41 protein-coding genes, 5 pseudogenes and 1 CRISPR repeat array are annotated in these 57,671 nt (G+C 68.1%); of the genes and pseudogenes, 28 read left to right on the top strand and 18 right to left on the bottom strand.

Translation table 11 applies throughout. From position 1 onward, the window contains the following. Positions 1 to 129: 129 nt before the first annotated feature. Positions 130 to 792 carry an ATP-dependent Clp protease proteolytic subunit gene (locus tag ACWD3D_RS00230; RefSeq protein ID WP_451458687.1) on the bottom strand — a complete coding sequence of 221 codons (663 nt, stop codon included), beginning with the start codon at positions 790 to 792 and terminating at the stop codon, positions 130 to 132. A gap of 58 nt (positions 793 to 850) precedes the next feature. Then, complete coding sequence (locus tag ACWD3D_RS00225; protein WP_451458676.1) at positions 851 to 1,483, bottom strand: ATP-dependent Clp protease proteolytic subunit; 633 nt, start codon at positions 1,481 to 1,483, stop codon at positions 851 to 853. Positions 1,484 to 2,081: 598 nt separating this feature from the next. Between ACWD3D_RS00225 and ACWD3D_RS00220 the strand changes: the two genes are divergently transcribed. Both ACWD3D_RS00220 and ACWD3D_RS00215 read left to right on the top strand, forming a co-directional pair. Further along, entirely contained in the window at positions 2,082 to 3,350 is a 1,269-nt protein-coding gene (locus ACWD3D_RS00220; protein WP_451458675.1) for a cytochrome P450 family protein, read from the top strand. Between the two features lie 84 nt (positions 3,351 to 3,434). Further along, the gene (locus ACWD3D_RS00215) at positions 3,435 to 4,178 is read left to right on the top strand and encodes a dienelactone hydrolase family protein (protein ID WP_451458674.1); all 744 of its coding nucleotides are present in this window, start codon (positions 3,435 to 3,437) and stop codon (positions 4,176 to 4,178) included. Between the two features lie 211 nt (positions 4,179 to 4,389). On the opposite strand, the gene ACWD3D_RS00210 is transcribed toward ACWD3D_RS00215, so the two are convergent. After that, positions 4,390 to 4,983 carry a hypothetical protein gene (locus ACWD3D_RS00210; protein WP_451458673.1) on the bottom strand — a complete coding sequence of 198 codons (594 nt, stop codon included), beginning with the start codon at positions 4,981 to 4,983 and terminating at the stop codon, positions 4,390 to 4,392. A gap of 612 nt (positions 4,984 to 5,595) precedes the next feature. On the opposite strand from ACWD3D_RS00210, the gene ACWD3D_RS00205 reads away from it, so the two are divergent. The 3 genes from ACWD3D_RS00205 (at position 5,596) to ACWD3D_RS00195 (ending at position 11,006) form a co-directional block, all read left to right on the top strand. Beyond that, entirely contained in the window at positions 5,596 to 5,907 is a 312-nt protein-coding gene (locus tag ACWD3D_RS00205) for a CU044_2847 family protein (RefSeq protein ID WP_214300692.1), read from the top strand. Positions 5,908 to 5,913: 6 nt separating this feature from the next. Continuing rightward, positions 5,914 to 10,017 carry an AAA family ATPase gene (locus ACWD3D_RS00200; protein ID WP_451458672.1) on the top strand — a complete coding sequence of 1,368 codons (4,104 nt, stop codon included), beginning with the start codon at positions 5,914 to 5,916 and terminating at the stop codon, positions 10,015 to 10,017. Positions 10,018 to 10,125: 108 nt separating this feature from the next. After that, a protein-coding gene (locus ACWD3D_RS00195) for an IS5 family transposase (RefSeq protein ID WP_451458671.1) occupies positions 10,126 to 11,006 on the top strand; the annotation gives its coding sequence in 2 pieces (ribosomal slippage) (positions 10,126 to 10,486 and positions 10,486 to 11,006; 882 coding nt in all). Positions 11,007 to 11,020: 14 nt separating this feature from the next. Here the strand turns inward: ACWD3D_RS00195 and ACWD3D_RS00190 are convergent. Both ACWD3D_RS00190 and ACWD3D_RS00185 read right to left on the bottom strand, forming a co-directional pair. Then, entirely contained in the window at positions 11,021 to 11,314 is a 294-nt protein-coding gene (locus tag ACWD3D_RS00190; protein WP_451458670.1) for a hypothetical protein, read from the bottom strand. Between the two features lie 9 nt (positions 11,315 to 11,323). Next, complete coding sequence (locus tag ACWD3D_RS00185; RefSeq protein WP_451458669.1) at positions 11,324 to 11,497, bottom strand: hypothetical protein; 174 nt, start codon at positions 11,495 to 11,497, stop codon at positions 11,324 to 11,326. Between the two features lie 398 nt (positions 11,498 to 11,895). On the opposite strand from ACWD3D_RS00185, the gene ACWD3D_RS00180 reads away from it, so the two are divergent. Continuing rightward, the gene (locus tag ACWD3D_RS00180) at positions 11,896 to 12,705 is read left to right on the top strand and encodes a hypothetical protein (RefSeq protein ID WP_381139650.1); all 810 of its coding nucleotides are present in this window, start codon (positions 11,896 to 11,898) and stop codon (positions 12,703 to 12,705) included. A gap of 12 nt (positions 12,706 to 12,717) precedes the next feature. Here ACWD3D_RS00180 and ACWD3D_RS00175 read toward each other — a convergent pair. Beyond that, positions 12,718 to 13,056 (bottom strand): annotated as a pseudogene (locus ACWD3D_RS00175) (IS5/IS1182 family transposase); the annotation flags it as partial. Between the two features lie 5 nt (positions 13,057 to 13,061). Between ACWD3D_RS00175 and ACWD3D_RS00170 the strand changes: the two are divergent. The 6 genes and pseudogenes from ACWD3D_RS00170 to ACWD3D_RS00145 form a co-directional block, all read left to right on the top strand. Further along, positions 13,062 to 13,199, top strand: a pseudogene (locus tag ACWD3D_RS00170) (IS5 family transposase); the annotation flags it as partial. 419 nt (positions 13,200 to 13,618) lie between these two features. Beyond that, on the top strand, positions 13,619 to 14,770 hold the full coding sequence (locus ACWD3D_RS00165) for a hypothetical protein (protein WP_390966862.1): 1,152 nt from the start codon (positions 13,619 to 13,621) through the stop codon (positions 14,768 to 14,770). After that, entirely contained in the window at positions 14,760 to 15,326 is a 567-nt protein-coding gene (locus ACWD3D_RS00160) for a hypothetical protein (RefSeq protein WP_451458668.1), read from the top strand. The genes ACWD3D_RS00165 and ACWD3D_RS00160 overlap by 11 nt, the downstream gene beginning before the upstream one ends. A 4-nt stretch (positions 15,327 to 15,330) precedes the next feature. Continuing rightward, entirely contained in the window at positions 15,331 to 15,972 is a 642-nt protein-coding gene (locus ACWD3D_RS00155) for a hypothetical protein (protein ID WP_390966858.1), read from the top strand. Then, a complete protein-coding gene (locus ACWD3D_RS00150; RefSeq protein WP_451458667.1) occupies positions 15,965 to 19,036 on the top strand; it encodes a hypothetical protein in 3,072 nt (1,023 codons plus the stop codon). The genes ACWD3D_RS00155 and ACWD3D_RS00150 overlap by 8 nt, the downstream gene beginning before the upstream one ends. 187 nt (positions 19,037 to 19,223) lie before the next feature. Next, a complete protein-coding gene (locus ACWD3D_RS00145) occupies positions 19,224 to 20,459 on the top strand; it encodes a Wadjet anti-phage system protein JetD domain-containing protein (protein WP_451458666.1) in 1,236 nt (411 codons plus the stop codon). 306 nt (positions 20,460 to 20,765) lie between these two features. Here ACWD3D_RS00145 and ACWD3D_RS00140 read toward each other — a convergent pair whose 3' ends face one another. Genes ACWD3D_RS00140 through ACWD3D_RS00130 form a run of 3 tightly spaced genes read right to left on the bottom strand, consistent with a single transcriptional unit; the run spans position 20,766 to position 25,038 of the window. Then, positions 20,766 to 21,323: a hypothetical protein gene (locus ACWD3D_RS00140; protein ID WP_451458665.1), complete on the bottom strand. Its 558-nt coding sequence runs from the start codon at positions 21,321 to 21,323 to the stop codon at positions 20,766 to 20,768. A 6-nt stretch (positions 21,324 to 21,329) separates the two neighbouring features. After that, positions 21,330 to 22,823 (bottom strand): UvrD-helicase domain-containing protein, encoded by a 1,494-nt coding sequence (locus tag ACWD3D_RS00135; protein WP_451458664.1) that lies wholly within the window; start codon positions 22,821 to 22,823, stop codon positions 21,330 to 21,332. Next, positions 22,816 to 25,038, bottom strand: a complete 2,223-nt coding sequence (locus ACWD3D_RS00130) for an ATP-dependent nuclease (RefSeq protein WP_451458663.1) — start codon at positions 25,036 to 25,038, stop codon at positions 22,816 to 22,818. Before ACWD3D_RS00130 ends, ACWD3D_RS00135 begins: the two co-directional genes overlap by 8 nt. A gap of 742 nt (positions 25,039 to 25,780) precedes the next feature. Here ACWD3D_RS00130 and ACWD3D_RS00125 point away from each other — a divergent pair. Then, the gene (locus ACWD3D_RS00125; RefSeq protein WP_451458662.1) at positions 25,781 to 26,002 is read left to right on the top strand and encodes a hypothetical protein; all 222 of its coding nucleotides are present in this window, start codon (positions 25,781 to 25,783) and stop codon (positions 26,000 to 26,002) included. A 223-nt stretch (positions 26,003 to 26,225) separates the two neighbouring features. Beyond that, positions 26,226 to 27,161, top strand: a pseudogene (locus ACWD3D_RS00120) (hypothetical protein); the annotation flags it as partial. 657 nt (positions 27,162 to 27,818) lie between these two features. On the opposite strand, the gene ACWD3D_RS00115 reads toward ACWD3D_RS00120, so the two are convergent. Beyond that, the gene (locus tag ACWD3D_RS00115; protein WP_451458689.1) at positions 27,819 to 28,154 is read right to left on the bottom strand and encodes a hypothetical protein; all 336 of its coding nucleotides are present in this window, start codon (positions 28,152 to 28,154) and stop codon (positions 27,819 to 27,821) included. Between the two features lie 97 nt (positions 28,155 to 28,251). Next, the gene (locus tag ACWD3D_RS00110) at positions 28,252 to 28,530 is read right to left on the bottom strand and encodes a hypothetical protein (protein ID WP_451458688.1); all 279 of its coding nucleotides are present in this window, start codon (positions 28,528 to 28,530) and stop codon (positions 28,252 to 28,254) included. A gap of 295 nt (positions 28,531 to 28,825) precedes the next feature. Between ACWD3D_RS00110 and ACWD3D_RS00105 the strand changes: the two genes are divergently transcribed. The 7 genes and pseudogenes from ACWD3D_RS00105 (at position 28,826) to ACWD3D_RS00075 (ending at position 39,829) form a co-directional block, all read left to right on the top strand. Next, on the top strand, positions 28,826 to 32,386 hold the full coding sequence (locus ACWD3D_RS00105) for a hypothetical protein (protein WP_451458661.1): 3,561 nt from the start codon (positions 28,826 to 28,828) through the stop codon (positions 32,384 to 32,386). After that, a complete protein-coding gene (locus tag ACWD3D_RS00100) occupies positions 32,383 to 33,378 on the top strand; it encodes an NUDIX domain-containing protein (protein WP_451458660.1) in 996 nt (331 codons plus the stop codon). The genes ACWD3D_RS00105 and ACWD3D_RS00100 overlap by 4 nt, the downstream gene beginning before the upstream one ends. A gap of 128 nt (positions 33,379 to 33,506) precedes the next feature. Next, positions 33,507 to 34,214 carry a hypothetical protein gene (locus ACWD3D_RS00095; protein WP_451458686.1) on the top strand — a complete coding sequence of 236 codons (708 nt, stop codon included), beginning with the start codon at positions 33,507 to 33,509 and terminating at the stop codon, positions 34,212 to 34,214. Positions 34,215 to 34,593: 379 nt separating this feature from the next. Then, positions 34,594 to 35,994 (top strand): DNA-binding protein, encoded by a 1,401-nt coding sequence (locus ACWD3D_RS00090; RefSeq protein ID WP_451458659.1) that lies wholly within the window; start codon positions 34,594 to 34,596, stop codon positions 35,992 to 35,994. Between the two features lie 176 nt (positions 35,995 to 36,170). Further along, positions 36,171 to 36,284 (top strand): annotated as a pseudogene (locus ACWD3D_RS00085) (3-hydroxyacyl-CoA dehydrogenase family protein); the annotation flags it as partial. 422 nt (positions 36,285 to 36,706) lie between these two features. After that, positions 36,707 to 37,980: a CRISPR direct-repeat array (repeat unit 37 nt; unit sequence GTTGCGATCCTCGGTCGTCCCGAAGGGCGACCGCCAC). A 403-nt stretch (positions 37,981 to 38,383) separates the two neighbouring features. Continuing rightward, complete coding sequence (locus ACWD3D_RS00080) at positions 38,384 to 38,803, top strand: SsgA family sporulation/cell division regulator (RefSeq protein ID WP_451458658.1); 420 nt, start codon at positions 38,384 to 38,386, stop codon at positions 38,801 to 38,803. 168 nt (positions 38,804 to 38,971) lie between these two features. After that, entirely contained in the window at positions 38,972 to 39,829 is an 858-nt protein-coding gene (locus ACWD3D_RS00075; protein ID WP_451458657.1) for a Bax inhibitor-1/YccA family protein, read from the top strand. Between the two features lie 713 nt (positions 39,830 to 40,542). On the opposite strand, the gene ACWD3D_RS00070 is transcribed toward ACWD3D_RS00075, so the two are convergent. The 4 genes from ACWD3D_RS00070 to ACWD3D_RS00055 form a co-directional block, all read right to left on the bottom strand. Beyond that, the gene (locus ACWD3D_RS00070; RefSeq protein WP_451458656.1) at positions 40,543 to 41,133 is read right to left on the bottom strand and encodes a DUF308 domain-containing protein; all 591 of its coding nucleotides are present in this window, start codon (positions 41,131 to 41,133) and stop codon (positions 40,543 to 40,545) included. 92 nt (positions 41,134 to 41,225) lie between these two features. Continuing rightward, positions 41,226 to 42,854, bottom strand: coding sequence for a tannase/feruloyl esterase family alpha/beta hydrolase (locus ACWD3D_RS00065; RefSeq protein WP_451458655.1), 1,629 nt, complete (start codon positions 42,852 to 42,854; stop codon positions 41,226 to 41,228). A gap of 410 nt (positions 42,855 to 43,264) precedes the next feature. Continuing rightward, on the bottom strand, positions 43,265 to 43,957 hold the full coding sequence (locus ACWD3D_RS00060; RefSeq protein ID WP_451458654.1) for a cytochrome b/b6 domain-containing protein: 693 nt from the start codon (positions 43,955 to 43,957) through the stop codon (positions 43,265 to 43,267). After that, positions 43,905 to 44,627 carry a molybdopterin-dependent oxidoreductase gene (locus ACWD3D_RS00055; RefSeq protein WP_451458653.1) on the bottom strand — a complete coding sequence of 241 codons (723 nt, stop codon included), beginning with the start codon at positions 44,625 to 44,627 and terminating at the stop codon, positions 43,905 to 43,907. Before ACWD3D_RS00055 ends, ACWD3D_RS00060 begins: the two co-directional genes overlap by 53 nt. Before the next feature lie 444 nt (positions 44,628 to 45,071). Here ACWD3D_RS00055 and abc-f point away from each other — a divergent pair, with 444 nt between their 5' ends. From abc-f to ACWD3D_RS00040, 3 genes are all read left to right on the top strand, one after another. Continuing rightward, the gene (gene abc-f / locus ACWD3D_RS00050) at positions 45,072 to 46,706 is read left to right on the top strand and encodes a ribosomal protection-like ABC-F family protein (RefSeq protein ID WP_451458652.1); all 1,635 of its coding nucleotides are present in this window, start codon (positions 45,072 to 45,074) and stop codon (positions 46,704 to 46,706) included. A gap of 77 nt (positions 46,707 to 46,783) precedes the next feature. Continuing rightward, positions 46,784 to 48,436 carry an ABC-F family ATP-binding cassette domain-containing protein gene (locus ACWD3D_RS00045; RefSeq protein ID WP_451458651.1) on the top strand — a complete coding sequence of 551 codons (1,653 nt, stop codon included), beginning with the start codon at positions 46,784 to 46,786 and terminating at the stop codon, positions 48,434 to 48,436. Between the two features lie 198 nt (positions 48,437 to 48,634). Next, positions 48,635 to 49,198: a CGNR zinc finger domain-containing protein gene (locus ACWD3D_RS00040; protein ID WP_451458650.1), complete on the top strand. Its 564-nt coding sequence runs from the start codon at positions 48,635 to 48,637 to the stop codon at positions 49,196 to 49,198. Positions 49,199 to 49,579: 381 nt separating this feature from the next. On the opposite strand, the gene ACWD3D_RS00035 is transcribed toward ACWD3D_RS00040, so the two are convergent. Beyond that, complete coding sequence (locus ACWD3D_RS00035) at positions 49,580 to 50,227, bottom strand: hypothetical protein (protein WP_451458649.1); 648 nt, start codon at positions 50,225 to 50,227, stop codon at positions 49,580 to 49,582. Between the two features lie 563 nt (positions 50,228 to 50,790). Here ACWD3D_RS00035 and ACWD3D_RS00030 point away from each other — a divergent pair. After that, positions 50,791 to 52,953, top strand: a complete 2,163-nt coding sequence (locus ACWD3D_RS00030) for a BTAD domain-containing putative transcriptional regulator (RefSeq protein ID WP_451458648.1) — start codon at positions 50,791 to 50,793, stop codon at positions 52,951 to 52,953. Positions 52,954 to 53,023: 70 nt separating this feature from the next. On the opposite strand, the gene ACWD3D_RS00025 is transcribed toward ACWD3D_RS00030, so the two are convergent. Next, complete coding sequence (locus ACWD3D_RS00025; RefSeq protein WP_451458647.1) at positions 53,024 to 53,557, bottom strand: sigma-70 family RNA polymerase sigma factor; 534 nt, start codon at positions 53,555 to 53,557, stop codon at positions 53,024 to 53,026. A gap of 580 nt (positions 53,558 to 54,137) precedes the next feature. Between ACWD3D_RS00025 and ACWD3D_RS00020 the strand changes: the two genes are divergently transcribed. From ACWD3D_RS00020 to ACWD3D_RS00010, 3 genes are all read left to right on the top strand, one after another. Further along, positions 54,138 to 54,848, top strand: coding sequence for a YbaB/EbfC family nucleoid-associated protein (locus tag ACWD3D_RS00020; RefSeq protein ID WP_451458646.1), 711 nt, complete (start codon positions 54,138 to 54,140; stop codon positions 54,846 to 54,848). Positions 54,849 to 54,999: 151 nt separating this feature from the next. Continuing rightward, entirely contained in the window at positions 55,000 to 55,770 is a 771-nt protein-coding gene (locus ACWD3D_RS00015; RefSeq protein WP_451458645.1) for an MBL fold metallo-hydrolase, read from the top strand. 290 nt (positions 55,771 to 56,060) lie between these two features. Then, positions 56,061 to 56,606, top strand: coding sequence for a hypothetical protein (locus ACWD3D_RS00010; protein WP_451458644.1), 546 nt, complete (start codon positions 56,061 to 56,063; stop codon positions 56,604 to 56,606). A gap of 329 nt (positions 56,607 to 56,935) precedes the next feature. Here ACWD3D_RS00010 and ACWD3D_RS00005 read toward each other — a convergent pair. Then, positions 56,936 to 57,671: pseudogene (locus ACWD3D_RS00005) on the bottom strand (hypothetical protein); the annotation flags it as partial.

The raw sequence follows: 57,671 nt of genomic DNA, 5'->3' as shown, positions 1-57,671 counted from the left end.
GGATGTTGACCGCTCGTCATGGGAGTGGTGCGCTCAGCACGATGGCCGTCGTCGGCACGATCGTGTCGACGACGGCCATCCGGAACCCGGGCCCGGCAGGCAGACCTCAGATCACCGCGTCCTGCCGTCTCACCGCATACCAGCGATGCTACGCGGAGCCACTACCTGGTCGATGAGTCCGAACGCCAGCGCCTGATCGGCGGTCAGGACCTGGGCCCGGTCGACGTCCTTGTTGATCTGTGCAGGGTCCCTGCCGGTGTGCTTGGCGAGCAGTCCTTCGATCAACTCCCGCTGGCGCTGGACCTCACGGCCCTGGATCTCCAGGTCGGACACCTGGCCCTGGGTACCGTCACTGTGCGGCTGCTGGAGGAGGATCCGAGCGTTCGGCAGAGCCAGCCGCTTCCCGGGGGTACCCGCCGCCAGAAGCACGGCGGCCACCGAATTGGCCTGCCCGAGGCAGACCGTCTGAATTTCGGGCCGCACGAATTGCATGGTGTCGTATACGGCGGTGAGCGGGGTGAGGTCACCGCCGGGCGAATTGATGTAGAGCGAAATGTCCCGGTCGGAGTCCTGCGACTCGAGGCACAGGAGTTGGGCCATGATGTCGTTCGCCACGACGTCATCGACCGGTGCGCCGAGGAAGATGACGCGCTCCTCGAAGAGTTTCGCGTAGGGATCGTATTCCCGGGTTCCCTGCGATGTACGTTCCACGAAACGCGGGACGATATAACGACTCTCCGGGCCCGAGTGACCGGACCAAAGCGGGGGCAAGGCTGATGCGGGCGTATCAATACTCACTGGGCGTGGCCCTCCCGAGGTGGATGAATGTGCTGGTCAGCGCAGGTGAGGGCTAGCCGGCGGCGCCAAGCCTCGTGTGAGCCACGGTCATTACCTCGTCGATGAGGCCGTATTCCTTGGCCTCCTGGGCGGTGAACCAGCGGTCCCGGTCGGAGTCGCGGGTGATGGTCTCGGTTTCCTGACCCGAGTGGTGCCCGATGAGTTCGGCCATTTCCCGCTTGGTGCGGACCAGCTGGTCCACGTAGATCTTGATGTCCGAGGCCGATCCGGCGAATCCAGCCGAGGGCTGGTGCATGAGGATCTTGGTGTGCGGCAAAGCGAACCGCTTTCCCTTCGTACCGGCTGTGAGGAGGAACTGCCCCATGGAGGCGCAGAACCCCATCGCAATGGTCACGACGTCATTCTTGATGTACTGCATGGTGTCGTAGACCGCCATGCCGGCGGTGACCGAGCCGCCCGGCGAGTTGATGTACAAGTAAATGTCACGGTTTGGGTCCGCAGCGAGCATCAGCATTTGCGCGGTGACGCGGTTGGCGATTTCGTCGTCGACTTCCTTGCCGAGGAAGATAATCCGGTCTTCGAGAAGACGGTTGTAAACCGCATCCACGCTGACGGTGTCACCGGCGCCGCCGCGGGCGTAAGGCATAATTTGGCCTGCTTCGAGAGGCAGCTGCCGAGAGCTCATGCGATTCCACTCCTCTGTCGTTGCATGTTCGCTGGAGGGTTCCGGACCGAGTCCGTTGAGCTGCTGCCCGACTATTTTCGAGCCGGAAGCAGCATTTCGCTTGCCCCTCACTTCTTACCGAAGCTAACACGCACCATGCCCCGTCCAGGGGGCGTTGAGGAGCCGTTCGCTGAGAGCAGATGGTGCGGCTGAGTCTCATTTGGCTTGAAAACACGCAGAGTTCAGCCTGTGGGCGGCCTTGGCGGCGACGGAGCCCGGACGACGTCTGCAGAAAATGGTGCATACGGAAATAATCGGCGCTTGAATCCGGCCAGGAGCTCGGCGGTTGCCGGTCTCCCGGCGGACAGATCGAGCAATGAGGGGCAACCTCCGCGTCGAAGCACAGGAGGCGGAGTCGGCATGCCGTGCGGGCGAGTTGCCGACGCACTCGGATATGTGCCTTTGTTTAGAGAATTGTGTTGATGTTTTTCGACGCCTAGGTGATCTTGGGGCCAGTGGGACGGTTGTGCGGGTGGAGGTGCGCGATTACAGTGGGCCGCCGCACTCGGAGTGGTCGGCGGGGGCCGATAACCCGGGCTCGTGGAAAGGGACTTCCGTCATGACCGAGACCGCGAAAGCCGCCGCCGATCCCGCGATACCCGACCGGGCCGGCCGACCCGACGACCTAAGCGGCATCGAGGTGCTCTCCTCGCTCAGCCCCGACTTCCAAGCCGACCCGTACGTCGCCTTCCGCCGACTGCGCGAGCGCGGTCCGGTGCATCAAGTGATGACGCCCGACCAGGGCGTGGTGTGGCTCGTGGTCGGGTACGAGGCCGCGCGCGAGGCCTTCTCCGCGCCGCAGCTCAGCCGGGACTGGCACCGCGAGTGGCGGGAGACCGACTGGGACCCGCCGTACGCCCTCAACATGCTCGGCAATTCCAACATGCTGATGAGCGACCCGCCCCACCACACCCGGCTGCGGAAGCTGGTGGCAGGGGAGTTCACTGCCCGGCGCGTCGAGGCGATGCGGGAACGCGTCCAGGCGATCACCGATGAGTTGCTGGACAGCATGACGGCAAACGGTGCGCGTGGCGCCGACATCATCGATGCGTTCGCCTCCCCGCTCCCCATGATCGTCATCTCCGAACTGCTCGGCGTCCCCGGCATCGACCGCGCCGCCTTCCACGCCTGGTCCAACGAGACCCTCGCCCCGACCAGTCCCGAGGCGGAGAAAGACGCGTACGAGCACGTCATGCCGTATCTCTCGGGACTCATCGCCGCCAAGCGCGAGAACCCCGGGGACGACCTGCTCAGCGCCCTCGTCCACACGGTCGACGAGGGCGGTGACCGGCTCACCGAGGACGAACTGGTCTCGTTGGCCTTCCTGTTGCTCGTCGCCGGGCACGAGACGACGGTCAATACGATCGGCAACGCAGTGCGCGCGCTCTTCGTCCACCCCGAGCAACTGGCAGCCGTACGGGCTGATCCGGTGGGGCTGGCCGCGGGGCTTGTGGAGGAGACGCTGCGCTACGACGGGCCGGTGGCGACCACCACGCCCCGCATCGCCCTGGAAGAGACCGAGGTCGGCGGCGTACGCGTTCCGCGCGGTGGCATCGTGCTGATCGCCATGGCCGGAGCGGACCACGACCCGGAGCGCTACCCTGAGCCTGAGATCTTCGACGTACGGCGCCACGACGCCCGGAGCCACCTCTCCTTCGGACACGGGATCCACTTCTGCCTTGGCGCCCCACTCGCCCGTCTGGAAGCCGAGGTGGCGCTGCGCACGCTCTTGGAGCGCTGCCCGGACCTGGCGGCGGACGGGGAACCCGGGGAGTGGCTCCCGGGGATGCTCATCCGGGGAAGGCGGAGCCTGCCGGTGCGGTGGTGAGACGCCAGCCGCGGGCGGGTGAGCGGTCGCGGCGCGCCGGGGAAGAAACCGCATCCACCGCAGTCAGCCATCGGGAGAAGCTCCATGCCTGCCGTTGAAACGATTGACCTGAGCGGCCTGAGTGCCCCGGTCGGGGGTTCGCAGCGGCTGACGGGACACCTCGTCCGGCCGACGGGATCGGGCCCTTGGCCGGCGGTGGTCGTCGCCCACGAGGTACTCGGCGTCGACGACGTCATGCTCCGCCAGGCCGAGCGCCTGGCGGGCGCCGGGTATCTCACACTGCTGCCCGACCTGTTCACCGCCGGCGGCGCACGGCGTTGCCTGGTCCCGACGATCCGCGCGGCCCTGTCCGGCACCGGGCGCGCCCACCAGGATCTGGAGGCCGCCCGCTCCTTCCTGCTGGGCCGGAGTGACTGCACCGGCGCGGTCGGCATCATCGGGTTCTGCATGGGAGGCGCGTTCGCTCTGCTGGCGGCCGGACGCGGCGGCTACGACGCCGCGTCCGCCAACTACGGGAACCTACCAAGGGACTTGGACGTGCTCGCCGACGCCTGCCCCGTCGTCGCCAGCTACGGCGGGAAGGACCGCACCCTGAAGGGCGCGGCCGACCGCTTGGGCGCGGCCCTAGAACGTCATCGCGTCCCTCATGACGTCAAGGAGTACCCGCAAGCGGGCCACGCCTTCCTCAACGACGCCCCGGCCGGGCCCAGGCCGCTGCGCCCCCTGTTCCGCGTCCTGGACATCGGCCCGGATCCGGACGCTTCGGCGGACGCGTGGCGGCGCATCGAGACGTTCTTTGCCACGCACCTTCGGGGTCCCCTGGTCTGAGCGGGCTCGAACAGCTGGCAGATTGGCGGATCACTCGCCCTTGGGGCTTGGCCAGGGATACGTAGGGGGCTCGGAGCGTCAAAGTCGTTCGAGGACTCCCTGGCAGACGAGCCGTCCCAAACGTATGCAAGTAACGTTGATGGAGGGCTCGTCGGTGGGCAGGCCGAGGTGTTCGTGCGGATCTCGGACGCGGAACGCCTGTTAGGGAAAGTCATTGAGTGTTTTCAGAGTGGCCACTCTGAAAACACTCAATGTCGGACACCAGGGCCACGGCAGTGGAGTGGTCGAAGCCGGTCCCGGGGCGCCGTTCGGGTGCTGTAGCGGCTCGACGCAGCTGAGCCAGCAGCGCCTGGCGCCGCAGAAAGGAGTCTTCCACTGCGGGCTCGACCAGCAGGGCGAGTCCTGAACCATCTCGGCTCCCCAACGGACGCACCGTGCGAGCCGCGCTGTAGGCGCTCAGGACGTCATCAGGTGCCGTCCACGGCTCCATCCAGACGTTTCCCTGCAAGAGTTCCGCAGCACGGTGCAGGCGCAGAACGAGCCGCCCCCAAGACACTTCCGCAGCGAGTTGGGGCTGCAGCCATGCGGGTTGATGCATACCCCAGTGCCCTGCGTCCCTGCGGTGAAGCGCCGCTTCCAGCCGTGTCGCCGCCGAGGCGACTGCCGTCGCGTCCCCTGCTGTGAAGGCGAGGACTGCGTCGCAGACGGCAGCATAGGCCTGCGCGTCGTGGCGGGCTTCCTCCGCAGCCTCGGCCGCGTTGAACCATTGCCGGGCGGTGGTGACGTGTTCACTGACCTTGTCCAACGACCGCGCGGACAGAGCGGCCTGCACCGGGCAGCCCCCAGTGCTCGCATGATTCGACGGCGTACGTCCGGGCACCGTGCGTCCGCGCCCCATGTCTCTCTCCGGCCGCCGACCGAGCCAGCGCGGTACGACACGCTTTACCCCACCAAGATCCGGACCAGACGCGGGCCAACTCTCAACTGTTAACGCGCCGGATCGACATCCTTGCTGGTCGGAAGTGCGTGTCGCCTGCACTACCAGTAGACGAAGAACCTGCTGACAGATGTGGCATGCTCCCCGGCGCACCTGGTGCTTGTCAGTTGGTACGGCCGAAGGTTCCCTCTACAGTCGCACCGGAGCAGTTCACTGACCGAGGAAGCTCAGACGGACGCTGCGGTTGGTGTTGCTCGTGTTTGTATCCACCAAACTCCGTTAAGGCAACCCCAGGGTATCCGGATCCCACGTGGACCTGATCAGTACCGTGGCTGCCCTCGACCGCGATGAACTCGGCAGGCGCGCGGCACGGGGAAGGAGCAATAGCGACCCATCGGGCAGCCCGCGCGGTCAGCCAACTACCCATGTGAGCGACGGCTTGGCTCTAAGCTGTGTTCGCAATCTATCGAGGGGGCCGCAATGGCAGATCAGGTGGTGTCGTACGCGCTGGACGACGAGACGGTCGTCCGGTTCGAGATCGAGCCGACAGACGAGTTCCACCAGGTCAGCGCCGCAGAGATCGTGGGACAGGTCCGCGAAGCGGTAAGGCCGGCTGTGGAAGCCGCCCGGACAGTACTCGACCAGGCTGTGGCGCTCCGGCCTGCGGAGGTCCAGGTGAAATTCGGCATCAAGGTCAGTGGGACGGCCAACTGGCTCGTGGCCAAGGCTTCGACGGACGCGAACTTCGAGGTGTCCATGGTTTGGCGACCCGCGGCGGCGGACGGGGCCTGAGCCTCGATGAACGCCGCTGTCGGTTCGGGCCCGCGCCCGGGCGCCGATGCCTGGGTAGCCGCAGTACACGGCACGGAGCACGACGAAAAGGCCCTGGGATCCGGCTTCCTCATAGACGACCATCGGGTGCTTACCTGCGCGCATGTCGCATGCCCAACGTGGGAAAGAGCGCGGGAGCTGTGGGTGGCCTTCCCCAAGTCGGACCAGTTCATGGACCGGCGCTTCCGAGTACGAGATGTGTTCGCGCCTAAAGCTCCAGCGAAGCACCGCGCGCAGGACGTGGCCGTCCTCGTACTCTCGGAGCCGGTCTCCGGTGAGCTGGCAGGGCGACTGCGGCGGCCGACGCCTTCCGCCCTCGTAGGTGACGCGTGGTGGGCATTTGGGTTCCCCGACGGCGACCTATTCGGCAATTCGTCGGACGGGACGGTCGGCGAGGCGCTCGCCTACGGGTGGGTGCGACTCGACACAGCATCGCGTTATCCCGTCAAGCCCGGCTATAGCGGTGCCGCATTGTGGTCATCGACGTACCAGGCGATCGTGGGTCTTGTCGGGCAAGCCAGCGGCTCGGGTGACGCCCGAGCCTTTACGCTCTATCAGGCTGATAGGTGTCTGCCCGAACAAAAGATCGCGCTGCTCGCCGACTGGTCGGCCGAGGCAGCGGGCGAGACAGCGCTCGCGGCGTGGGGCTGGACGCTGGACGACGATCCGGAAGCTGGCCGGCACTGGAAGCCGCGCGCCCGTGGCGTGAGCACCGACTCCGAAAAGGGCTTCCGATTCCGAGGCCGCACCGCAGCGCTCGCCGAGATCATCGGCTGGATGACCTGCGTCACCGCACCGCGGAAAGTCTTGATGGTGACCGGGTCACCCGGCGTGGGCAAGTCCGCAGTGCTCGGGCGCGTGGTCACCTCAGCAGATTTCGGTATCGCCGCGTCACTCCCGGCGGATGACGACGCCCTGCGTGCCCCCCTCGGTGCGGTCTCCTGCGCCGTTCACGCCAAGGGAAAGACCGCTCTCGAGGTAGCCGAGGAGATCGCCGCTGCGGCCTCGGCCGCGCCTCCCGAACGCGCGAGCGACCTGGCCTCCGTACTGCGGGCCGCGCTGTCCGAACGAGCCGCCTCCGCGCAAACGCCCTTCGTCATCGTCATCGACGCTCTTGACGAGGCCACCAGCGCGCAGCAGGCCCGCCTGATCGCGCGACACATTGCCATCCCGCTGGCTGAAACATGCGCGGATCTCCATGTCCGGGTTCTAGTTGGTAGCCGCCGCAGGGACGACGCCGGTAGCTTGCTCGACCCATTCGGCGCGGCGGTCCGTGTCATTGACTTGGACGCTCCCGAGTTCTTCGCCACAGCGGACCTCGCCGCATACACCATGGCTACGCTCCAGCTGTTGGGCGACGAGCGGCCCGATAACCCATATGCCGACAAGCGCACCGCGCGCCCGGTTGCTGCCCGCATCGCAGAACTCGCCGACGCGAACTTTCTCGTGGCCGGTCTCACCGCGCGCGCTCACGGCCTGCACGATACTCGCGCTGTTGCGCCCGCAGATATTGCCTTCACGCCCACCGTCGCTGCAGCCCTGGAGGAATACCTCTCACGACTGCCTGCAGTTGACGGCGCTCCGGCGGCTGATGCCCTAAGCGTCCTGGCCTATGCCGAGGCTCCAGGGCTCCCACTGCCGTTGTGGAGCGCTGCAGTGGAGAAACTTACGGGCCACCACCTCACTGAGGACCAGCTCCGTTCTCTGGCACGCTCGTCAGCCGCGAACTTTCTCATCGAGAGCGGCGTCAGCGATCAGAACACGGGTGTGTTCCGGCTCTTCCACCAAGCTCTAAATGATGCGCTGCGGCAAAATCGCGCGCAGGTCGGATCGAACGTGACCGACGAGCGCGCCCTCACACGCTCCTTCATCTCCTACGGCCGGCGGCTGGGCTGGGACCGTGCGCCCGCGTACCTGCTGCGTTCGCTACCCCGGCACGCCGTGGGCGGCCGGGTCATCGACGAGCTGCTTGCGGACGCGGAGTACGCGCTCCACGCAGATCTTCGACGCCTCATCCCGGCGAGCAGTTCGGCGGTCTCCCGAGCGGCCAAGGAACGCGCCCAGCTTCTACGCCGGACGCCGCAAGCCATCGACTGTGTCCCCACCAAGCGCGCGGCGCTTTTCAGCGTAACCGAGGCGCAGGAAGGATTCGGACAGGTCTACGGGCCCTTGGCAGTGAAGGGGCCATACCGAGCCGAGTGGGCAGCAGTCGCCTCCCGCGCCGAAGACGCAATTCTAGAAGGCCACAGCGGCGAGATCCGCGCTGTATGCGCCCTCGGACCCCCGACCGGCACCCTGCTCGCCAGCGCCGCCGGCGACGGGACCATCCGGCTTTGGGACCCAGTGACCGCCCGGACGGTGCGCCGCCTCACACCCAAGTTCGAGCGTATCAGTGCGATGTGCGGCCTGATCGTCGACGGGCAGGCTTACCTCGCTCTCGCTGCGGACAGGGACGTCTGGCTGTGGAACGAGTCCCTGCGACGCGCAGCGGGGTACCTGCGCGGCCACGTCAGCTCGATCCGAGATTTGTGCGCCTTCGAAACGGCCGACGGGCCTCGCCTTGCAACAGGGAGCGCGGACGGAACAGTCCGGATCTGGGATCCCGCCTCCCGAGAGTGCACAGCGGTCCTATCGGAGCACGACGGCTGGGTCGAGAGTGTGTGCACGCTAGCGGTCAACCACGGAACTCTTTTGGCATCGGGCGGAGACGAAGATGACCGCTCCATCATTCTCTGGCGTCCCGACACCGGCGAGCGCGTCCACATCCTCGAAGGGCACGAGAGTTCCGTCATCGCCCTGTCCGCGGTGGAAGTGGGAGATCACACTCTGCTAGCAAGTCTCGGAAACGACAAGACGGTTCGTCTGTGGGACCCGATCAGCGGCTGGTGTGTAGGTACCCTCCCCGGGGAAGACCTGGCCTTTACGCTGCGCGCCCTCACAGTCGAGGGAAAGTCGCTGCTTGCCAGCCCGAGCGGCGACCTGGTGCGGCTGCTGGACCCGGAGACAGGCCGCATCGCCATTACGCTCCAAGGCCATTCCGACTCCGTGGACTCCCTCTGCGTGCTGCACGTCAACGGCCGAGACCTGATCGCCAGTGGGGGCGCCGACCACACCGTGCGGCTGTGGGACCCGTCGGCGCCGCGCGCCAGCAGCGTGAGCGCTGTACGCGCACTCTCCCCCGCATCCAGCGGTAACGGTTTGCTACTGGCCGCTGGCGGTGACGACGGCGTAACCCAACTGCGCGATCCTGGCTCTGGCTCGGTCGTCAACTCGTTGCGTGAAAATCACGACTGGGTGCGGGCTCTCTGTACTGTGACCCACCTCAACCGGTCGTACCTCGCCGGGTGCGGTGACGACGGAGCAGTGTGGTTGTCTGACCTTACAGAAGCCGTGCCGCGGTCGTCCCGACGTCCAGGCAACAAACCCGCCTATACCGTGTGCTCCGTGCGCGTCGGCGACCAAACGCTACTAGCTACGGGCCACACCGACGGAAGCGCATGGCTTTGGGACCCACTGAGCAATGAGATCGCACACTTTGCCCGCTTTCATAGCGGGATCTACGTCATGTGTCCCCTGGAAATCGCTGGCCAACCATATGTCGCAACGGCTACGGACGGTCAGGACGGCACGGTGTGGTTGTGGGACGCCACCTCTGGTCAGCGCCACAAATTGGTCGCCGCAACCGAGACCCTTGCAATGTGCGCGCTGCCCATGATGGGGCAGACCGCGCTCGCCACCGCGCACGCACATGGAGAGGTGCGCCTGTGGGATGCCGCGCGTGGAGAACTCATCGGAGCCCTCTCAGGCCACTCGGGCGCAGTTAACGCAGTGAGCATGATCGGTGAGGGCGGGACATTCCTCGCCAGTGCCAGTAGCGACAGGACCGTACGCCTGTGGGACGTGTCGAGCCAAGCGCTGGTTGAAGAGATTCCAGTACATCATCCTGCACTTGCCGTCACATGGGTGTCACAACGGCTGATCGTTGGGCTCGACCACGGGCTCCTCGCACTATCGCTAGGGGAGGTGCGTAGTACACCGCCGGTGGGTGAGCCGGAACACCTGAGGCTTTAAATGTGGACAACCGGTGAACGGTAGCCACGCGCTCCCGTTTCCTGCTGAGGGCTAGAGCCTGTCCGGCGGATCATGTGACTTTCCGACAGGTCGCTCGTTGGTTGGGTCATGGGTCGGGGGCATCTGACGAATCGCGAGTGGTCGCTGCTGGAGCCGCATCTGCCTTTGCCGGGTAGTCGGGGCGGCCGGTGGAACGACCACCGGACCGTGCTCAATGGGATCCTGTTCCGGGTCCGTACCGGTGTCCCGTGGCGTGACCTGCCCGAACGCTACGGCTCCTGGAAGACCGTCTACGAGCGGCATCGCCGCTGGTCGGCGGACGGCACCTGGGACCGGCTCCTGCAGGCGGTCCAGGCCGACGCCGACCTTACCGGGCGGATCGACTGGGGCATGGTCGGAGTCGACTCGACGTCCTGCCGGGCCCACCAGCACGCGGCCGGTGCCCGCAAGACCAAACCACGGGTCCCGAAAAAAGGACGACGCCCCGGCACCACCGCCCCGACGAGGGACTCGGGCGGTCCCGGGGCGGTCTGACCTCCAAGATTCACCTTGCCGGTGAAGGCGGCTGCCACCCCATGGCTCTTCTGATCACACCGGGTCAGTGGGGTGATGCCCCGCAGATGATCGAGGTCCTGGGCCGGATCCGGGTCCCCCGCCCGCAGAGCGGACGGCCCCGCACCCGGCCCGATCATGTCAGCGGCGACAAGGCTTACAGCTCCCGCCGTAATCGCCACTACCTGCGAAGACGCCGCATCAAGCACACGATCCCCGAGCCGAAGGACCAGCGGGCCAACCGCCGCCGCAAAGGCAGCGCGGGCGACAGACCTGCCGACTTCAACCGCGACCGCTACCGGCGCCGCAACGAAGTCGAGCGGACCATCAACCGGCTCAAGAACTCCCGCGCGGTCGCCACCCGTTACGACAAGAGGGCCTACGTCTTCCACGGCACAGTCACCGCAGCAGCAATCCGCTTACGGCTCCGGGGCTGAGCCGGCCTGCAGCCTCAGTCTCCGAGGAACCACAAGTACAGGCCCTGTCCGTCAAGAACTACTTGACCCAGCTCGACCAACTCGCGCGCGAACTCATCAGTCAGCACGCCTGCGGGCAGCCGCGGTACCTCCTCCAACAGGGTCGACACCTGCCGGTGGTTGAAAACGGTGTCCGCGTACGACAGCAGGTGCCCCAGCATGGGAAATGCCGCCTGATCAAGACCGGCCAGCTCAGGACCCCAGACCACACCATGCTTTGCACGGGCCTCGATCGTGCCGTTCTCGCCTCGGACCTGCAGGTTAATCACGGTCAGACCCTATGGCTTCATGATCCGCCGGACACTACCTAAAGCGTCCATGCCTAGCCGTTCACCGACCGCCCTGACCTGCACCGGGCCGTCGGCCTCCCGCACGATCGCCAGGATCTTGCGGCAGCCGCCAAGCAGCGCGTCTTCATCGGCCGCGTCGCTGCGGTGCGGGATGAGCGGCACTGCCCGCCCGGCCACCTTCGCCGATATCGGATCGACAGCCCCGCCGTCCGCCTGAACCTCGCGCGGGGGGATGTTGCATCGTGCTCTGACCTGCTTACATAGCGCGTTCATTCCCTTTCGTAGCCTGGCCTCGCCATCGTTGCTCTGCTGGTTCGCTTCTCCCCAAACGGCGCTCGTAAGCGGGGTGTTGAGAACGGTCGAAGCTACTGGTCACCGGATGCGATGATCGGTTGGTGATGAGATGGAGGTGGGCTCCTCTGGCTGCGCGCCACAGGCGGCAGGCGGATGAGGCGATACGGAAGCTGCGTGAAGACGCCGAAGTGCTCGGGATCGGTCCTGTGCCGGGTCCGGTTCGGGTGGCCCTGCGGCGCTATCACCAACGTCGAGTACGAACGTGGGTGTTATATGGCCTATTCACCTACATCTGCCTCCGCGTCATTGGCGAGGGGCTGTCGATCTATGTGAAGCAAGCAGACGAACACGCCGAGCGGATTCCGTACTACAGCGACGCGAAGGCTCTGGCCGTTTGGTTCGTCGGCGACGTTGGCGCAGGCGCTATTGCCTTGCTGCTGCTGGCATACCCTTTGTGGTCGCTTCTGGCTTCTATCGCTCGGATGTGCGGTGCAGGTGGCTACACCTTCGAGCGCGTGAACGTATGGACGCACCTGGTCGGGCAGTGCGCGGATATCGTGCGCTCTTCCGGAAGTCGTGATGCTCACCTCCGAGCGCTGTCCCTTCGGCTTCCAGTGATGCGCGTACGAGGTGCTCGGATGTCCCGGGGGTCTGTCCCCTTCTTCTCGCGGCGTAACGGACCGTTGAAGAGCCATGCGGCTCAAGTTGTGGGGGCGTTGCGTGCCGCTGAGGCCGAGCTGGACAAGGACCCGCAGAAGGCAGCGTACGACCTTGCCCGCATGGCGTTGACGATCAGCGAACGGTACGCCTCGGGGCGGCTCGGAGCTCTCTTGGACGAACGGGACCTCGGAGGGCCGCATCGGATGGGTGATGCGGTGCGCCTGTCTCTCACGGTCGTCCTGGTTGCGGCGATTGTCATAGCGGCAGCGCGGCAGGGGGTGCCCGAGCCGGCCGCGATTGCTGCCGCTGTGGTGGTGGTGGCGATCATGTATCGGAACGCGGCTGCTGGTGGAATCGCGGGTGTCGGCTTGATCATCCTGGAGCTGCTGCTGGGCTCCTTCTTCCCCGGCAAGTAGTGAACCCCGGGCGTCGCGCCAGGCCGGCGCGGGCGCAGTGAGGCGCCGGGCCATGTTGGCGGTGGAGGCCCAGTCGACGCGCTAGGCGGAGGTGTCGGGCCGGTGGTCGCACTCACGGGTCAGACGCCGGTGGAGCATCAGCGTGCCGTTCGTCTGCTCGACCAGCCACCGCTTGGGCTGCGGGACGAACCCTTTGCCCTGGTCAGCGTGGTTGCGGCGGACGACCTCGACGCCGATGTCCAGCAGTGCCCCGTGAACGATAACCGCTTCCTTGAAGCCCTGGTCGACCAGGGCTTTCTCCAGGCGCATTCCGCACCGCTCGGCGGCCTGATCGAGCAAAGCGATGCCGGCGGCGGCTCATGAACCACCGCCGCCTGGCCCGTGACTACGAGGCACACCCACACCGGTCCGAAGCCATGATCCACCTTGCGATGGTCAACCTCATGACCCGCAGACTCACCGCCGAATCCACCCCAACATGGCGCGGCGCATAATCCATCTACAACCGCGCAATCCGGGATGAAACAACGGGACTAAACGCCCTCTAATGAACACATTCCCCGTGGTCGCGGAAAAGTTCGGGACACCTACGCCTCGGTGGCGGTGTCCCGCTCCGGACTTGCTTGTGAAAGTCAGCGTCTCGGTCCACGCTGGCGTGCCGCCAGAGAGGCGAGAATTGGCCAGGCTGTGGCCGGTGTTGCGCTTCGGGCTCTGGAGCAGCACGTGGGGCGTAATGTCGGTAGTGGGGAGTTGCTGACGTACCGTGGGGGGACGCTTGGCCGGTATGCGCGGGCAAAATGGGCCGGACCTGTTCTCCGGTTCGCATCCTAAGGATGACTTGCAGGCACAGTTGCCTCCTTTCATCGCTCCGGTCGCAGCATCTCGCGGGTCGGTGGTAGAGGACGCCACATCGTTGCGGATCGCCGAGGCCATCCACGATGCGTTTGGTGATCTGTCGTCCGAGCGGGGCTTAACACGTTCTGAGCTCGAGGCGGCCTGCTCTGCGGTGGCTGGTCCGGAGGCGTTCGAGCAGCGGTTCGGGGTCTTCGTCGCGCTGCGGCTGCTGGAGCGGGTGCGGGAGAAGGCACACGACGGGCACTACGTGTTCAATCCCACCAGCGGCGCTGCGCTGCTCGTCTTCGAGCGACTGGCCGAGGCCGGTGGAGTGGAGGAGATCATGTCTCTCCTCGACCGGACGCAGCGGGATGTGGCCGACGGAGTACTGGACGAGAACGACCTAGTGCGCAGGCTCAGGCGTGTGCGGCGCGACTTGCGCATTACCACGGACTATCTGCTGCGGCGGGTCCGGTCCCGCCCGATCGAGGAGCTGCTTGGGCAGCGTCACCATCATCGTGTGAAGGCGGCGCTGATGGTCAACGCCCGGCGGTTGGTGGAGACAGTGTCCTGCGGCTTTCCGGGCCTGCGGGCGGAAGGGACACACCTGATCCGGGAAGCGCTGCGCTACTCCGCGGCCGTCGACGAATTCTATGACCGGCTGCTGGCCCAGGCCAGTACGCGGCGGGACTTCAGCATGCTCCCGGCGGAGCAGTATCGGACAGCTGCGCTGACGTCGTCGGTGGCGGCGCTGGCCGCTGTGTTCTCGGAGGTGGTGTTCGATCCGCCCGCAATGCAGGTGCCACCGGCGGGGATTTTAGAGGCGGCCGAGAAGCACCGTCCGCCCGCTCCGCGTAGGCGAGCCGCTCCCCCGCCTGAGCCGGCGCCAGGGCCCGATCCGGTCGAGACGGCGCGGGCGCGTGCCGCTGCACTGCGGGAACAGCGTCTGGCCGCGATGGAGTTGCTGATCGGCGGGCGGGACGAAACGGACCTGACGCAGGCGCTGCAGGGACAGTCGTGGAGGGCGGCTGTCACGACGCTAGCCCGTGTTCTACGTGCCTCGGCTGACCCGTCGGTGCCGTTCATGGTGGAGTTGTCCGGCGGGCTCGCGATCGATCCGGCCGGACCGGTGACGTACGCGTCTCCGCTGTCACTGTTCCGTGTCCCGCAGGACACGTCCGCCGTCGACGAGGTGTCACAGACCCTGCTGGAAGACGCCGATGAGCGGTGACGACGCCTACCTGCTGGCCCGGGCGCGGGCCTTGCGGGTGGTTCCGGTGCCGGACGAGGCAGACGTCTTGCAGCGCTTGGGCCGTGCGGCGGAGGCCGTGGAACGGAGGCTGGTCGCCCTCGCTGCGGGCGACGGTGCTGAGGGGTTTTTGGTGGTGTGGGGGCAGGATGTTGAATTGGCCGGGGCCGGCCAGGAGCGGAGCGGCACTCACCGGGAGGCCTCGCCATCGGTGCTGCTGATGCTGGGGGCGTGCCTGCGGGCGTGCTGGACGGATGTGGAACAAGCCCCCTACCCCGGCACGGCTGCGGCCGAGGAGGACGTAATCGCCGCGGTCGTCCCGCCCGATGCAGTGACGGTGCGTGCGGGCATCGCGCATTACGCGCCGACGGCCCCGTACCGCAAGGCGCTGCGGATGCTGCGGGCGTGCGGATATCTGGCCGCGGACGCCGGGGACGGCATGGTGCGGCTGGGGCCGGTGGTGGCGGCCTGGCCGGAGCGGGACGTGGACGAGCTGCGCCGCGGCTATCCGGTGCTGCCTCACATCGGGGAAGGGTAGGGGCGTGGATACAGGGTTGTTGGAGGCGTTGTCGCCGCAGCGCCGAGCGGATGTGCAGGCCGCGGTGTACGCGGTGGAGACGTCGATGCTGCCGGTGCCCGCCTTCGGCTACCGGGCGCTGGCCGAGACGCCGTTACGGATGGTGGTCGAGAGCATGCTGGCCTCGGCGGGCCGGACTCTGCTGGCGGTCGGCCCCGGTTATCTGTCTGGCTACGACGATAAGATCCGCGGGCGGCTGGTGCGGGAGGGACTCGGTGTCCTGCCCGTCGAGGACCGCGCGGTGCTGACGCTGGTCGTGCTGTTCTCCGTGGTCATCCCCCGGGCGTCCGGTGCGGTGCTCCCAGAGACGTTGTGGACGCAGGGCGAGCCGGTGCGCAAGGAACGGTTGCGGGAGGCCGCCGTCTCCGACGGGGTCCTGGACGCGGCCCTGCGGCGGCTGGTCGACGCCGATCTGGTGCGCTCGGTTCGACCGGGGCTGCTGCTCGGGCACCAGTTCCTGCGACTGACAGCCCGGGTCGAGACGAGGCTGTTCGAGGAGCTGGTGCTGCTGGCGGACCCGCACGGGGCGCTGGCCGAGTCCATCCAGCGTCGCCGTGAGGGGCCGGGCGAGGTTCGAAGCAACGGCAGGGAGGAGAGCGGTGGTTGAGGCACTGCCCGGTCCGGATGAAGGGCGCGGGATCGTCGGGGGCCGGCATCTGGTCGCCCTGCAGACTTTCGACATCGCACGGCTGACCACGCACGCGGTACCGGTGGTGCCAGAGGGGTTCATCGCGATTTCCGGTATAGGGCCGCGCGAGGACTCCAACGGCTCCGGCAAGACCTCGTTCCTCATCGCCGTCTCCGTGCTGCTGGCTGATCCGCAGTGGCGCTTCGAGTCCAACGGCGGCCGGTATGCCAGCGAGATCCTCTTCAAGCCCGATGCCGCGGGAGTGGACCGGGCCCAGCAGGCATCGGCCGCACCGCACGGCTATGTGATCGGAGTCTTCGCCGAGCCGGACCGCGCCCCCGCGAGCGCCCTGACGGTGTGGGTTCGGATCGCAACCACCGCGCCCTACGTGCAGGTCAAGTGGGTGCAAGGACTGCATGTGGCCGACGGGGCCACCCACACCGAGCGCACGCAGCAGGCCGATGCGTTGTGGCGCGAACTCGGCGGTGGAGTGGTGTCGGCGCGTCGGATGGCCGGTGAACTATACGGCAACGCCCCTCGGTGTCTGACCTACCTCGATACGGCTCTGCGTCCGGCCGTGCCGTCGCTGCTGGGCCAGCAGCTGTCAGAGATGGAGCCGGAGGCGATCGGCGCCTCGCTGATCGCGCTGTCTGGAATGACCGAGCTGCTGGAGCAGGAAGAAGCGTTGCGCGGACAGGCGCTGGACCGCCGGGTGCGCATGAACCAGGTCCGCAGGGAGAACGAGGAGGCGGACACCGCGGACGAGACCGTCCTGTCGGGCGTGCGTGCCCGGGACGCGGCCCGGCTGGCCCTGGAGGAGGGGCAGTCGCAGTGGCGGCGGTACGTCGCGACCTGCTACGTACGGGCCACCGAGGTGGACCGGGAGCTCGTGGCCAAGGGCGGCGGGCTGCGGGAGGCAGCCGCAGAGTGCCGGGAAGACGCCCAGGGCACCCGGGACGCCCTAGATGCGCTCCGCGCGGCCACCGGCCTGTCCGAGGTCGCAGGAGTGGCCCGACAGACCTGGTCGGACGCTCAGGACCTGCTGCGGCAGGCGGAACGCCGGCGCACCCAGCTAGAGACCCGCAAGGAGGACCTGAAGGGAAAGCGGTCGAAACTTCTGCCGCAGGCAGACGGATGGCAGGGCACATCCCCCCACACAGCCCTGCAGCTGCTGGAGGCAGCCCGGGGCCAGGAGTTCGCCGCGGGCCGGTGCCTGCAGGATGCACAAGAGGCGGTGAATGCCGCCGAGCGGGTGCTGGCCGAGGTCGAGCAGGGCAGGCACGGGCAGGCCGGTGCCGCCATCGCCGTCCTGGACACCGCGGGCATCGGCGCCGTGGGACTGCTGGACCAGCTGCATCTGTCCGAGGCGGCACGCGCAGTCTGGGAGCCCCGGCTGAGCCCGTGGCGCCACGCCGTAGTGGTGGACGCGGGACGGGCGGACGAGGCGCTGGAGGCCCTGCATTCGCTGCCCGGCGCTCTGGTCATCGCCACTGATCCCGCCGGTGCCCCGACCGCCGTGTTCGACGGTGTGAGCAGCGACCGTTGCATCTCCGGATTCCTCACCGCCCTCGAGCAGCGCCTCGCGGCGCTGTCCTGCCCGTCCGGAGCCCGCGACGATCGCCTGCACCTGACGGTGGTCGGCGGGTTCCCCGACCCGCTTGCCGGGCGGGCCCTGCAGCTGCAGCGCGCCAAACAGGACCTGGAGGCGCGCAGAGGCGACGTCGAGTCCGCGCGGAACGTCCAGCGAGTGAAACGGGCGGCACGGGTCCTCGCCGAGAGCGAGCACCGGGCGGCGGCCGCGATGCAGCAGCTGGACGCCTTGCAGGAACGCGAGATGGAACTCGACAAGCAACTCGCCGCCGTGGTCAGGGCAATGGGAGAGGTCGTCGACGACGTGGCAACGAAGCTGGCCGCCTATGAAAAGGCCCGGGACCTGGCGGCCAGCCATGCGGAGAAAGTGAAGACGGCCACGCTGACGGCCCGGGCAGCGGCGGAGGCCGCGCGGGCGGCCAGCCAGGCGGTCGCCGCGCTCGAGCGGGAGCGTGAGCGTCTGCAGGTGGATGCCTGGCAGTCCCGGTGGAGCGGCAGCCTCGAGGAGGCCGCCGACGAACTGGCCGCACCGGAGGGACGATCGCCCCGCCCCGGGCTCCTGCATCGGGGGGCCGAGGGCCGGCTGCGCCTCGCCTACGAACGCTACGGGCTGCGAGAGGGCCAGCCTGCCGACATGCACGAAGACCTGCTGCGCGGAATGGAGTTGTGTCGCGACCTGGCCGCGCAGGACCCGGCAACGCCGCCCATAGTCGGCTTCGAGGACGCCGCGGCCCCCTTGCGGATCCGGCTCGACGGCCAGGCCGACATGGACCGCGTCACCGCCGCCCGGATCGAGGCCGACCGCGGGCTGCGGCAGGGCGCCTGGGACGAGCTCGTCGCCGGGGTCGACGAGAGCGCACAGCAGCTCATCACGCTGCAGGACATGATCGAGCAGCATCTCGAAGGCCTGTTCAAGCAGATCGATCAGGCATTCAACCAGCTCGACCTGCAACGCCCGGGCGGACACGGCGCGACGCTGGAGGTGCACAGCGTGCGGCCCGACGGGCCACGCCCGTGGCGGTGGGAGGTGACACCGCGCTGGAAGCGCTCGCCCTACAGCAGGTTCATCTCCTATCGGGAGAACGCCAACAGCGCCCAGATGAAGGTGTATGCGGTGCAGTTGGTACTGGCCGCGCTGCTCGCGGATTCCGAGACCCAAGGGCGGGTACTGATTCTGGACGAGCTGGGCAACAGCCTGGGCGAGAACAACCGCAAGGACCTGCTGGCGTCCCTGCGGGACGTCGCCGCGCGGCGACGCATCACGATCCTGGGCACCTGTCAGGACAGCGTGCTGACCGATGCCGCTGACGTGTGCGACGAGCTTCTGTGGTTCACCCATGCCTCCGCGTCCGATGTCTACAACCAGCCCACCTGCGCCTGGGCCTACGACGCCGACACCGGGCGCGTCGAACTGACCGCCGACTGGCTCACGGCGGGACGCCCGCATGTCTGAACCCGAGGCCAGTGCACCGCAGTTCCCTCTCCTCATCGGAGAGACGCACGGCCGCGAGCCCGTCCCCCTACCCGGGCTGCCGACTGGCGTCATCGCCGTCACCGTTCCCCGTGCCACTCGCACCGAGGACGATCTCCCGGATGTCCGGGTCCCCCGGGACCGCAAGGGCCGCGTCAACACCCGAGAAGTGGATCTCGTCGCCGCAGCCCCCGTGAACGGCTACGCACCTCCCCCGGGCCTGAGCACACGCGACTTGATCAAGGTGCTCACTACGGGCGACCACAAACGGTGGACCACGATCGAGGGCGACTTCGGCGACCGGGCCTGGGACGTGGCCGTCGCGCTGATCCAGTGCGGCGCCGTCATCCTGCGGTGTCGCGTCGAGCAGGCCGTCCGCTACACACCGCGCCTGTGGCTGCTAACCGAGATCTGGGAGGACGTCCGCGAGGACAAGCTCGACGAGCTCCGTGGCCGCCCCGACGCCCTGGCGCTACATGCCGAACTGCTCGAGGCAATGGCGCAGGTTCCACAATTGGCCGACGAACGGGCACTGCTGGCGGCGACACCGCCTGGCCGGACTCTGCAGGTACCGGCCTCCAGCACGAGCGGGACCGGGGACTGGCGCGTTTACGAGATCGCCGTGCGCGCCGCATGCTTCTGGTGGCCCGCACACGACAGCACCCAACCCATCACCGCCAAGGCCCTGGCCGGCAACGCACTGCGCAACACCAAAAGCGCCTGGACCGCTTCCCGCCGACAGGCGTTCGCCAACCTGATCGGCCGGCCCTTCGACCGGGCCGTCGAAGAGACAGACACCGAACTGCGCATCCGCGGGCCGCTCCAATGGCGCGTCGGCTCCGTCGTCGCCGACGCGGCCGCCTGCCGTCCCTGGCTTGGCCTACCCGCCCGCGGTCTCCGCGTCCTGGGAATGATCGACTGCGACGCCGACGGCATCGTCCTCGTCGAGAACGAGGACGCCTTCCAACAGGTCTGCAAGATCCCCGAGATCGTCGACCACTGGCTGTGCATCTGGGGCGCCGGATACGCCACCGACGGACTCGTCGAATTCCTTCGCACCATGACTCCACTGCCCGTTGCCGCCTGGCAGGACCTGGACGCCCACGGTATCCGCATTATCCACAACCTCACCGAGCGCATCGAACGCCACGTCACTCCCGTCGGCATGGACGTCGAGCTGTACCGAGCCGGCCCCAAGTACAAGCAGGAGCCCAGCAAGCTCGAGAAGAACCTTGAGCTCGCCTCCGAACTCGCTCTGAAGGGTCCCCTGGCGCTGCGGGAGCTCGCCGCGGAGATCGTCGCCAACGGCGGTGAGGGGTGCGAACACGAAACCCTCTACGCACAGGTTCTGCCCACACTCAGTGCGCGGCTGAACGATGTCCTCGCACGACAGCCTGACCGGTGAGAACCCTGCCCGCGGTCGCCGTGTCGCGGTCCTACTCGGCGGCGGCTGACATGCAGCTTGAGGATTCAGTTGAACCTCGGGACTCGAGTTGTCTAAGTTGGTGACCCTCGACTCCACCAACATCCGTTAAGACAACCCTGACGATACCTCGTTACGTCCTACGCGGACCGGCCGTCGGACCGACCTTGGTGAAGCGAAAAGGGTGTCAACGGCCATTGAGATGCCCCGGTAGGTGGCCGGTGGATGCCCAGGCTGGTGGCCATCAGAAATCCATGCGTGTGGCCAGCGGTGTTCCTGGGGTGGGGGTCAGTTCAAGGCGGACGCGGTCGCGCTGTACGAGTCGCGGCCCGAGGCGACGATCAGATCGATTGCCGCCGATCTGGGGATCACCCCGGAGACCCTGCGGAACTGAGTGCGGGCAGCCGGAGTAAGCCGTCCGCGAGGCGCCGGACGCAGGAGCCGGCCCAGCCGCCGTCCCCGCTTGAAGCGGAGAACGCGGCTTTGCGGAAGAAGATCCGCGAGCTGGAGGAGGAACGCGAGAGCGGCCAAGTATTTCGCCGGGAAGACGCGCTGGTGAACCGCTTCCAGTGCGTCGCCGACCTCCACCGTCGCTACGGCGTGAAGCGGCTGTGCAGCATCCTCGGCGTGAGCCGCTCGAGCTTCTACCACTGGCGCCGGACAGCCGCGGACCGCGCTGCCCGGCTGACGGCCGACGAGAAGCTTGCCGCCCGGATACGGGCCTTGGTCGGTGCCAGGAGCGCCCTCCTCGGTGCACTGATCGGCGGCGGGGCCGCTGTGATTGGCATCAGGATTGTCCCGGCCGGGCAATTCGCCTTCGACTGCGCCGCCGAGCCCGGGGCTCAAGAAACCTCAAACTTTGACACTGAGGTGTCGTGCTCTGGTGAGTGCGACGTAGAGCGCGCGGTGGGTCTCGTCGCTAGGGTCGAGGCCCTTGCGGAGGGCGGCCACGTCAGTCTCCTCCAGCCGCACTCCGACCCTGTCCCATTCCCTGCCCTTCGCCTGGTGACAGGTCAGCCCGAGTACCAGGCGATCATGCTCTACGTTCAGGCGCGTACGCAGGTGACCGAGAGCCTTTCGCGGTGTTGTCTGCTTGTACCCTTCCGGCGGCTCGACGTGCCCTGTAGCAACCACGGTACGCACCAGAGCAGTCCATATCTCGGCGAGACTGTCCTGGCCCGCCAGGCGTTGGAGTGTGCTTTGCAGGTTCGGACGCAGCTTCTCCAACGTTTCGGCCTCTTTGATGCCCAGGGTGGTCCAGGCTTCTGGCAGGAACAAGGCCGACAGGCCGAGGGTCGTCTGGGTAAGTTCGTTCAGAAGCAAGGTGCACAGGGCTTTCTGGAGCGGCCCCATCCTCCACTTGGCAGTGGCCAAGGGGAGGACCTGAGGGTCGCAGTCCCACAGCGACTGCCACTTTCGCGCGAGCACGACATTGACGTCTTTCGCCGTTCCCTCCGGGAGGATCGTGCTCTCCCCGAGGCGCAGGCCCTGTGTCAGTGACGTCTGGGTCTCGCTGTCGCGCCATCGGAACGTGGTCCGGAGTTCGCCGCGTTCGAACTCCAGCAGTCCGAGGAGTCGGCGCACGCTCTCCGGGCGGGCGCCGCGAAAGGCGTAAAGCGCCTGCCAGGGGTCTCCCACCAGGGTGACGGCCAGTCCCGCGTTCGCCGCCACACGGATGATCTCCACGTCCAGGTCGTTCGCGTCGTAGACCTCGTCGACGAGCAGGGACCTGATCGCCGTGGCGAAATAGGCCGTGACGCGGGCGCGGATGTCCTCGGCATCGAGGGAGTCGCGCAGGACCTCACGCACATTTTCGTGGGTGCACCGCCCATCGACGATCGCGGAGGAGAAGTCCACCGGCTTGATGTGGTACTTCGGTTCCTCCTCCTGCTGATAGGTGGTAACGACGCGGGTGCCCGCGAGGCGAAGGACCGGCTTCGCTTTCGTTGGGGTGGTGGGCAGGTGGGTCGGCCATGTGTCCAGCACCTCCAGTTCCTCATGGCCGCCCGGCCACTGGAGGATGTGGGACCGCAGGAGGTGAGTGAGCAGGTCGTTCAGGACGGAGTCGAGAGTAGCGATGCGATGGGGCCAGGTCAGCGCCGACGGCCCCCACTGTCGGGACACCCGGCTGCGCAACTCCTCGGTGGCCGAGCGGGTGAAGCTGACCGCCACGACAGCCCGGTGATCAGTCGTGCGCGCAAAGCGGTGCAGACCGAAGCGTTGGTGCGAGACGGTCGTCTTCCCTGAGCCCGGGAACGCCTCTATGTAGAGGAGGCGGCGAGGGTTCGCCGCGACGAGGAGCTGCTCCGGCGTGAGGACAAGTGCACCGGGCCGACGGCTACTCATCGAAGGTCGTCGTTCGAGGTGCGGCCGTAGGCCAGGCCCCCCGACGGGGAGGACGCTGGAGAAGGAGTTCCTCCCAGGGCGGTGCGTCCGGCTCTGGTGCGTACTCGTCCGCCCAGTCGCCATCCTCCTTCTCCTCATCGTCGGGCCAAAGGAAGTCCGCGATGTCCTCGGCGGGGTGACCGTCCCTTTCCCGCTCGTCCTTCACCACCGCGAGCCAGTCCGGCTCGTCGAGGGGAGCCAAAGGGTCGTTCTCCAACCCAGAATCGCCCTCAGCAGTTGCGTCGGGCGTGTAGAGGAACTCGAACAGCTGCCGCATGTGCTTGGGCACGGTTGGGAGGTGCAATGCCTGTTCGGGGTCCGTCTCGTTGGCCTCCGCGAGGAGACAGGCGAAAGCCAGCGCGAAGTCACCCTTCTTCCTGGCACCCGGCCCCTCCGGGAGAGCAGGCTGCTCGCCCTTGGCTCTCCGAGCGCTGCGGAACAGCTCGTGCACGGTCTGGGGCGTCACCTCCGGCACCTCCAGACCGACCTCCTCCAGGGCAGCCTCGATCAGGTGCTTGTTGCCTTCTGTGATGGACGGCTCCAGGGTCGGATGGCTGACGAAGGCGTCGACGACTGACGGGTCGTGTTCGGAGAGCCACTTCGGCTTCTTACGGTCTTCACTCTCGAAGGGAAGATCGCTGTCGATTAGGACCGCCAGCCTGGTGCATAGTTCACTGCCCTGAGTTGCCAGCAGATGCACCGGCCACTGTCCAACCTTCCAGCCCATGTGCACGATGCTGAGCGCGTCGATGAAGGAATGCTTGCGCGCATCCGCGCCGGCCCACGTCCTGCCGAACTCCCGGACGACGGCGGCGTCGGTGACGCCTTCGACCAGCACCAGGCGTTCGGCGAAGAGCGCGGCGGACCGGCTCGCGTCCAGATGGAGCCGTGTCTTCCGAAGCGTGACGGCGCGGTCCTTCTCCGGTACAACGTCGGCAACTGCGCGGCAGACCCTTCCCCTCGCCGTCCGGCGCACGACGACGAGTTCCTCCGGGGCACAGGCCGTGATGATGTCCGGCGCGTGGGTGGAGAGAATGACCTGCAGTTCGGGGCGCTTCTTGACGGTCCTGCGCAGGTAGCGGGCGAGAGCGTGCTGCAGCTGCGGATGGAGGTGGGCTTCGGGTTCTTCGATGACGACCGTCGCGTGGAAGGGCTTCATACCGAAGAAGGAGTCTTCCTCGGCATCGGCATCGGCCTGCGCCTGTTCGAGGTTCAGGGTCGCCTGCTGGATCTGCTCCTCCTCGGTGAGAGGCGGCCGATCATGACCGTCCGGGGGAGGCCAAGCATCCCCCCGCGGAGCTTCGGCAGAGTCCGGTATCGCCGCCAAGATCACGGCAATGTGCAGCAGGTTGACGTATCCCAACCCGGAGACTTCGAGGGGCCGGGCAAACCTGCGTCCCTCCATGACGGCGAGCATGACCTCCAGCACGCGGGCCAGGTAGGTATCGTCGATGACCTGGCCGCGTATATAAGACCACTGACGGTCCACTCCGGCCGACAGATCCGTGAGGTATCCGCCGATCCTCTTCTCGACAGCGTCGATGATGCTTTCCTTGGCCAGCTCCTCAAGCAGTTGGGAGGCGCGCGCCCGGAGTCCCACCAGGTTCCGGGTACCGTTCAGGCGCTGCTGTTCCGCACGGAGCAACTCCACCAGGATCCGTGCCTCGCGGCGCGCCAGCTCGTCTAGTGGATGGCGCCAGGCCGGCAGATAGATCAACTTGTACGGGTCCAGATCCGGCGTCCTGCCGTGCGCGCTGACGACCTTCGGGACGACACCGCCGAGCCGACGGTCCAGCCTGACGCCCCAGCTCTGGGCGACTTGGCCGAAAGGCCGATGGTCGACCTGGTGCAGTTGGCGGCCGAGATGCCCTTCCTCGTCGAGGCTGTCGCCCAATTCGTAGGCGACCTCGATGGCGCGCGTAGACTTCTCCGGCGCGAGCGTGGCGGAACCGTATCTCGGCAGGACCGGAAAGCGGCTGGTGGGATGAGCCAGGTAGAGCGCGTCCGCGAGGGTCGTCTTACCCGCGCCGTTCGCTCCGATCAGCGCACTGAAGCGACCGGGGAGGTCGCAGGACATTGCCCCCTCCGCGCTTGCCCGGAAGCCGCTGACCGTAATGCGACTCAGGTGCACCATGTCCCCCCACAGGTCGATCAGTACGACGGCGTTCATCATCATCCACGCCACTGACAATTCCCTGAAGGGGTACGTTGCCTGACTTCGTTGCACCCGCGGCATGCTGGCGGAACCGGCCCCTGAACCAGGCACCCGATCAGCCCGCCCCTTCGGCCGTTGTCGGCCCGCCGGTGGCCGACCCGGGGCCGCGCTACAACCGTCAACACGACACGGCTCCCTTCCGCTATCCGCTCCTCCCCCACCGCGTGCCCTCGTCCCAGCGCCCTCCCCGCGCACCGAGGGCCCACTGGCCATCGACGGGCATCGGTCGGCGACCGTCCACGGCCGCCCTGCCACCCGGATTTTGCGCTCCAGCCCGGTTACCGCAACCGCCGCAGAGCCTCCTCCGTCCCGAACTTCGGAAGTCGCCTGCCTTGTACTTGGCGTACGTCGTCCCCTGAGAGCCCAGGGCGTGTGCGAGTACCGAGGTCGGGCGGTTGGTCGGGCCGTGACCGGTTGGGGTGCATAGCAGAGCAGGCACGGGCTTCGTGATCATTGGAGTGTCGAGTTCAACGATCATGAGGTGGCCCGTGCCTGCCGTTGCATCTTCCCTCATCCCGCCGGTGCTGTTGAAGCTGGGTCCGCTGGAGTTCGGTCAAGTCGCTGACCTGCGACCCTTTCTGGACCAGGTGCCCGACCCGCGTGCGAGGAGGGGCCGCAATGTCTCATCACCTTCGACGCCCTGCACTCGGTCCAGGCCAACGTCACCTGGCTGGTCAAGACCAAGAACGCCCACTACATCGCCATGATCAAGGCGAATCAGCAGACCGTCCACCGGCAACTCGCCGCTCTGCCCTGGTCGCACGTAGCCGTCCAGCACACCGCCGCCTCCACCGGACACGGCCGCCACGAATCCCGCTCGATCAAGACCTGCGGCATCGCCGACCACCTTGGCGCGATCGCCTTCCCCCACGCCCGCCTCGCCTTCCGCGTCCACCGACGCCGCCGGCAAACCGGCCGACGCTAAACCCGCGAGACGGTCTACGCCGGCACCGCACCCCGCGCCATGACCACCTTCCGCAACCTCGCCATCGGCCTGCTAAAGGCCCTCGGATCCTCCAACATCGCCAAGACCACCCGGGCAATCCGTGACCAACCCGAACACGCGCTCCCACTCCTGGGCATCAGCAAAAGCCCCGACACTCAGGGAACTTGATGAAGCCCTGTCAACGAACAGGGCCGAAGCAAAGATGTGCACCGCCGGCCCGTCCATTGGCTGCCGACCGTGTTCCGCCTGTACGAACAGTGCACCGACGCCCCTTCCTGCGGTGTGGCCACCAGCGGCTCCGGTACGCTCTCAGGCAGCAACGTCACGCACTGGCGACCCGGAAATCAGAAGTGGTAAAACCAACGAACGGTGTTCACTCGGATATCTCGGGGGAAACGTGGGCAGCGCCCTTGAACTAGTTGATGAAGCTCAACGCATCGCTGTCGCCAAGGCGATGAAGGATTGGTTACCCGACGCGAAACCCGTCTACAGGACGATGCCCCAGGGCCGCTCCGAGGCCCGCCTCCTCGGGGTCGACATCAGCGGCACGACCGGCCCCGACTTCCAGCCCGGTTCCTACGTCGTGCGTGTCGGACCGGACGACGACGGCCTCGTCCAGCGCAACGAGCTCGCCGCCCACAACTTGCTGCGAGACGCCGCCCCAGACTTCGCCGATAACCACATTCCCCGCCTGCTGAGGATCAGGACCGTCGACGCCAATGACGGCTCCGGCCCTCTGGTGGTATCCCTCCAGCAGTTCGCCGGAGGCCGTACCCACCGATACGTCTCACCCCGCGCCCCCTCCACAGCCCTGCAGTTGACAGCAGAACCGCTGGCCCACGAGCTGTTGACCGCCTGGGCACTCCCGCACGAGATGCGCGAGCAGACCCCCTACGAGCTGCTGGTCGACCTGGTCGGAGCGCACCGCGCCACCGAATGCCTTGAGGGCACCGAGGCGTTCTTCCCCGACGGTCGCCCGGTGGTGGTCGGGGGGCAGACCTTCGTCGACCCTCGCACGATCCTCGGCCCCGGCCGGGACGAGCAGGGACCGCTCATGTACGGCTTCTGCCACGGGGACCTCCACACCGGCAACCTGCTGGTACCGGCTAGCGAGCTGGCCGGTGCCGACTCCGGATACTGGATCGTCGATCTCGACCGGGCACGCCACGGTGCGGTCGGCTTCGACCTCGCCTATCTCGAGATCAGCGTCCTGGTCAATCTCCTCCCCGACCTCGACCCCGTCGTCCTGAGCCGCTGCCTGGCGAATGCCGAGGGCATCTCCCGCCGTCAGATCCCGGACGGCACGAACTGGTTGATGGCCTTCCTGGAGTCGTCGCGCAGGGGCATCGGGCAGTGGACCTCCGCCCAGCAAGGGCGGATGGACCACCTGGAACGCCAGTTCATGCTGGTCCGGATGGTCACGGGGCTGCTCTGGGCCAAGAGGTTCGAGCCGGGAAGTCCCAAGGCGCGGCTCTGTCTGGCGTACGCCGGGTGCTATGCCTTCCACTACGACAGCGTCTACGGCACCGGCGGCCTAAACCCGGCGGCAGAACCGTCGACGCAAGCGACGGCAGGGCATCGGACTGAACCGGCCGGGCCGGACGATCGGCAGCGGGCGGAGGCGGAGGAGACGCTCTGGCAGTCGCTGTGGGACGCGACATCGGGATTCGCGCCCCACGCAGGCCGGTATGTGCTGATCACCGAACGGATGCCCACCGTCGACACCGTTGCCGCCCTCGGCCGGATCCCATGGTCCGTAGTCCTGGACCTGGACCCCAGGTCGGACGGTGACGGGTTACGACACCGCGCGGGACCAGTCTTCGACGCGCAGCGCGCGGTGCATCTGTTCACGGACGACCAGCCGCCGGTCGACTACGCCCGGGGCACTGCCTGGATGCTGGCGGTCGGCTCGGTCCTGCGCAACGAGCCCCCCGACGATCTGCGCAGTTGGGGCTACCGGCGCATGGGCGCCATCCGGCGGCTGGCCTCGTCCTTCCGGGAGTCGGTGGGCGACACCCCGGTCTTCGTCGTCGTCCTCGAAGGGAACGGCGACGGCTCCGACGGCGGCCTGGAGCGGGACCGGCTCCTGCGGACGCTCGAAGCCGTGGACGAAATGCTGCAGGGCCGCCACGTTCCTACACATCGGCCAGTCCCCCCTCGCCACTCGGGTCGAGACGACCCACGTACCGCTGTCGTTGCGCACCCTCCTCGACCGGCTGAGCGACACGCTAGGCCAAGAGCCCGAACAGACCGACTTCACCCTGCCATCGCTCGAACAGAAGACGGCCGCGATCTCGCCCGAGACCATGCAGCGGCTCCGCGAGCACCTCGTGGTGCTGCACGACGGGATCGAGCTGGCCGAGCCGCCCGCCGCAGGCCCATACAACGACGAGTTCTGGCGTGGCGGCCTCATTCGATGGTCCGACCTCGACGCCGACCGCGACGTCCCCCGCACCGTCGCGAACGACCTGATGGCGGCGCTGCGCGACAGCCTGGAGAACCACCAAATCCGTACGGTGCTCCTCCGCCACCTGCCGGGAGCCGGAGGCACCACGGTGGCACTGCGCGCCGCCTGGGACCTGCATCACGAATACCCCGTGGCCGTCCTTCCCCCCGGCATCGTCTTGGACCACTCCCGGGTCTCGCTCATCGCGGACCGGATCGACCTGCTGTACAGCCGGACGCAGGTACCCGTTCTCCTCGTGGCCGAATCCGGCGACCTCAGCGAGTCCGACCGCGAGATGCTCTACCAGGAGCTGAGTAAGCGGGGCGCCAGGGTCACCATGCTCTACGTCCGGGCGTGTGGTGGCGGAGGGGGAGAGCGACGCCCTGCTGGTCACCGAGTTGCTGGATCCCACGGAGACCCGGGAGTTCGAGCGGCGCTACAAGCAACTCGTCGTCGAGCCCTCTCGGCTCGCCGAACTGCGCAAGCTGTCACGGCAGCAGTACGAGCAGTACCGCACCCCATTCTTCTACGGACTGGTCACCTTCGAGAGGAACTTCACCAAGCTCTCCGACTACGTGAAGATCCATCTGGAGAACGTTCGGGGGAAGGCCGCGAAGGTGATGACTTACCTCGCGCTCGTCACGATCTTCTCGAACTCGGGCCTCCAACGGGACACTGTCCTGAAGCTGATGCGCCTGGCGCCTGGCGCGACCCCACTGGAGCTCTCCGACGTGCTGGGACATGAGGCCGCGCGCTTGGTCACAGTGCGCGCCGGCCGGGTGCGGCTCCAGCACCAGCTGATCGCCGAACAGGCACTCGTCGAGATCCTCAAGGACGACCAGTGGGACGCCTACCTCAAGGACCAGTCCATCGACTTCATCGAGGCGCTCGCCCTGAGGACTGACACCTCGTCGAAGCCGATCCGACTGCTGCTGAAGCAATTGTTCGTGGACCGGCAGGGCGGCACCGTGGACGGAGTGGAGGACCGGGGCCAGTTCGCGCCGCTCATCGACCGTCTCGACGAGTACTCGGCACACGCGGTACTGCGTTCGCTCACCGAGCACGTCCCGGACGATCCGCATTACTGGACCCACCTGGGACGCCACCAGATCTACCGGCTGAACGAGGGGTACGACAAGGCGGAGGAGTACGTCTCCCGCGCGGTGGCCCTGGACGAGGACGACTTCATTCACCACCATGCGCTCGGCCTGACGCGCAAGAAGATACTCAAGGAGGAGCTGGCAAAGGCCCGATCGCATGGCCTGGCGGCCGTGATGAGCGTGGTCGAGGCGCATTACGAGCGCACGGTCGAGTGCTTCGTCGCCTCGCGCCGGCTCAACAAGGAGAACCGCTACGCCTACATCACCCATGTTCAGTCGATCATCGACGTCGCCCGGGCCATAAAGGCGGCGGCGCGCGTGAAATCGATCACTGAGCTGACGGCGGCGGCCGGCGAGTGGGTGAAACTGAAGGTCGCCGAGGCGAGGGAGCTCCTGCGCGACGTGACCCGCGCCTACGCGACCCTGGACGGGCACAGTACGTACATCGCGAGCTGCCACGCGGCCATCATAAGTCTGCACGGCGACCTGAACGCCGCGGTCGAGACATGGGAACTGGCGGTTGCGGGACGGCAGTCGAATACGACGGTCCGGCGGGCTCTCGCCCATGCGTACCACCTGAGGAGCGAGACCGACGGGATTCCCCTGAGCCACGCCGAACTTCGGCGCGTCGTGCAGCTGGCGCGGCAGAACCTGTCCCGCCACGACTGCCGGGAAGAGGACTACCGGCTGTGGTTCGAGGCGTACAGGAAGCTACCCGAGTTCGACATCGCGGAGAGCCTCTCCGAGCTCCAGCTGTGGTCGGACCGCTTCCCGTCGTGGCGCGCCCACTACTACCGCTACTGTCTCTTGTTCCACCAGTGGTTCAGTGGGAACAGCAGCCAGACCGAGCAGTTCCGGTACGAGCAACAGCAGAGCAGCCAACTGGTGCTCGGCCGGTCCACCTGGTCGCCCTTGTGGCTAGCGAAGGGACCGGAGTGGTACCCGGTGATCTCGGACAGCGACCTCGGCGAATGGGATCGCAAGCAGAGGTTCTGGAAGAACCCCGAACCGCTGCAGCGGGTCAACGGCGTGATCGACGGCGTGTACTCACGGTTGAAGGGCACCATCATGCTCGCCGGCCGGGTCGCCGCGGACTTCCGCCCGCAGCGGGGTGACTTCCTCGACGGCGAGGAGAACACGGAGGTCAACTTCTATCTGGGGATGAGTTCGAGCGGGCTGCGGGCCTACGAGGTGGAGCGGGGTCACCATCCGGAGGGCGTGACCGCGCGCCAGCTGCTGTGGCCCAGCCTGCCTGCGTCGCCGACTGCGGACGGGGCGGCCGGCACGGAGGCGGACACGGCGGGAACGGGAGCCGGAGCGGGTGGATCGACGGAGCGGGCCGTGCTCCCCACCGAAGCGGTCGTGGCGCATGCCGCCGAGATCCGCGAGGAACAGAAACTGGACTTCTGTCTGTCGTTGCTGCGGGCTTGGGAGGAAGTGGAACGGACGGCACATCTGTCCGATCTCATCAACCGCGCCCGAGCCAGGTACCGCTACGACGGAGCCGATGTCGAAGCCCTCCTGGAACAGTCCGGCCAGGTGGGGTACTTCGGCGACGAGGACGACCCGGTGATCCGGCTGCTCGGCTCTCCCCTCCGGTCCCCGGACGCGCAGACCCTCAGGTCTGCGCAGACCCAGAGGTCCGCGCAGACACGCCGGTCCGTGAAGGCGCCGTCCGAGTGGCTGCCGCCCCCCCGGCCGAGCCACAAGGTGCTGGGACAGGCCTTCTCGGTCAACGAGGAGACGCGTACCGCCGTAGTTGTCTACGCGGACAACCAGTACGCCACACTGCGTCTCGACGACGTACTGAGCCCTCCGCAAGAGATCCCCTGCGCACGGCAACTCCTCTGGATGAGACCGGAGCCGAACCGTCGGGGTGGGGGGTGCGCCGCGCGGGAGGCGGAGCTGCTCCCTCGGGGCGCCACCGTGGTGGACAACGAGCTCGTTCCCGCCGACCGCCTGTGGGAGCGGGTCGAGAGCGATCTGCGGGACGAGGTGGACACCCGTGTGGCTCGAGGCGCGTCACCCATCCCCGAAGCCGCCCTGGCCGCGTGGTTGGAAGCCCGGTTCATCGGGTGCCTGCCCCTGGCCGAGCGTATGGGCCTCGCCGACCTGTCCTCGCTCTGGGGCGAGTTGGACTGGTTGCGTCGCGATGGCACGGGCGGGAGGGCGACGCTGGCCCCTACGACCGAGCCCGTGTTCGGCCGGGTAGCTCTGCCGCGCCCGGCGGGCGAGGCGCCTGGGACCGGGCCTGAGCCTGCGTCTCCGCCCACGCCCATGCCGACGGCCCCGCCCACGTTCAGAGAGGCGTTGTCCGCCGCGGTCTACCAACTGCTACAACGCAACGGGTCGGTGGATCCGACTTGCGCCGACGTACGGGCTGCGCTTTACGCCTCTCTCGGCGAGGACTTCGTCACTGTGGTTGGACCCGAGGGGGGTTTGTCGCTGCGTAAGAAGGTTCTCCAGGAGCCCGGTTGGGAACTGGTGGGCAAGCCCGTCCCCAACCGCGTACGGCGGAAGGGAGCTATACCTGCACCACGAACCGACCCACGTCAGGCTCCTGACATCGCGGTGGACATCGCCGACGTGGTGCGCGAGCTGGCGGCCCAGGACCGGCAGCCCGTCCTCACCGAGCTCGGCATCCGTCTCAGAGCCCGCTGGGGAGCGGAGGCCTACCGGGAAATCACCTCCAAGCAGCCCCTGACCGCCCTGGTAAGACACCACGGGTGGGAGGTCGCCGAGATCCGGGCCGGCGCTCCGTACGTCCGCCGGCCCGCCGAACCCGCCGGAAGCCACGACGGAGGCCACGAACGATGACCGAAGCGGCCCGTACGAGAATGGCCGACCTCCTGGACTGTCTGGCCGCGCAGTGGGGATCCGCCCCCGTCACAGCGCGGGAGCTGGGCCACCGGGCCGATCTCGAACCCGCAGAGGCCGACACCTCGGTCGCCGCCGCACTCGCCCTGGTCAGCGTGTTCGGCGTGCTGCGCACGCAGGCCACACCGGACGGCACCCCGGCCACCGCGGTCGTCAGTCCTCAGGCCGCGTACTTCCTGCGCGCACTCGCCGCCTATCTGCGCAGCGGCCACGAGCTGCTCGACAACTGGGAGCGGGCGGGCACGGTGACCGGCCCGTACAACGACCATCAAGCACTCGCCGGACCGCAGTTCCTCTATCTGGTGGAGAACCGCCGTCTGTCCCTCGACCCCGCTGCGGTACCGCTGCGGGAGGTGGACGTGGTCCAGGTCGTCGTCAAGGCTCGCCATCGCGGCAGGGGAGGACAGGCCCACTACCTTCTCCAGTACGACGAGCGGGCCCGCCAGTACCAGCTGCCGGGAGGCCACGTCCGGACCACCGACGCCGACCATCGAGCGGCAGCGATCCGGGAACTCGAAGAGGAACTAGCGGGCTACCACCACGACCCGGACTGGGACACCCTCGTCGACCTCGGCACGATCGAGGCCGTCCAACCGTCCCGGACCTTCGGGGCCGTGAGTGCGTACCGTGTCACGTTCTTCCAACTGAAGACGGAATCCGACCGCCTCCTCCTCGGCCCGGGATCCTACTGGGCACAGGAGGAACAGATCCTCGCCCCGGCCTTCCGTATCGGCCAGGCAAGCCTCAACGTGACCGCCCTCTCCCAGCTCGACACCACGCTCCCGGGCGGCCTGAAAGGCCTTCCCCTGAGCATCCCCGACCATCTTCACCGTACCCTGACCGAGGTAATCCGGGACCGCCCTTGGGAGGTGGCCGGCCTAGCCGTGGGCGTGATCGGTCTCGCTGTTTCACTCATCCCGCTCCTGCTGTGAGCGAGGTAGGGAGACGGTGACTAAAGCCAGATGATCACGAGGATGTCCCGTGCCTGCCGTTGCATCTTCCCCCCTACCTCGCGTCGGTACCCGATCCGCGCTCACGCCGGGGGCGCTGGTACTCCCTGGTGTCGGTCCTGCTGGTGTGTGCCTACGCGGCCGTATCCGGCGCGAAGAGCCCGGACGAGATCGCCGAGTTCACCGAACAGGCCACGAACACCCTGCCGGCAACCCTGGGGATCCGCCGTCATCTGCTCGGCTGGCGGCGCAGCTCGAAGCCGATCGCTCAGCTGCCCGTACCGGGCCAGCGCGGACAGCCGATTCACCGGCACCCGCGACAGGTTCACCCGCCCCAGCCGATACGCGGAAATCTCCTCCACCCGTTCCATCGCCCGCACCATCGCGCGGCCCTCGTCTTCACCGGCGGCGTACGCAGCCGCTCCAGCTCCGAGACCGGCTTGCCCTCCGGCACCACCAGCAGCCCGGCCAGCGCCGGCGCGAGCGAGGGATCGGCCCGCAAGCGCGGCCCGCGCCATCGCCTCGTACAGCCGCCGCTCGGCCGCCGTACGCGCCTCCGCCACCTGCCGGACCAGCACCCGGTTCTTCCGCAGCCACGTCACTGCGTGGTTGAACAACGCCACCGGCCCCTCGGCGTGCGTCCACGCCCGCACGCACAGGAACCCGCGGAACTCCCGTCCCCACCGCCGGTCGGTGAAGTCCCGGGACGCGAACCGCCGCCGGTCAGGGGTTGGCACCCGCCGAGGGCCCGGCCGGTCGCGGTCACCGGTTTACCTCTCACTGTCGGCTCCACCGTCCTGGCCTACGGTCTTGAGTAGCAGCGGTACACCAGTTCCCTGCCAGAGCGGGCGGCTGGCCAGGACGCAAACGGCACCACGTACATCTTCCGGCTCCGTCCGCCGCCGGAGCCCCAACTCGAGCGAACTCTAGGACCGAATCTTGCGGCATCTGAGGGCTTCAGACCTGCGCGTTCGCAAATCGAGCTGCACGCCTGGCCAGCAGCGCCTTGGAAGAGGTGAGGTGTGGCACCGCAATGGCGGTCGCAGCAGCCCTCATTCTTGGGCGGCCCTCACTAGCTTCTGGGGCAAGCTTGGGAGCCGAAACTCAGGTTGCAGACGGTACCGAGAGCCAATCTGTGACCGACAAGAGAGTTATCGATAGGCGAACCCGCCCGCGTAGGTTCAGAAGGAGGGCACCGTGGATCATCTCTTCACCGTCACAGGTGAGACGGCCAAACCGATCTCGCGCACCGGGCTGGCTGCCGAAAGTCTCCTTGAGCGACAGCACCTTCAGGAATGGGTGATCGCGCACCCGCAGGTACTCGGGGAGTCCGTGCTCGTCGTTACCGCGGAGTACGACCGGTGGGCCGACACGGACGGCGTGCCAGCCCGCGACCGGCTGGACATCCTGGGCCTGGACGCAACCGGGCGCCTCGTCGTGGTCGAGCTGAAGCGCGGAACGGCTGATCGGGACGTGCACCTCCAGGCAATCACCTACGCCGCCCTGGTGTCCCGGTTCGACCTCAGCACCCTGGCCCAGGCGCACCGCGACTTCCTGTCGCGCAGGGGGCAAAACCTCGACTTCGATGCATGCAGGCAGCGCCTGCTCGATCATGTGGACGGGGAGTGGAGCCCGGAGCTGCTCCAGCGCCCCCGACAGGTGATCATCGCCGCTGACTTCCCCAAGCAGGTTACCCACTCCGTGGTCTGGCTGTCGGAAATGAGCCTCGACATCGACCTCATTCAGGTGGGGCTGTGGAAGGTGGAGGGACACGTCGTCGCCGGCTTCACCAAGGTCTATCCGACCCCGGAGGTAGAGGAATTCACGCTCGCGCCTGCCCGAGTCGAAGGCGAGGCGGCAGCCAAGAAGCTGCAGGAACGCGCACGCTCCCGCAACGCCGTCCACGTACTTGTCGGTGCGGGCCTGCTGCCCGAAGGCACCAAACTGCTCATGACACCGCGCCATGGCGCAACGGAAGCCATCCGTAATGCCATCAACGTGTGGGTAGACGAGGACAGCAGCAGAGCAACCGCCATCTGGACCAACAACACTGCCCAGCCACTGATCTGGGACGCCGACGGCGCGTCCTACTCCCCCACCGGACTGGCCAACCACATCTTCACGAGCGTGACGAGCCGCACCACCGACGGCATACAGGGCACAACATGGTGGGACGTCGACACCAGTCAGGTTCCCAGCGATGTCGACAGCGAAGAATGGGCCACCCTGGCAGGACTCAACCTCTCAGGGCTGGCCAAGCAACTCAACGGCACCCGCAAAGACTGGACGGAGCTGCACACCCTGCTGGGCGCAGTCCCTGCCGGACGATGGACCACCTACGGTGACGTGGCAGCAGTGATAGGCAGCCACGCCGTTCCGGTCGGAAGACACCTGAGTACCTGCGGCCAATGTCCCAACCCCTGGCGAGTCTTGAATGCGGCAGGACGCGTCAGCAACGGCTTCCAGTGGGCGGACCATACCCGAACGGACACCCCCGCAGAAATCCTCGGAACCGAAGGAGTCCGCTTCAATGGGGCAGTCGCCGATGCGGACAAGCGCCTCGGCCCGGACACCCTCCGGCAACTACTCGACATCTGAGAAGCGACCCCCCTGGGGAGCACCGCGCGTACGACACGGCACCGAACGGGTGTGCCATTAAGTGCTCGGCGCATGCGCCACAGTTGTCTAAGTTGCTGACCCTCGACTCCACCAACATCCGTTAAGACAACCCTGAGGATAGCTGGCCACCCCACGCCTACGGCCGCGTGGCCAAAATGTACGCCGAGTACAAGGAGCCCCTGTACGCCGCTCCCCCGCTGCTCCAGCGCATGGTGGACGCGGGGCAGCTCGGCCGGAAGTCGGGGGCGGGGTTCTACCCGTACGCCTGACCGTGCAACGGTGGGCCGGTGGTGACGCCGCCGGGCCCACCGAAGCACGTTGCCCCAGGTCAGGGCCGTCTGCGGTCCCGAAGGGTCTCGCCTGCCACTACCAGCCCGCCGCCGTGCCGGAGCGCAGTGGAGCGAGGGCGCGGAGCATCGAGCCCAAAGCCGTGGGCCTTTCAGCGCTGTCGTTGCCTTCCGTGCTTGTGCTGCGAAAACTCCCTCGGATGTCCCTCCGACAGAGCTGAAAGTCCCTGAAAAGTCCCTGGCGGCTCAAGCTCGGGACCTGCCACGACGAGCCCGTGAGCGTCTGTGCGGCGTGGCCCTTGGCCGTGCTACCGATCTTGGTGCGCGATGAAGTTGCGGTCTTCAACCGCCCCGAAGGGGACCGCCACCGGGACCTTGACGTGGGCATCGTCCGGATCAACGTAGTTGCGATCCTCGGTCGCCCCGAAGGGCGGCCGCCACCGATGGCTTCCATGGCCGGGGTCAGGAGCTGTTCGTCGTTGCGATTCTCGGTCGCCCCGGAGGGCGACTGCCACGGTGTCCCCGTTGACGGCGTCGTCGTCCTTGATGTCGTTGCGATCCTCGGTCGTCCCGAAGGGCGACCGCCACCGCGGTGTACAGCGCCGGGTCGGTGGGGGCGTAGACGTTGCGTTCCTCGGTCGTCCCGAAGGGCGACCGCCACTCCTCGTCGGCCTCGCCATCGCGTTCGTCGTGTTGCGATCCTCGGTCGTCCCGAAGGGCGACCGCCACCGCGCACCGCCGGTGCATCGCGTACGTCCGGGTCGTGTTGCGATCCTCGGTCGTCCCGAAGGGCGACCGCCACCGTCAGCGCCCTCCAGAGGCCGCCTGGAAGCCGCGCGGTTGCGATCCTCGGTCGTCCCGAAGGGCGACCGCCACCTTAAGCCCGTCACCGCCCCCGCCGGCTGGCAGCTCGTTGCGATCCTCGGTCGTCCCGAAGGGCGACCGCCACCATCGAGCCCGTCGTCCCACCCGGACCGGTAGTGCGGCGTTGCGATCCTCGGTCGTCCCGAAGGGCGACCGCCACCCGCCGCGGTGGGCCTGCACCGCTCCGCCCGTGGTCAGGTTGCGATCCTCGGTCGTCCCGAAGGGCGACCGCCACCGGAATGTCGACGGGCATCCCGTCGATGGACTGGGGGTTGCGATCCTCGGTCGTCCCGAAGGGCGACCGCCACCCTGGAGAGCATCGAGCACACCAGGTCGTTCGCGAAGTTGCGATCCTCGGTCGTCCCGAAGGGCGACCGCCACGTCTCCTCGGCAATGGGGTCGGTCTGGCTGATGTCGTTGCGATCCTCGGTCGTCCCGAAGGGCGACCGCCACCCTATTGGGCGCCGCGCAGGTACGACTCCCTCTACGAGTTGCGATCCTCGGTCGTCCCGAAGGGCGACCGCCACCCGCCGACCGCGGAGCGGACGTCGTCGGGGAGACGTTGCGATCCTCGGTCGTCCCGAAGGGCGACCGCCACTCGCGGCGTCGGACGTCTGGAAAGTGCGGGTAGGGTTGCGATCCTCGGTCGTCCCGAAGGGCGACCGCCACGCCGGACATGGCGCCTCCTTCGGGGTGGTGGGTCAGGTTGCGATCCTCGGTCGTCCCGAAGGGCGACCGCCACCGTGCGCATCTGCGCACGCCGTGACCAGCAACGGCGTTGCGATCCTCGGTCGTCCCGAAGGGCGACCGCCACCAGGACGTAGTCGGCCGGGTCGGTCGCGGTATCACCCGCCCGCGGCCGGCCGGAGCACCGGCCGCGGGCGGGTCCGTGCCTTCCGGGATCGTCCGGGCGCCGCCTTCCCCGGGGCAGAGGACCTTCCACGAAGGCTGGTGACGGCGGTTCGAAGGCGCGCCCGAGGCGGCATCCGTCAGCACCGGCAGCCAATTGACTTACCCCGGAATCCCGCGCCGCCCCCGCGCCTCCCCGGGGACCGCCGACGGCCCGCACCCGGCACACCCCTCGACCGTCAACTGACCGATGTGCGGGGAGAGGTACTGGGCGAAGAGTGGGACACGCAGTCTTCGACCCACGGAGGGAACCCCCTGTCATGCACCGTGACCACTCATCGTTGAGAGCGCGTTCGACGCCCCAGCCCGTGCCCGCCCTGTTGCTGGAACTCGACCAGATGCTCGACGAGTTCACCCGGCTTCCGATGCGGGCGAAGTTTCATTTCGACCCGGCCCAGGCCGCGGTGATCACGGTCGAGTTCATCGCCGAGCGGGGGCCGAGCCTCGTCTGGCATCTCGGCCGCGAGCTGCTGCGCCGCGGAGTGACGTCGATGAGCGGCTCCGGCGACGTACGGATGTGGCCGACCCTGCCCGGCGAACGGCCCTCGTCCTGGCTGCTGCTGGAGTCCGAGGAGATGGAAGCCCTGTTCGATCTGCCGACCGAGTCGCTGGCGGAGTGGCTCGACGCCACGTACCGGACGGTGGCGGCCGGGACGGAGATGGACGGGCTGGACTGGGACGGGTTTCTCGCGGAGCTGATCGAGGGGCCGACGGCCCCGTCCGAATGACCCTTCTCGAACGGGCTTGCCTCTCGATGCGTCACCTGTCAAAGTGGTGACGCACAGGGTTGCCGTCGTCGGCCCGGCCGGTCGCCACCGCCACACGTATGCCGCCCCGGGCACTCGATGACAGCGCTTTGCCGCAGGCCGCACGCGCGGCGGACGAGGAGGAACGACGTGAGGACCAGCAACCCGATCTTCTCCAGGTGGGGAGCCGCCCGTGACCTGGCTCCGGCCGACGACACCCGCAGGCCGGTGGGCACCGCGGTCGGCGGCGGACCGGCCGCCGACTACACCACGGACCCCTACACCAATCCCTACGCCCCGGGCGCCGACACCCGTCACGGCCAGGACGCGATGACGATGGACGACGTCGTCGTCCGGACCGCGACGACCCTCGGCACCGTGGCGCTCGCGGCGGTACTGTCCTGGTTGCTGCTGCCCGTCGACGAGTCGGCGCTGAGCCGGTCGTACGGCATCGCGGTCGGATCCGCGCTCGTCGCCTTCGCCCTGTCGATGGCCCAGACGTTCAAGCGGACGCCGTCCCCGGCCCTGATCCTCGGGTACGCGGCCTTCGAGGGCGTCTTCCTCGGTGTGTTCTCCAGCACGGTGTCGACGTACATCTCACCGGGTGTGGTGGTCCAGGCCGTGCTCGGTACCTTCGCGGTCTCCGCGGGTGTGCTCATCGCGTACCGCATGCGTTGGATACGTGTTAACCGGAGGTTCCTCGGCTTCGTCACTGCCGCCTCCATCGGTTTCGTGCTGCTCCTCCTGGCCGACACCCTCTTCTCCGCCTTCGGCGCGGGCAACGGCCTCGGCTTCCACAGCGGCGGCGCGGGCATCGTTTTCGGACTGGCCGGCATCGTGCTCGGCGGGGCCTTCCTAGCCCTGGACCTCAAGCACGTGGAGGACGCCGTCGCCTACGGCGCCCCGCGCGAGGAGGCGTGGCTGGCCGCCTTCGGTTTCACCCTCACCCTCGTGTGGATCTACCTGGAGGTGCTGCAATTGCTGACGATCTTCAACAGCGACAACTGACGACCACTCCCCCGACGCCGGGAGGGATGTGCGCGACCCGCGCACATCCCTCCCGGCGTTTTCGCGTATCCGCACGGCGGTCCGGCCGAGCGCCTCGGCACCCGCCCCGACCCCGGCTCGTTCACGGGCGGACGGTCCGAGCGTGCCCGGACGGACTCCGCCGAACTGTCGGGAAGCGGAACAACGGGCCGTGATACGGGGAGTTGACCGGGCCCACCTGGTTCTGATCGTCGTGGTCCACGGGAGTGCCGTGAGCCGGTCGAGCAGCACCGTGCGGGTCCGACCGACCACCTGTGCGGAGAACCTCGCGGTCCCGGCTCCCTAAAGGCATTCCCGCGCCACGGTCCCTCCGCGCCGAGCGATCCGCCGGCACCGTGCGGGCAGGAATCCCGGGCCGGGCGGAGCACTCCTCCCGGCGGGGCCGTTCCGGCCGGCTCCGACAGGCAGCGACGACGCCCCGCCCGGGAACAGCGCACCGAGCCGCCCTCCGCACGATCCGGCCCCGCGTCGCACGGCCTCGTCGGCCACGGTGGAATCCCGAAGGGACGGACCCCACAACCTCGCCGATCCTCCGGTCCGCCGACGTGCGAACCCCCGACCCGCGCCACGACGCACGAAGTCCCGACCCGCGCCACGACGCACGAAGTCCCGACCCGCGCCACGAGGCGCGGACCGGGACAACACCAGCGGGAAGCCGGCGGGTCAAACGGCGATCAGACGGAACGGATACGCAGCTGACGGGACTTCCAACCCAGCAGCAGGGCCTGGAGGATGAACCACACCCCGCCACCGGTGGCGTACGTCGACAGCACGTCGAGCGAAGGATTGTCGCCGAGGGCCTGGATGTTGTAGAAGATGCCGACGACGAACGACAGCCCGCCCGAGATCAGGGTCGGCCACTGCTTCCCCAGCTCGGGACCGCGCCGCCGCAGTCCGACGATCACCTGTGCGGCGCCGGAAACCACGGCCCAGGCCCCGAACACATGGAGTACGGGTTCCACCCCGCCCGCTCCGGCGATGCCGACCCCGAGGGCGGCCAGCGTGCTGAGCACCCCGTTGAAGGCGGTCACGCCACGCTCCGAGCCGTCGGGGGTGGCCCGGAAGTCGATCAACGAGGACACCGCGTCGATGAGCGGGTAGACAACCAGCAGCGTGATCGCCACGGCATCGACGTCGTCGTGGGCTCCGGCGAACGCCAGGGCCCACGCCACGGCGAGGACACCACGGCCCAGGTACAGCCTCAGCAGAGAGGAGCGTCCGCTGTCGTCCGCCACGCGGGGCTGCGGAACTGTCTGCGTACTCACGGGATGTGGCCTTTCTCGGGGTCAGGAGTACCGGTCTCGGGTCAGTACCGGTCTCGGGTCAGTGCCGATCTCGGGTCAGTACCGGTCTCAGGTCAGTACCGGGAGGGAGCGACGCACCGGAAGCTGGAGGCGTCCGCCAGGTCGCCGTGGCCCCGGTAGCGGAGGACCTGCGGGTAGCTGCACAGGTCACGGTCGACGGCCTGGCCGTCGGCGTTGATCAGGGTGGCGGGCAGGGTCTCGGGGGCCTTGCCGTGCTCGACCCAGGTGCGCAGGGCGCCGAGGTCGTCGGCCGAGGCGCCGCTGCCGTTGTTCAGGCCGCAGTGGGCCGTACCCGGAGCGAGGAAGAGACGGTAGAAGTCGTCGACCCGCTTGGTGCCGCCCATCTCCCGCTCGACCTGCTCGCGGTAGCTCACGGTGCCCGCGGTCGGGATGTACTGGTCTGCTTCACCGTGATACGTCAGCAGCTTGCCGCCGGACTTGCGGAAGCCGGACAGGTCGGTGTCGTCGGTGCCGATGACCTTGTCGTACTCGGCCTGGGACTGCTTGAAGAGCTTGGTGAACTGGCTGTAGGTGATCGTCGAGATGTCGGAGGAAGGCTGCTTCTGCACCCACGTCTGGACCCAGGCCGCGGGCACCGGGAAGGGCTGGCCCTTGACGTTGCCGTCCGCGTCCGGCGCGGTGACGCCGGCGAGGCCCGAGAGGTCGGCCCCGACGGGCACGCCGGACCACAGCTTCTTGCCGGACGCGGTGCGCGGGCCGTCCCAGATCTTGCGGACCACGGCAGCGTCGGCCGCCGTGATGGTCAGTTCCTTGCCGTCGCACACGACCTTGGTGCCGATCAGCCGGCGCGGGTCGTAGTCGCACGCCGACGCGTCGTTGACCAGACCGTCCTTGACGCCGTCGAGCGAGTCGCAGGCCTTGACCGCGGCGTCCGTGAAGGTCTTCAGCTCACAGGACGACGGGTAGGTCTTCTCGTTGCTCATGACGACCTGCGGCCACAGGGTGGCGACCTCGAACTCGTCCCAGTTGATACCGGGCGCGTTGGCGAGGATGCCGTCGTAGTCGTCCGGGTAACGCTGGGCCTCCATGTAGCCCTGGCGTCCGCCGGTCGAGCAGCCGTTGAAGTACGCGTACGAGGCGCTCTTGCCGTAGAAGCCGCCGACGACGTCCTTCGCGACGACCGCGGCCTCGTGCTCGGAGCGGCTGGCGAAGTTCTTCAGCAGCACCGTGTCGACCTGGCCCCGGTCGTTCAGAGCCCAGCTGCTGTCGATGTAGGTGCCGACGCCGGCGTCGGTGGTCGCCGCGGCGTAGCCGTTCTTGACCGCGCCGGCCAGACCGATGCCGTAGTCGCCGGCCGCGAAGGCGCTGCCGCCGAGGGTCTGGAGGCGCCCGTTCCAGGTGTCGATCGGGAGCCACACACGCACCTTGGCGTGGTCGCCCTGGCCGGGGTGAGTGAGTGTCACCGTCACGTCGCAGTACGCCGGCACATCGGCGATCTGCGCTCCGGGCAGCGGCAGGACCGGAGGAACGTCCACGGTGCCCGCCTCGTGGCGGACCGCGGTGACGCTCTCCACCTTGGTCCCGGCGGGCGCCTTCACGGAAGTGGAACGGCAGGTCAGGGGAGTTGCGGCGGCTGTCTGGGCCTCGGCCGACGCGGCCGGCAGGTACACCGCCGCGGCGAGCGGCACGCCGGCCGCGAGGACAGTCAGAAGTCGTCTCATGGGTTTCCCATTCAAAGAAGTAGGTGTGCGCCTGGCCTCTGCGACACATGTGCTCCACACATGAGCAGGTCCACGGAAAGCAGGTCTTTGGAAAATGGACGGTTCCCCGTGTGGGACATCCCGGGGCCGCCGAAGTCTGATCGGGACTTTATCACCGGTTAGAGCGGTGACGGAAGGGGGTCGAGGGAATTTCGCCGGAAAGAAACCTGCGAGTCTCCGCCGCCCGACATCACCCTGCCCGCCCATCCCTACGCGGACGACAGTCGATTGACGGCTCACATCCGTGATTCCGGTGGCATCACCACGGACAGGTGTGCGGTCATCCGACGTAGCCCCGGTCGGGCCTCCGGGTCGCACAGACGGCGACACCGTCGCGTCACAGGGTGGTCGAACAGCCGAGGAGACAGTTCCTACGCCTCGCCCGGTCCCTCTCCCCTGTCACCCCGGCCATCTTCCCGCAGCCAACGGGAGTGATACGTCTGGGCCCACGACCGGCTGACGTACCCGGTGCGCATCCCGAGCCGTGCCTCCGGGTCCTCGAACGCCCTGCGCATGTGTCCGATGAGGACGAACGCGACGGTCCAGGCCAGCAGGTCGTGGACGAAGATCGCGCTGGTGCGGGAGATGAAGGGGAACAGGCCCATGAACCACATCAGCAAGCCGGTGAACATCATCACGAGCACCGCACCGGCGATCCAGCCCGCGTAGAGCTTCTGTCCCGCGTTGAACTTGCCCGCCGGCCGCGCCCCGGGTGAGGTGAGGCGCTTACGGGCGGCGCGGAGCCACTGACGGTCGTACTCCGCGAAGCGGTTCAGCCGGCGCAGGTCGGCGCGGAACTCCGCGGAGAAGAGCCCCAGCAGGAGGGGCAGAGGCAGGGAGATGCCCGACCACTCGTGCAGGGTGAGCACCACGTGGCGCCGTCCGACGAGTTGGGCGAGGGGTCCCAGATACAGGCAGGCGGCGGAGACCAGGCATACCAGCATCAGGTAACCGGTGGCCCGGTGGACCATGCGCTCGGCGGTGCTGAAGCGGCGTACACCGCCCGGGGGGTCAGGCCGCGTCGCCCTGCCGGTCGGCGCCGTCGAGCCAGCCGTCGATCGCATATCCGCGTTCCTCCCAGAAACCGGGGACGACCCTGTCGGTGACCGAGATACCGGACAGCCACTTGGCCGACTTGTAGAAGTACATGGGTGCCACGTACAGACGGACCGGTCCGCCGTGTTCGTGGGTGATGGGCTTGTCCTGCATGTCGAGGGCGATCAGGACGTCCGAGCGGCGGGCCTGCTCCAGGGTGAGGCTCTCGGTGTAGGAGCCGTCGAAGCAGGTGAAGTGGACCGCCGCGCCCGTGGAGCGCACCCCGGCGGCATCGAGGATGTCCGCCAGCTTCACGCCCGCGAAGGGTGTGTTGTCCACCCGCCAGCCGTCGGTGCACAGCACGTCGGCGACCACCCGGGTCTGGGGCATGGCGCGCAGGTCGGGGAGGGTGAGGGTGGTCGGCCTGTCGACCAGTCCGTCGACTTTGAGCGCGTAGTTCGTCTCGTCCTTGCGGGGTACGGAGCCGACGACACTGTAGTACCGGAAGCCCCCCGGGTTGGGCAGCAGCCCGGTCAGTCCGGTCTTGTCGAACTGGGAAGCGGAGCTGAGGAAACCCTCCCAACCACGCTGGAGAGAGGGCGCGGCGACAAGACCGGCGGCGCCCGCTCCCAGCATGCCGAGCAGCGCACGCCGTCCCACCGGCGCGCCCTCGGCTCCTTGATTCGGCTTTCCTGCCATGGTCGCTGCGCTCCTTCGCGTGGCGACGATCCGGCGGCGTGCGGCCGCCCGGGGCGGTGCGGGTCCTGGATGACCGGACACGTGTGACCGCTACCGGAAGCCACTACACCATCGTCACCTATTCAACAGGTGACGATGGTGACATGGGGTTCCCGGTCTGTCAACAACACCACTCAGGAGACACACGTATGAATGATCGATCGCCAACCTATTTCCGCCGCCCCCGCGTGGAACGAGTCGGCTGCTACGCTACGAAGGACACGGACCGTGAAACGAGGAGCCGCAGACGTGGTGGGTGACGACGACATCTCGGGGTGAGACCCGGAGCTGACGACCACAGGCCGGCGCACAGGAGCGCTGCCGAGGTGGTCCGTCTCGTCGTACCCGCTTCCCTGTCTGCCCCAGGGCGGGACTCTCCGCCCTCCGTACCCTCCGAGGTCGTCCATGTCCGACGCCGCCATCGTCTGCTCAAACATCTCCTTCATCTGGCCCGACGACACCCCGGTCTTCCACGACCTGTCCTTCACCGTGAACCCCGGCCGCACCGGTCTGGTCGCTCCCAACGGCTCCGGCAAGAGCACCCTGCTCAAGCTGATCGCGGGCGAACTGCGCCCCGCCACCGGTTCGGTGTCGGTCAACGGCACGCTGGGCTACCTCCCGCAGAGCCTTCCCCTGACCGGCGATCTCACCGTCGGTGAGGTGCTCGGTGTCGCCGAGGTGATCCGTGCCTTGGACGCCGTCGAGTCCGGGGACGTGAGCGAGAAACACTTCAATACCATCGGCGACGACTGGGACGTGGAGGAACGCACCCGCGCCCAGCTCGACCGCCTGGGCCTGTCCGATCTCACCCTGGACCGCGTGCTGAGCACGCTCAGCGGCGGCCAGGTCATCTCCCTCGGCCTTGCCGCGCAACTGCTCAAGCGGCCCGACGTCCTGCTTCTCGACGAGCCCACCAACAACCTCGACTCGGCGGCCCGGCACAAGCTCTACGACGTGCTCACGGACTTCAACGGCGCTCTGCTGCTCGTCAGCCACGACCGCGCGCTGCTCGATCGCATGGAGCGCATCGCCGAACTCGGCAGCGACGAACTGCGCCTGTACGGAGGAAACTTCACCGAGTACGAGGAAGCTGTGCGCGCCGAGCAGGAGGTCGCCGAGAAGAACATCCGCAACGCCGAGCAGGAGCTGAAGCGGGAGAAGCGGGAACTGCAGCAGGCGCGCGAGCGCGCCGAGCGCCGGGCGAGCAACGCCGCCAAGAACCTCAAGAACGCCGGACTGCCGCGCATCTTCGCCGGCAACATGAAGCGGGGCGCGCAGGAATCCGCGGGCCGGGCCGGCCAGATGCACGCCTCCCGGGTCAGCGAGGCCAAGGCCCGCCTCGACGAGGCGGGCCGGGCGCTGCGCGACGAGCAGCGCCTCACCCTGGAACTGCCCGACACCCAGGTGCCCGCCGGGCGCAACCTCTTCCTCGGCGAAGGGATGCAGGTACGGCTCGGCGAGCGGGACGTGTTCGCCCCGGGCGGTGTCGACCTGAGCGTCCGGGGCCCCGAACGCATCGCGCTGACCGGTCCCAACGGTGCCGGCAAGACCACCCTGATGCGTCTGGTCACCGGCGATCTCGTCGCGGACGCCGGGGAGATCAAGCGCAACGACGGGCGTATCGCCTACCTTTCTCAGCGCCTGGACCTGCTGGACCTGGACCGCACCGTGGCGGAGAACTTCACCGCCTTCGCCCCGGAGCGGCCGGAGGCGGAGCGGATGAACCTGCTCGCCCGCTTCCTGTTCCGTGGCGCGCGGGCACATCTTCCGGTCGGGGTGCTCTCCGGCGGTGAACGTCTGCGCGCCACCCTGGCGTGCGTGCTGTGCGCGGAGCCGGCACCCCAGCTGCTGCTGCTCGACGAGCCGACCAACAACCTCGACCTGGTCAGCGTGGGCCAGCTCGAAGGCGCGCTCAACTCCTACCAGGGCGCGTTCATGGTGATCAGCCACGACGAGCGGTTCCTCGCCGAGATCGGGGTGAACCGCTGGCTGGGGCTGGTCGACGGAACGCTCAAGGAGACCGGAGGCCCCTCGATGTGAGCCCCGGGCCCGTGCCGCGGCCCGCGTCCGAGGCCGTACGCCCGGCGGGCCGACCACCGATTCCCGGGACGGAACCCGTGCACCAGTCCGCTCTGCTCGCCCACGACCTCGTCCGCTCCCTCGGTGGCCGGCGGGTTCTCGACGGCTTCTCCCTGACCGCCTCCCCCGGCCACCGCATCGGCCTGATCGGGGAGAACGGCGTCGGCAAGTCCACCCTGCTGCGGCTCCTGGCCGGCGTGGACGAGCCCGACTCGGGAAGCGTCGTCCGCCCCGAAGGCATCGGCTTCCTGCACCAGGAGATGCCGTACGAGGCCGGCGCCACACTCGGCGAGGTGCTGGACGAGGCTCTCCGGGAGGCCCGTGAGGACTTGGCGGAACTCGACCGGCTGGGAGCGGAGCTCGCCCGTGTCCCGGAGGACGATCCCTGCCACCAGGAGGTGGCGGACGCCTACGGCGGACTGCTGGAGCAGGCCCAGGACCGCGAGTCGTGGGACGCCGACCGCCGCGCCGCGCTCGTACTGGAGGGCCTGGGCCTCGGGGGCTTCGGGGCCGGGCGCACGCTCGGCTCCCTCTCCGGCGGCCAGCGCGGCCGACTCGCGCTGGCCGCGCTGCTCGTACGGCGCCCGCCCGCACTGCTCCTCGACGAGCCGACCAACCACCTCGACGACGAGGCGGCCGCCTTCCTGGAGGAGCAGGTGCGCGGGCTGCCCGGAACCGTGGTGATGGCAAGCCACGATCGGGCCTTCCTCGACGCGGTGTGCACGGATCTGGTCGACCTCGACCCCGCGGTGGACGGCCCGGTCCGCTACGGCGGCACCTACAGCGCCTATGCGTCCGAACAACGCGCCGAGCGCGCCCGCTGGGAACGGCGGTACGCGGAGGAACGGGAGGAACTGGCGCAGCTGCGGCTGTCCGCCGGCGTGGAAGCACACCGGGTCGCGCCGGACCGGGGCCGCACCGACCACGAGAAGATGGGGTACGGCCACCGCGCGGGCCGGGTGCAGAACCAGATCTCGCGCCGGGTGCGCAATGCCACCCGGCGGCTGGCGGAGCTGGAGCGCGTCCAGGTCGCCGAACCGCCGCGTCCGCTCCGCTTCGCCGTGGGGGAACTGGCCGCGCGCCCCCAGGAAGCCGACGAGCCGCTGGTGTCGCTGAGCGGCGTGCGGGTGCCGGGGCGGCTCGTGGTGGACGACCTGGAGGTACCGGTGGGCGACCGGCTGCTGGTGACCGGGGGCAACGGTGCGGGCAAGTCGACCCTGCTCTCCGTGCTCGCCGGACACCTCGCGGCCGAGGGCGATGTGGGCCGACGGCGGGGGCTGACGGTGGGACTGCTCGCCCAGGACACCGTGTTCGAGCGGCCCGGGCGCACGGTCCGGGACTTGTACGAACTGTCGGTGGGCGCGGTGAGGGCCGAGCGGGTGCCGCTGGGCTCTCTCGGTCTGCTGCACGAGGCGGATCTCGACAAACCGGTCGGCCGGCTCTCCGTGGGACAGCGCCGTCGGTTCGCCCTGGCCCTGCTGGTGGCGCGCCCGCCGCAACTGCTGCTGCTCGACGAGCCCACCAACCACCTCTCTCCCCGGCTCTGCGACGAACTGGAGGACGCTCTGGGCCCCGGGCCCGGCGCGATCGTGGTGGCGAGCCACGACCGATGGCTCCGCCGGCGGTGGAAGGGCCGCGCGTTCCGGCTAGAACCGTCCCGCGCCGGGCGGGCGGGAGGAGAGCCCGTCTGATCGGAGCCACCCCGCAGCCACCCCGCGCGGCCAGGCCCCAGCCGTGCCCAAACCTGCCCCTGGCCTGGACAAACGCGGGTGGAACCGTACCCTGGTCGTCGCGCCGTCGTCGCACCGTCGTCGCACCGAAGGACGACGGCACCGTCCGGGGCGGTGACGATCCTTGCTCCGCCGGGAGTCACCTGTCAAAATGGTGATGTGAATCTTAACCATGTCTTCGTATGCGGGCACCCGGCTCTGGACTTCGCGGCCACCCTCCGTGCCCGGCGCTCCACCCGATTCGAAATGTTCGTGACGCCGGAACGTCTGAACGTCTGGTACCAGGAGTCCGGCCTCGTGGACACGGTGACGCCCGGCGGGGAAGACGACGTCCGGGGCGCGATCGCCGTCCGTGAAGCCGTCTACCGGCTCGTCACCGACCGCAGGCTCGGCCAGGACTTCGACGCGGAGGCGCTCGACGCGGTCAACGCCGCCGCGCGCAGGATGCCGGCGACTCCGCAGCTCACCCTGGCCGGACGGCTCACCGAAGCGACCCCCGAGCAGGCCCTGGCGACCGTCGCCCGCCAGGCCGTCGAACTGCTCAGCGGCCCGGACGTACCCCTGATGAAGGAGTGCGGCAACCCTGAGTGCACGCGCGTCTACATCGACCGCTCCCGGGGCATGCGGCGCCAGTGGTGCGGCATGGAGTCCTGCGGGAACAAGAACAAGGCCGCCGCGTACCGGGCCCGCAAGAAGACCGCGGCCGCCGTACCCGCACGCTGAGGAACGCCCCGGCCCCCCGTGGGCCCCGTCCCGGCTCGCCCGACCTCCTGAGTGGACGCGTACGGCCCGCCTCCACCACAGGGACAGCGGGAGGCGGGCCGTACGGGGGACGGGCACCGGCAGGTGGACCCGGCCCCTTTTTCGGCCACCCTGCGAGGGTCCGTCTCCCCGGGGGCCGGTCAGGAGTGAACGCACCCGCGGAGCGTGGTGGTTCACGCGAGGTGCGTCGCGTCGGCCCGCAGGAACCGGACGCCCGCACACGAACGGAATCGGCCCACAGGGGTGTGGCCCGATGTGGCGCCTCCGCCCCGCGTCATCATCCGTCCGTCAGCGACGCAACCTCCATCTCAAGAACGCGGCGCGGAGGCGAAAGGTTCAGAGTCAGTAGTACAGAGCCCGGTGACTGCGGTAGGCGAAGGTGTCGCCCGAACTGAGGATGGTCACGATCTCCTCGCAGAAGCTCCGGTACTCGGCCTCCTCCTCGGACCGCAGGTTCACGGAGACCACCGGTCCCGAGGGCTCGCCCTGTCGCAAGGTGTCGAGAAGCGTTTGCGGAGGAGGCAGCAGCAGGACCTCCATCACTCGCCGGAAGACGTCGGTGAGGTGTTCCTCCTCCGCCGGAATCCCTGTGGCCCTCCGCGGGCCGACGGCGCCCGGGGGGTGCCAGGATCCACCCCGGTTCCTGACGCCCAGAACGAACAGGTCCAGGCAGGCCGTCAGATGCCCGAGATCGACCGCGCTCACCTCGATGGGGTACAGACTCGCGAGCTGCCCGCCGTGCGCACCGTGCAGCACGTACCGCGGCTGCTCGTTCGGAAGATGACCGGTGGGCGTATCGGTGTGCCATCGCGACCACAGCGGCAGCTTCAGCAGCACCTGTACCCAACTGTCGTAGGCGTCCGCGACGACGTGCTCGTCGTGGGACTCCCGGGCCGCACCGTGGAGCCGGTGGAGATGGCGCAGCAGCGGTTCCTCGAGGCTCTGGAACTTCGCGAAGAACACGGGATCATCGGGGATCAGGACGTACACGGGGATCCTCCTCCCACCGGCGGGACGGTCGCGACGGGAACCCGCCGAGGAGGCCGGCGGAGTGGACGGCCGCGGAACATATCAATCCGCAGTGGAGGTCATATGTCTCACACAGTCCTTCAGGCGCCGTCAGACCCATTACCTAACTTCCCATACACATGTAGCGCTCCTCGGTGAAGTGTCACCGCTTGATGATCCCTCATGCGGGACATGCTTTCATGCCAAAGTAACCGCTTTGACAGGTGACGCAATCAATGGAATCATCGGCACCGGTCGGTTCGTTCGCGGTCGACCTACCCGGGCACCTCCCGGCGTTTCCCTCGAAGCCATGAGGACAAGGGGCAATCTGCACACAACCGGCCGTGCCTCCTTCGACGAATCCGACCCGTCGGAATCCTGGCACCAGGTCACACGAGCCGATGGCCTTCGCAGCGAAAACATGTCTCGGGGCATGGCTACACTTCGCCGTCCGGCAAAAAGCCCTGCGGCAGCGGACTGCCTCCCTCCGACAACGCGGCGGCAGCACATCGGGCGGACGACGACATACGCATACGCATACGAGAATGGGCGAGGCGAGCCGCGAGATGGACGCGACAGTGCGCTACTCGGTCCTCGGCACCGTGCGGGCGACACGCGGCAGCGACGAGATCGACCTGGGGCCCCCGAAACGGTTGGCCCTCCTCGCTCTGCTGTTACTCCGTGCCCCCGGACCGCTCACCCTGGACGAGGCGATCGACATCCTCTGGGACGACGAGCCACCGACCAGTGCCGTCAACGTGGTGCACCGGCACATCGGCGCGTTGCGCAGAACGCTCGAACCCGAACTGCGCAGCCGGACCCACGCCGCACATCTCGTACGCGCGGCCGACGGCTACCGTCTGCTCGTCGACGCAGCGACGTCGGACCTCCTGCGTTTCCGAGACCTGCGTGCCCGAGCACACCTGGCCGTCAAGGGCGGCGATCCCGCTCAGGCCGCTCAGGACTTCGTCGAAGCACTTCGTCTGTGGCGCGGCCCCGTCGTCGCAGCCGGCACCTCGGTGGCGCGGCACCCGGTCTTCACCTCCGTCGGCCACGAGTTCGTCTCGACGGTGAAGGAGGCCTCCGACGCCGTCCTTTCCTCGGCACCCACGCTGACGGAGGAGATCCTGACGATGCTGCGACAGGCCGTGGAGAGTCATCCCTTCGACGAAGCGCTGCACTCCCGAATGATCGCCGCGCTGTCCCTCACCGGCAGACAGGCCGCGGCCATTCAGCAGTTCGAGACCGTTCGCCGCGCGCTCGCCGAGGAACTCGGTGTCGAGCCCGGCCCCGAACTGCGCGCCACGCAGCAGCATCTGCTGCAACGCCGGGTCCTGCGGAAATCCGACCCCATGGCCCCGACCACCCGGGAGGAGGCGGGGAAGCCGTCCCAACTCCCCGCGGACTGCGGCACCTTCACCGGTCGCCACGAGGAGGTGGGCCAGTTCCTGCGGCTGCTCCCTCTGGAGCGGGAGAGCCGGTCACCCGCCACGGCCGCGGCCCTCTGCGGAATGGCCGGAGTCGGCAAGACCACCCTGGCCGTGCACTGGGGACACCTGGTCGCCGACCACTTCCCCGACGGACAGATCTACATCGATCTCCAGGGGCACCACACCTCGCTGGCCCCGCTCGACCCGACCACGGCCCTCACTCAGGTGCTCGACGCGCTGGGCGTGGGCAGCAGCGGGTCCGTTCGCGGCGCCGCCGCACTCGGCGCCGCCTACCGCAGCGCCCTGCGCGGGCGGCGTCTGCTGCTCGTTCTTGACGACGCGGAGGACTGCGAGCAGGTACGCCCCCTGTTGCCCGCGACCCCGGGCAGCCTGGCGGTCATCACGAGCCGGAGACGTCTGGAGGGCCTCGCCGTCACCGACAACGCCCGAATCATCACCCTGCATCCCATGCCTCACCAGGAGGGTCTCGAACTGCTCGACGCGCGCCTGGGCACCGACCGGACGCTGGCCGAGGCCGACGCCGCCCGCGAGATCGTGGAGCTGTGCGGCGGGCTGCCGCTCGCCCTGGCCGTCGTCAGCGCCCGGGCACTGGTGCAGCCGCAGTTCACGCTCGGGGCACATGCGGCACGCCTCGAGGACGCCGAGGAGTGCCTCGACGCGTTGTCCAGCGGTGATGTCCGCGTCAACGTCCGCAGTTCGTTCCACCGCTCCTACGGCGCACTCAGCAGCGGCGCGGCGCGGCTGTTCCGGTTGCTGGGCCTGCACCCCTCGCGGGATCTCACCCTCTCCGCCGCGGCCAGCCTCGCAGGCGCCGATCCGCGTCGGACCCGGCAGTATCTGGCAGAGCTGATGGATCACCACCTGCTGGTCGAACTGGCGGCCGGGCGCTACACCTGTCACGATCTTCTGCGTACCTACGCGAGGGAACTCGGCGCGGTGCTCGATCCGGCGACTGCCCGCTCCGAGGCACTGACGAGGATGTTCGAGCACTATCTGTACAGCGTCGACGCGGCCACGGCCGTGCTGGCGCCGCACCGCGGCTCCATGAGCCTGCCACCGCCGAGGCCGGGTGTGCGGCCCCAGCCGTTCGACGGGCGGTCGCTCGCCGCCGAGTGGATCATCGCCGAGCGGTATCTCCTGCCGGAACTCGTCCGCCGCGCCGACGACCACCCCCTGGGCGAGACCTTCCGCCGGCATCTGACCTCGGCGCTGGAGACCTGCCTCGAACCCTCCGGGAACCCCGCAGACGATCAGTGATCGTCATCGTGCCCGCGCACTGTCGGTGGATGCGCGCCGACAACAGGTCCGCGGCCCTGAAAAGATCGGCTCAGGCCGCCTCGGGACGCACCGCGCTGCGAAGCTTGCGCAGCGCGTTGTGCTGACGACTCTTGACCGTGCCGGTCGGCACCCCGAGGATTCCGGCGGTCTCCTGGATACTGCGGTCGCACAGATATATGTGCACAAGTACGGCGCGGTGCTCGGGAGACAGGCGACGCAGCAGCGGCTTGGCCACCAGTGTGTCGTGCACCCGCTCGGTGCTGTCGGTCCGCGACGCGGGGTCGTTGTAAGCGACGCCGACGACCTCTCTGCGGGCGTGCGGCTTGCGTACCCAGTCGATCACCAGATGCCGTGTCACGGTGAAGAGCCAGCCCCGGACGGAGCCGTCCATGCCGAGCAGACGGTCGATGTTCCGCCAGGCCCTGATGGTGGTCTCCTGGACGATGTCCTCGGCAAGTCCGTGGTCACCCAGCATCTTCTCGGCGTACGAGACGAGGCCGTCCCGGTGTTCCCTCATGATCGCACCGAGCAGGTCCGACCGGGAGGTGGTCGCGAGGGGCGTAACCATAGTGTTCTGAACCATCCTGGTTCTCTGTCGTGCGGCAACCGAGGGCCGGATGTAACCCCCGCGTGTGCACTCTAGGCATGTGTTGGTGCCGGAAAACTGCCGCATTTGTGTCGCCAGGGTGTCACCCCCCGTCCCTGCGAACACCTTTGCTCGGGAAAATGGACCAGCACCATCGGCAACACCCCCTCCCATCAGGTGGTTTGGCTAGGGACATGCCTACTTCCCGGCCCGGCAGCCCCCTCACCAAACGTTCACGCATGAGGTATATGTCACGCCCGTCGAGCCGCGTTGACCGTCGCCTCCAGGGCGAACATCAAGAGGTATGTGTGTAAACCGGGCCACGACCGAACGGAAGAAGACCCGTGAGCGTCGCGATCCAGGTGACACGTGTCGACCATCTCGGGCTTCCACGAGGAAGAGTGACTGCATATTTCTCAGGCATCTGAACCAAATGTGCGGGTGCCTCGTGTCACTCATGTGTCGGAAGGTATCTCGGCCAGAGCCCTCCAGCACCGCCGTCCTCGCACCGGGAGGACCGGAGAAGGACGCGGGTCGGCATGCCGCCCGCAGGGGGTTTCACCGGCAGAGGATGACCATGGACACACCGCCCGCCAGACGCCTGGAACAGGTCCTCGCCGACTTCACCGAGCGGTACGGGGCTCTGAGCAGGGCGTGGGAGCAGATGAGGGCGCTTTCGGTGACGGCGTCCTCCAGAAACGGGGTGGTGGAGGTCACGGTGGGCGCCGACGGGCGTACGGCGGAAGTCCGCTTCACCCACGAGGGGGTCCGCGAGCTGACCATGCATCAGCTCGGTGAGAGCGTGAGGGAAGCGCTGACCACCGCGCGCTCCGAGGCCGCGGCCAGGGCCATCGCCGTTCTGACGTCCGCCGGGTCCGTCCGGTCGTCGCTGTCGTTCGGGCGGACGCACCGGGACGGAGCGGAAGCGTCCGACGCGAACCTGGAGACGCCGACCGTGTGCCGGCGCCGATGGCTCAGGGAGGCGGGGGCCGTGGCGCTTGCTCCCGTGCCCGCCCCGTCCCCCGGCGAACCCGGCACCGAAGTCACCGCGGACGCACGGGGCCTGTCCGCGCCGGAGGCCCCCGGAGGGCTCCCGAGCGTGACGAGCTCCGGCTCCCGGGAGCCGTTGTGGGGAGGCAGCCGCTCCGGGACGCGGTCCGTCTGCTCCCGCACCCCCTTTCAGGAGGAGCTCCGTGAGGCCGTCCTGGCGCTGAGGGCTGCGCTGTGCGGCACGCTCAGTGGCTCGTGCCTGGGTGCGACGGGCTCTTGTGCGCCGTACCCGGGGTGAGAGCGTCACAGCACGAAGAAACACGTTTGGCATACATGCATATGGCATTCCTGATCACACGTGTCATTATGGTTCCGCGTGTTCGCGCATGTGAGGTGTGCCTGAGGAATCCGCACGGGTTCCGCCAGGGCGAAGAGGATGGGGAACGTCCGTGCCGAAGGTTCTGCACCACGACGACATCGTCGGTGTCGGCAGTGGCGTCTACGCGGTGACCGGCAGCAACACCAACTGGGTGATCATCAAGGACGGCGACAGTTGCACGCTGGTCGACACGGGATATCCCGGCGACCGCGACGCCGTGCTGGCCTCGCTGGAGGCGGTCGGACTGACCGCTCGTTCGGTGGCCGCCGTCCTCGTCACGCACGCGCACAACGATCACATCGGGGCGGCGGAGCACCTCCGTACCACGTATGACGTGCCCGTGCTCATGCATCCGGACGAGGTGCCGCACGCACGCCGCGACTTCCTCGACCAGGTGTCGATCGGTCAGATCCTCGTGCGGGCCTGGCAGCCCGGCGTGCTCCCGTGGGCCCTGCACGCCCTGAGCGCCGGCGGGACCAGCAAGGTCCCGGTCGCCGAGCCTCGGGCTTTCGCGACGACAGGTGCGCTGGACCTACCCGGCGGACCCGTCCCTCTGCACACGCCGGGACACACGAGAGGCCACTGCGCCTATCACCTGCCCGGCAGTGGCGTCCTGATCACCGGCGACGCCCTGGTGACCGCGCATCCGACATCGCGGATCAACGGGCCGCAGCTGCTGCCCGGCATGTTCCACACCGACCGCGACCGGGCCCTGGACTCCCTGGCCGTGATCGAGAGCGTGGACGCAGAGATCATGCTGCCCGGACACGGACCCGCCCATCACGGGCCCGTACGGGATGCGGTCCGAGCTGCCCGCGCACATACCCACGACCGCTCGTGAATCCGAGCCACCACGGTCTCGTCCGGCCACGCAGACCCGCAAAAAGGGTTCGAGGACGATTCGCCGACACATTTTCGGGGCACTTCAGCGTCGAAGGAATACTCTGCGACCGACGGTAGGACCATGACGGCTCCCAGAGAGCCCGTATGTGTCCGGACACCTGAGCACTTCGACGCTTATCTTGAAGAGGGAACATGCCGGACAACGGTCCGGCGTCCACAGTTATCAGCAGGGGACCCTACGCGTGGGTACCATGCGCAACATCATCCATAACGAGGGAGTGAACGGTTGTGACCAGCCAGTCAGCCGCCACGCTCCGGTCGCGGTACGTAGAACAAGCCGCATCGGACCTGGAGCAAAACCGCCGACGCCAGCAGGAGCTGGCGGAAAGAATCACGGTGTTGAAGCAGGAGGAAGCCCTCCTGGCAGACATCCTGAGCCTCGCCGAGCGATACGAGGGTTTCGCTGACGCCACGCGTCTGCCGGAGCAGTTGCAGGACGAGCCGCCCGTCGGGAAGACGACGCGTTCCGGTGTCTCACGACGCACGGCACCGACGGGGAACACCTCGGCAGGCACTACGGCGAGGGCCGGTGCGAAGGGGAAGTCGCGCCCGCTTCTCGGGGATCTGCTGATGGAACTGCTCGGCCGGACCGAGGAGCCTCGTCTGGCGAAGGAATTGCGGGACGAGCTCATGGAGAAGCACCCGGACCGCGATCCGACACCTCAGGTGGTGCGGAACACCCTGGAGGCCCTGGTCGCCAAGGGTCGCATCCAGCGTCACAAGCAGCAGCGTTCGGTCATGTACACCCTCGTGTCGTCCGGCAAGACGGACTGACGACGCACCTTCGTTCCCGTGTGTGGCGATCCCCGATCCGGCGTCCGTGTGCGTCCGGTGGCGGACCGCCCCACGGGAGCGGCGGACGGGCCGAGGCCGGCGTTCCGGCCGTCTCCGCGCCCTGCGAGACCGGGTTCGCGGGACACGACACCTGCTTCCGCTCCGTCGGGGGCCGTGCGCTCCGCCGCCCCCCGGCGTCCCGCACAGGTCGAGGTCGGGGCCTACGGCGGCGGGGCGGTCCGACCGACCTCCCCGCCCCGGTTCACCTCAGGTTCCGGACGTGTGACGCACCTGGGCCGTGTGTGATAATTCCCGTCGGGCGGGCGTTGTCAGACACGGCCCAGTCGGCTGAGGATCAGGCGGCGTGTGTTGCCACGGGGTGTCCGCGACTCGAGTCGGCCCAGCTCCGCCATGGCGGCAGGATCCCTGAGGCTGAGGCGTACGAGGGCGCTCACGCCCGCGTTGGCCAGCTTCGGGTCCCGAGGGCCGTGCTCGGGCACATCCTGGAGACAGATGTCGACCAGAGTGCCCAGGGCCGTCACGGTCCTCTCGTCGGGCTCCGTCCGGGAGAGCAGGAGAACCAGCCCACGCAGGACGGTCCCGTTGTAGGGGTCCGGCCGCCCGTCGACCGCAGCCCACCCGTCGACGGTGGCCGGGGCGGACAGGAGGGGGCCCCGCGGGCCCACGAGTGACAGCCAGGACAGGATCTGCTCCCGCACCCGCGCCTCGCCGAGGGCCACCAGCCATTCGTCGGCCTTCCGCTCCCACTTGATCGTCGGCCGGATGGTCCGCGCCGTCGTGGCGTGGGCCACCAGCCCGTACCACGGGGCGCCGAGGACGGCGAGGTCGGCCAGGGCCACGTCCGACCAGCGCTCCCCCACGTTGAGCGGTGGGTCCGTGAGTCGTGCGGCCAGCGCCGCCCATGCGGGGTCGTCGACCAGCAGGGCGGTTCGGCGCACGGTGGCCACGGCTGCAGGCGGGAGTAAACGCCCCGCGTCGAGTTCGGCATGGACGAGGTGGAGCCATGTCCAGTCGCGGACGGTCCAGCAGTGCCCGACATCGCTG

Source organism: Streptomyces sp. NPDC002690, from assembly GCF_053592415.1.
The sequence above is the reverse complement of the archived record's forward strand: the minus strand, read 5'-3'. Positions and strand labels throughout refer to the sequence as shown.

Excerpts from the sequence above, each read along its gene's own strand:
- ACWD3D_RS00160 (WP_451458668.1), top strand. The coding sequence starts at position 14,760 with ATGAGCGGTGACGACGCCTACCTGCTGGCCCGGGCGCGGGCCTTGCGG.
- ACWD3D_RS00130 (WP_451458663.1), bottom strand. The coding sequence starts at position 25,038 with ATGATGATGAACGCCGTCGTACTGATCGACCTGTGGGGGGACATGGTG.
- ACWD3D_RS00100 (WP_451458660.1), top strand. The coding sequence starts at position 32,383 with ATGACCGAAGCGGCCCGTACGAGAATGGCCGACCTCCTGGACTGTCTG.
- abc-f (WP_451458652.1), top strand. The coding sequence starts at position 45,072 with ATGTCCGACGCCGCCATCGTCTGCTCAAACATCTCCTTCATCTGGCCC.
- ACWD3D_RS00225 (WP_451458676.1), bottom strand. The coding sequence starts at position 1,483 with ATGAGCTCTCGGCAGCTGCCTCTCGAAGCAGGCCAAATTATGCCTTAC.
- ACWD3D_RS00135 (WP_451458664.1), bottom strand. The coding sequence starts at position 22,823 with ATGAGTAGCCGTCGGCCCGGTGCACTTGTCCTCACGCCGGAGCAGCTC.
- ACWD3D_RS00215 (WP_451458674.1), top strand. The coding sequence starts at position 3,435 with ATGCCTGCCGTTGAAACGATTGACCTGAGCGGCCTGAGTGCCCCGGTC.
- ACWD3D_RS00220 (WP_451458675.1), top strand. The coding sequence starts at position 2,082 with ATGACCGAGACCGCGAAAGCCGCCGCCGATCCCGCGATACCCGACCGG.
- ACWD3D_RS00065 (WP_451458655.1), bottom strand. The coding sequence starts at position 42,854 with ATGAGACGACTTCTGACTGTCCTCGCGGCCGGCGTGCCGCTCGCCGCG.
- ACWD3D_RS00060 (WP_451458654.1), bottom strand. The coding sequence starts at position 43,957 with ATGCGATCGACGGCTGGCTCGACGGCGCCGACCGGCAGGGCGACGCGG.
- ACWD3D_RS00125 (WP_451458662.1), top strand. The coding sequence starts at position 25,781 with ATGATCAAGGCGAATCAGCAGACCGTCCACCGGCAACTCGCCGCTCTG.
- ACWD3D_RS00200 (WP_451458672.1), top strand. The coding sequence starts at position 5,914 with ATGAACGCCGCTGTCGGTTCGGGCCCGCGCCCGGGCGCCGATGCCTGG.
- ACWD3D_RS00030 (WP_451458648.1), top strand. The coding sequence starts at position 50,791 with ATGGGCGAGGCGAGCCGCGAGATGGACGCGACAGTGCGCTACTCGGTC.
- ACWD3D_RS00205 (WP_214300692.1), top strand. The coding sequence starts at position 5,596 with ATGGCAGATCAGGTGGTGTCGTACGCGCTGGACGACGAGACGGTCGTC.
- ACWD3D_RS00055 (WP_451458653.1), bottom strand. The coding sequence starts at position 44,627 with ATGGCAGGAAAGCCGAATCAAGGAGCCGAGGGCGCGCCGGTGGGACGG.
- ACWD3D_RS00025 (WP_451458647.1), bottom strand. The coding sequence starts at position 53,557 with ATGGTTCAGAACACTATGGTTACGCCCCTCGCGACCACCTCCCGGTCG.
- ACWD3D_RS00020 (WP_451458646.1), top strand. The coding sequence starts at position 54,138 with ATGGACACACCGCCCGCCAGACGCCTGGAACAGGTCCTCGCCGACTTC.